Annotated in this window: 55 protein-coding genes, 1 other RNA gene and 2 pseudogenes (2 of these 58 cut by a window edge); 35 read left to right on the top strand and 23 right to left on the bottom strand. The window is 64.7% G+C overall.

What is annotated here, in order from left to right; translation table 11 throughout:
- From EJ068_RS04030 to EJ068_RS03980, 11 genes are all read left to right on the top strand, one after another.
- Positions 1–516, top strand: the 3' portion of a protein-coding gene (locus tag EJ068_RS04030) for an aldehyde dehydrogenase family protein (protein ID WP_127250300.1). Its footprint begins 894 nt before the window's first position; the window shows 516 of its 1410 coding nt (coding positions 895–1410); the start codon falls outside the window, past its left edge; the stop codon is at positions 514–516.
- A 19-nt stretch (positions 517–535) separates the two neighbouring features.
- The gene (locus EJ068_RS04025) at positions 536–1333 is read left to right on the top strand and encodes an N-formylglutamate amidohydrolase (protein WP_189342755.1); all 798 of its coding nucleotides are present in this window, start codon (positions 536–538) and stop codon (positions 1331–1333) included.
- A gap of 172 nt (positions 1334–1505) precedes the next feature.
- Positions 1506–2090 (top strand): XRE family transcriptional regulator, encoded by a 585-nt coding sequence (locus EJ068_RS04020; protein WP_041011982.1) that lies wholly within the window; start codon positions 1506–1508, stop codon positions 2088–2090.
- A 137-nt stretch (positions 2091–2227) separates the two neighbouring features.
- The gene (locus EJ068_RS04015; RefSeq protein ID WP_127250302.1) at positions 2228–2953 is read left to right on the top strand and encodes an ABC transporter ATP-binding protein; all 726 of its coding nucleotides are present in this window, start codon (positions 2228–2230) and stop codon (positions 2951–2953) included.
- Between the two features lie 42 nt (positions 2954–2995).
- Positions 2996–4150 (top strand): ABC transporter substrate-binding protein, encoded by a 1155-nt coding sequence (locus EJ068_RS04010; RefSeq protein WP_189439066.1) that lies wholly within the window; start codon positions 2996–2998, stop codon positions 4148–4150.
- A gap of 15 nt (positions 4151–4165) precedes the next feature.
- The gene (locus EJ068_RS04005) at positions 4166–4870 is read left to right on the top strand and encodes an ABC transporter ATP-binding protein (protein ID WP_127250304.1); all 705 of its coding nucleotides are present in this window, start codon (positions 4166–4168) and stop codon (positions 4868–4870) included.
- Positions 4871–4878: 8 nt separating this feature from the next.
- Positions 4879–5778, top strand: a complete 900-nt coding sequence (locus tag EJ068_RS04000) for a branched-chain amino acid ABC transporter permease (protein ID WP_127250305.1) — start codon at positions 4879–4881, stop codon at positions 5776–5778.
- A 1-nt stretch (position 5779) separates the two neighbouring features.
- Positions 5780–6877: a branched-chain amino acid ABC transporter permease gene (locus EJ068_RS03995; RefSeq protein ID WP_245463334.1), complete on the top strand. Its 1098-nt coding sequence runs from the start codon at positions 5780–5782 to the stop codon at positions 6875–6877.
- Between the two features lie 29 nt (positions 6878–6906).
- Entirely contained in the window at positions 6907–8301 is a 1395-nt protein-coding gene (locus EJ068_RS03990; protein ID WP_127252587.1) for a glutamine synthetase family protein, read from the top strand.
- Between the two features lie 119 nt (positions 8302–8420).
- Positions 8421–9149, top strand: coding sequence for an AzlC family ABC transporter permease (locus EJ068_RS03985; protein WP_127252588.1), 729 nt, complete (start codon positions 8421–8423; stop codon positions 9147–9149).
- Positions 9146–9442, top strand: coding sequence for an AzlD family protein (locus EJ068_RS03980; RefSeq protein WP_126082017.1), 297 nt, complete (start codon positions 9146–9148; stop codon positions 9440–9442). The genes EJ068_RS03985 and EJ068_RS03980 overlap by 4 nt, the downstream gene beginning before the upstream one ends.
- Before the next feature lie 96 nt (positions 9443–9538).
- Here the strand turns inward: EJ068_RS03980 and EJ068_RS03975 are convergent, their stop codons facing one another.
- Positions 9539–11383: an aminopeptidase P family protein gene (locus EJ068_RS03975; protein ID WP_127252589.1), complete on the bottom strand. Its 1845-nt coding sequence runs from the start codon at positions 11381–11383 to the stop codon at positions 9539–9541.
- Between the two features lie 346 nt (positions 11384–11729).
- On the opposite strand from EJ068_RS03975, the gene EJ068_RS03970 reads away from it, so the two are divergent.
- Positions 11730–11915, top strand: a complete 186-nt coding sequence (locus EJ068_RS03970; protein WP_126060111.1) for a hypothetical protein — start codon at positions 11730–11732, stop codon at positions 11913–11915.
- A 9-nt stretch (positions 11916–11924) separates the two neighbouring features.
- On the opposite strand, the gene EJ068_RS03965 is transcribed toward EJ068_RS03970, so the two are convergent.
- Positions 11925–12797, bottom strand: coding sequence for a 50S ribosomal protein L11 methyltransferase (locus EJ068_RS03965; RefSeq protein ID WP_127252590.1), 873 nt, complete (start codon positions 12795–12797; stop codon positions 11925–11927).
- Between the two features lie 79 nt (positions 12798–12876).
- Entirely contained in the window at positions 12877–13461 is a 585-nt protein-coding gene (locus tag EJ068_RS03960; RefSeq protein ID WP_127252591.1) for an SCO family protein, read from the bottom strand.
- 249 nt (positions 13462–13710) lie between these two features.
- Between EJ068_RS03960 and EJ068_RS03955 the strand changes: the two genes are divergently transcribed.
- The 3 genes from EJ068_RS03955 (at position 13711) to EJ068_RS03945 (ending at position 15670) form a co-directional block, all read left to right on the top strand.
- Positions 13711–14139: a CreA family protein gene (locus EJ068_RS03955; protein WP_108702807.1), complete on the top strand. Its 429-nt coding sequence runs from the start codon at positions 13711–13713 to the stop codon at positions 14137–14139.
- A 72-nt stretch (positions 14140–14211) separates the two neighbouring features.
- Positions 14212–14853 (top strand): DapH/DapD/GlmU-related protein, encoded by a 642-nt coding sequence (locus EJ068_RS03950; protein ID WP_127252592.1) that lies wholly within the window; start codon positions 14212–14214, stop codon positions 14851–14853.
- A gap of 322 nt (positions 14854–15175) precedes the next feature.
- Entirely contained in the window at positions 15176–15670 is a 495-nt protein-coding gene (locus EJ068_RS03945) for a low affinity iron permease family protein (protein ID WP_189342130.1), read from the top strand.
- A gap of 8 nt (positions 15671–15678) precedes the next feature.
- Here EJ068_RS03945 and EJ068_RS03940 read toward each other — a convergent pair whose 3' ends face one another.
- A complete protein-coding gene (locus EJ068_RS03940) occupies positions 15679–16545 on the bottom strand; it encodes an SDR family NAD(P)-dependent oxidoreductase (RefSeq protein WP_127252593.1) in 867 nt (288 codons plus the stop codon).
- Between the two features lie 173 nt (positions 16546–16718).
- Between EJ068_RS03940 and EJ068_RS03935 the strand changes: the two genes are divergently transcribed.
- A complete protein-coding gene (locus tag EJ068_RS03935) occupies positions 16719–17000 on the top strand; it encodes a hypothetical protein (protein ID WP_126060116.1) in 282 nt (93 codons plus the stop codon).
- Positions 17001–17004: 4 nt separating this feature from the next.
- On the opposite strand, the gene EJ068_RS03930 is transcribed toward EJ068_RS03935, so the two are convergent.
- Positions 17005–17580, bottom strand: a complete 576-nt coding sequence (locus EJ068_RS03930; RefSeq protein WP_126082023.1) for a TMEM175 family protein — start codon at positions 17578–17580, stop codon at positions 17005–17007.
- 137 nt (positions 17581–17717) lie between these two features.
- Between EJ068_RS03930 and EJ068_RS03925 the strand changes: the two genes are divergently transcribed.
- Positions 17718–18929 carry an MFS transporter gene (locus EJ068_RS03925; protein WP_127252594.1) on the top strand — a complete coding sequence of 404 codons (1212 nt, stop codon included), beginning with the start codon at positions 17718–17720 and terminating at the stop codon, positions 18927–18929.
- A gap of 3 nt (positions 18930–18932) precedes the next feature.
- Here EJ068_RS03925 and EJ068_RS03920 read toward each other — a convergent pair whose 3' ends face one another.
- The 3 genes from EJ068_RS03920 to EJ068_RS03910 all read right to left on the bottom strand — a co-directional run bounded on the left by EJ068_RS03920 (position 18933) and on the right by EJ068_RS03910 (position 23299).
- Positions 18933–20405, bottom strand: a complete 1473-nt coding sequence (locus tag EJ068_RS03920; RefSeq protein ID WP_127252595.1) for an MATE family efflux transporter — start codon at positions 20403–20405, stop codon at positions 18933–18935.
- A 107-nt stretch (positions 20406–20512) separates the two neighbouring features.
- Complete coding sequence (locus EJ068_RS03915; RefSeq protein ID WP_129554479.1) at positions 20513–21994, bottom strand: esterase-like activity of phytase family protein; 1482 nt, start codon at positions 21992–21994, stop codon at positions 20513–20515.
- A gap of 279 nt (positions 21995–22273) precedes the next feature.
- A complete protein-coding gene (locus tag EJ068_RS03910; RefSeq protein ID WP_127253778.1) occupies positions 22274–23299 on the bottom strand; it encodes a LacI family DNA-binding transcriptional regulator in 1026 nt (341 codons plus the stop codon).
- Positions 23300–23494: 195 nt separating this feature from the next.
- Between EJ068_RS03910 and EJ068_RS03905 the strand changes: the two genes are divergently transcribed.
- The 5 genes from EJ068_RS03905 to EJ068_RS03885 all read left to right on the top strand — a co-directional run bounded on the left by EJ068_RS03905 (position 23495) and on the right by EJ068_RS03885 (position 28446).
- Positions 23495–24526, top strand: coding sequence for a Gfo/Idh/MocA family oxidoreductase (locus EJ068_RS03905; RefSeq protein ID WP_127253779.1), 1032 nt, complete (start codon positions 23495–23497; stop codon positions 24524–24526).
- Positions 24526–25434 (top strand): sugar phosphate isomerase/epimerase, encoded by a 909-nt coding sequence (locus tag EJ068_RS03900; protein ID WP_127253780.1) that lies wholly within the window; start codon positions 24526–24528, stop codon positions 25432–25434. The genes EJ068_RS03905 and EJ068_RS03900 overlap by 1 nt, the downstream gene beginning before the upstream one ends.
- Before the next feature lie 82 nt (positions 25435–25516).
- Positions 25517–26524, top strand: coding sequence for a substrate-binding domain-containing protein (locus tag EJ068_RS03895; RefSeq protein WP_126060124.1), 1008 nt, complete (start codon positions 25517–25519; stop codon positions 26522–26524).
- Positions 26525–26611: 87 nt separating this feature from the next.
- A complete protein-coding gene (locus tag EJ068_RS03890; RefSeq protein ID WP_126082029.1) occupies positions 26612–27400 on the top strand; it encodes an ATP-binding cassette domain-containing protein in 789 nt (262 codons plus the stop codon).
- Complete coding sequence (locus tag EJ068_RS03885; RefSeq protein ID WP_127252659.1) at positions 27400–28446, top strand: ABC transporter permease; 1047 nt, start codon at positions 27400–27402, stop codon at positions 28444–28446. Before EJ068_RS03890 ends, EJ068_RS03885 begins: the two co-directional genes overlap by 1 nt.
- A 6-nt stretch (positions 28447–28452) precedes the next feature.
- Here EJ068_RS03885 and EJ068_RS03880 read toward each other — a convergent pair whose 3' ends face one another.
- Positions 28453–31092: a UvrD-helicase domain-containing protein gene (locus tag EJ068_RS03880; RefSeq protein WP_127252660.1), complete on the bottom strand. Its 2640-nt coding sequence runs from the start codon at positions 31090–31092 to the stop codon at positions 28453–28455.
- A gap of 237 nt (positions 31093–31329) precedes the next feature.
- Here EJ068_RS03880 and EJ068_RS03875 point away from each other — a divergent pair, with 237 nt between their 5' ends.
- The gene (locus EJ068_RS03875) at positions 31330–33642 is read left to right on the top strand and encodes a glucose/quinate/shikimate family membrane-bound PQQ-dependent dehydrogenase (RefSeq protein WP_129554478.1); all 2313 of its coding nucleotides are present in this window, start codon (positions 31330–31332) and stop codon (positions 33640–33642) included.
- Between the two features lie 16 nt (positions 33643–33658).
- Here EJ068_RS03875 and EJ068_RS03870 read toward each other — a convergent pair whose 3' ends face one another.
- Together EJ068_RS03870 and EJ068_RS03865 are read right to left on the bottom strand one after the other, a co-directional pair.
- Positions 33659–34093 (bottom strand): hypothetical protein, encoded by a 435-nt coding sequence (locus EJ068_RS03870; protein WP_127252662.1) that lies wholly within the window; start codon positions 34091–34093, stop codon positions 33659–33661.
- Positions 34090–34428: a hypothetical protein gene (locus tag EJ068_RS03865; protein ID WP_127252663.1), complete on the bottom strand. Its 339-nt coding sequence runs from the start codon at positions 34426–34428 to the stop codon at positions 34090–34092. Before EJ068_RS03865 ends, EJ068_RS03870 begins: the two co-directional genes overlap by 4 nt.
- On the opposite strand from EJ068_RS03865, the gene EJ068_RS03860 reads away from it, so the two are divergent.
- Positions 34427–35314 (top strand): dienelactone hydrolase family protein, encoded by an 888-nt coding sequence (locus EJ068_RS03860; RefSeq protein ID WP_129554477.1) that lies wholly within the window; start codon positions 34427–34429, stop codon positions 35312–35314. The genes EJ068_RS03865 and EJ068_RS03860 overlap by 2 nt on opposite strands.
- Before the next feature lie 9 nt (positions 35315–35323).
- On the opposite strand, the gene EJ068_RS03855 is transcribed toward EJ068_RS03860, so the two are convergent.
- A complete protein-coding gene (locus tag EJ068_RS03855) occupies positions 35324–36250 on the bottom strand; it encodes a DMT family transporter (protein ID WP_127252665.1) in 927 nt (308 codons plus the stop codon).
- An 88-nt stretch (positions 36251–36338) separates the two neighbouring features.
- Between EJ068_RS03855 and EJ068_RS03850 the strand changes: the two genes are divergently transcribed.
- A complete protein-coding gene (locus EJ068_RS03850; RefSeq protein WP_129554476.1) occupies positions 36339–36815 on the top strand; it encodes an Lrp/AsnC family transcriptional regulator in 477 nt (158 codons plus the stop codon).
- Between the two features lie 11 nt (positions 36816–36826).
- Here the strand turns inward: EJ068_RS03850 and EJ068_RS03845 are convergent, their stop codons facing one another.
- Together EJ068_RS03845 and EJ068_RS03840 are read right to left on the bottom strand one after the other, a co-directional pair.
- The gene (locus EJ068_RS03845) at positions 36827–37024 is read right to left on the bottom strand and encodes a hypothetical protein (protein WP_042644109.1); all 198 of its coding nucleotides are present in this window, start codon (positions 37022–37024) and stop codon (positions 36827–36829) included.
- Between the two features lie 145 nt (positions 37025–37169).
- A complete protein-coding gene (locus tag EJ068_RS03840; RefSeq protein WP_127252667.1) occupies positions 37170–37655 on the bottom strand; it encodes a thioesterase family protein in 486 nt (161 codons plus the stop codon).
- Between the two features lie 165 nt (positions 37656–37820).
- Between EJ068_RS03840 and EJ068_RS03835 the strand changes: the two genes are divergently transcribed.
- Complete coding sequence (locus tag EJ068_RS03835) at positions 37821–39236, top strand: FAD-linked oxidase C-terminal domain-containing protein (RefSeq protein ID WP_127252668.1); 1416 nt, start codon at positions 37821–37823, stop codon at positions 39234–39236.
- 14 nt (positions 39237–39250) lie between these two features.
- On the opposite strand, the gene EJ068_RS03830 is transcribed toward EJ068_RS03835, so the two are convergent.
- Positions 39251–40219, bottom strand: a complete 969-nt coding sequence (locus EJ068_RS03830; RefSeq protein WP_127386223.1) for a Dyp-type peroxidase — start codon at positions 40217–40219, stop codon at positions 39251–39253.
- 188 nt (positions 40220–40407) lie between these two features.
- On the opposite strand from EJ068_RS03830, the gene EJ068_RS03825 reads away from it, so the two are divergent.
- Entirely contained in the window at positions 40408–44337 is a 3930-nt protein-coding gene (locus EJ068_RS03825; protein ID WP_127386063.1) for an AsmA family protein, read from the top strand.
- A 271-nt stretch (positions 44338–44608) separates the two neighbouring features.
- Here EJ068_RS03825 and EJ068_RS03820 read toward each other — a convergent pair whose 3' ends face one another.
- From EJ068_RS03820 to EJ068_RS03805, 4 genes are all read right to left on the bottom strand, one after another.
- Positions 44609–44836, bottom strand: coding sequence for a ribbon-helix-helix domain-containing protein (locus tag EJ068_RS03820; RefSeq protein ID WP_127252902.1), 228 nt, complete (start codon positions 44834–44836; stop codon positions 44609–44611).
- 8 nt (positions 44837–44844) lie between these two features.
- The gene (locus tag EJ068_RS03815) at positions 44845–45042 is read right to left on the bottom strand and encodes a DUF4169 family protein (protein ID WP_042644097.1); all 198 of its coding nucleotides are present in this window, start codon (positions 45040–45042) and stop codon (positions 44845–44847) included.
- Positions 45043–45051: 9 nt separating this feature from the next.
- Positions 45052–45582: an SspB family protein gene (locus tag EJ068_RS03810; RefSeq protein ID WP_127252903.1), complete on the bottom strand. Its 531-nt coding sequence runs from the start codon at positions 45580–45582 to the stop codon at positions 45052–45054.
- 116 nt (positions 45583–45698) lie between these two features.
- A complete protein-coding gene (locus EJ068_RS03805; protein WP_128314811.1) occupies positions 45699–46382 on the bottom strand; it encodes a TetR/AcrR family transcriptional regulator in 684 nt (227 codons plus the stop codon).
- Between the two features lie 208 nt (positions 46383–46590).
- On the opposite strand from EJ068_RS03805, the pseudogene EJ068_RS03800 reads away from it, so the two are divergent.
- Positions 46591–47743: pseudogene (locus EJ068_RS03800) on the top strand (multidrug effflux MFS transporter).
- A gap of 44 nt (positions 47744–47787) precedes the next feature.
- On the opposite strand, the gene EJ068_RS03795 reads toward EJ068_RS03800, so the two are convergent.
- Both EJ068_RS03795 and ssrA read right to left on the bottom strand, forming a co-directional pair.
- Complete coding sequence (locus EJ068_RS03795; RefSeq protein ID WP_127252906.1) at positions 47788–48345, bottom strand: AAA family ATPase; 558 nt, start codon at positions 48343–48345, stop codon at positions 47788–47790.
- 99 nt (positions 48346–48444) lie between these two features.
- Positions 48445–48805, bottom strand: a transfer-messenger RNA (tmRNA) gene (gene ssrA / locus EJ068_RS03790).
- A gap of 168 nt (positions 48806–48973) precedes the next feature.
- Here ssrA and EJ068_RS03785 point away from each other — a divergent pair.
- Both EJ068_RS03785 and EJ068_RS03780 read left to right on the top strand, forming a co-directional pair.
- Entirely contained in the window at positions 48974–49285 is a 312-nt protein-coding gene (locus EJ068_RS03785) for a DUF2853 family protein (RefSeq protein ID WP_042644091.1), read from the top strand.
- 142 nt (positions 49286–49427) lie between these two features.
- On the top strand, positions 49428–50222 hold the full coding sequence (locus tag EJ068_RS03780; RefSeq protein ID WP_127252907.1) for a thymidylate synthase: 795 nt from the start codon (positions 49428–49430) through the stop codon (positions 50220–50222).
- A gap of 47 nt (positions 50223–50269) precedes the next feature.
- On the opposite strand, the gene EJ068_RS03775 is transcribed toward EJ068_RS03780, so the two are convergent.
- Positions 50270–50437 (bottom strand): TOBE domain-containing protein, encoded by a 168-nt coding sequence (locus EJ068_RS03775; protein WP_127252908.1) that lies wholly within the window; start codon positions 50435–50437, stop codon positions 50270–50272.
- Between the two features lie 161 nt (positions 50438–50598).
- Here EJ068_RS03775 and modA point away from each other — a divergent pair, with 161 nt between their 5' ends.
- The 4 genes from modA (at position 50599) to EJ068_RS03755 (ending at position 53656) form a co-directional block, all read left to right on the top strand.
- A complete protein-coding gene (modA, locus tag EJ068_RS03770; RefSeq protein ID WP_128314809.1) occupies positions 50599–51393 on the top strand; it encodes a molybdate ABC transporter substrate-binding protein in 795 nt (264 codons plus the stop codon).
- A 22-nt stretch (positions 51394–51415) separates the two neighbouring features.
- Positions 51416–52120 carry a molybdate ABC transporter permease subunit gene (gene modB, locus EJ068_RS03765; protein WP_127252910.1) on the top strand — a complete coding sequence of 235 codons (705 nt, stop codon included), beginning with the start codon at positions 51416–51418 and terminating at the stop codon, positions 52118–52120.
- Positions 52117–53229: a molybdenum ABC transporter ATP-binding protein gene (gene modC / locus EJ068_RS03760; protein WP_127252911.1), complete on the top strand. Its 1113-nt coding sequence runs from the start codon at positions 52117–52119 to the stop codon at positions 53227–53229. Before modB ends, modC begins: the two co-directional genes overlap by 4 nt.
- A gap of 85 nt (positions 53230–53314) precedes the next feature.
- Positions 53315–53656 carry a winged helix-turn-helix domain-containing protein gene (locus EJ068_RS03755; protein ID WP_042644082.1) on the top strand — a complete coding sequence of 114 codons (342 nt, stop codon included), beginning with the start codon at positions 53315–53317 and terminating at the stop codon, positions 53654–53656.
- A 129-nt stretch (positions 53657–53785) separates the two neighbouring features.
- Here the strand turns inward: EJ068_RS03755 and cobF are convergent, their stop codons facing one another.
- Positions 53786–54550, bottom strand: coding sequence for a precorrin-6A synthase (deacetylating) (cobF, locus tag EJ068_RS03750; RefSeq protein ID WP_126082047.1), 765 nt, complete (start codon positions 54548–54550; stop codon positions 53786–53788).
- A gap of 142 nt (positions 54551–54692) precedes the next feature.
- Between cobF and EJ068_RS03745 the strand changes: the two are divergent.
- A pseudogene (locus EJ068_RS03745) lies at positions 54693–54854 on the top strand (DUF4424 domain-containing protein); it runs 854 nt beyond the window's last position.

The following is a 54854-nucleotide window of genomic DNA, read 5'->3' as shown; positions in this document are numbered from 1 at the left end:
GGCCATCCGATCGGCGAAAAGCCGATGGTCGGCCCGGTGGTGCGCGCGGTCGCGGCCGACACCATTCGCGGCCTCACCGAAAGCGCGGTGCGGGCAGGGGCGAAGCGCCTGATGCCGCGGGATGGCGCCCTCAAGGCGGCAAGCCTCGGAGCCGCCTATGTCGCGCCGGAGGTGCTGACCGGCGTCGATCACAGCATGCAGATCATGCGCGACGAGCTGTTCGGGCCGGTGGCCTGCGTCCAGGCGGTCGGCGGCGACGACGAGGCGATCCGACTGATGAACGACAGCGATTACGGCCTCAGCGCCTCTATCTGGACGCGCGATGTCGAGCGCGGCGTGGCCTTGCTCGACGAGGTCGAGGCCGGCACGGTCTATCTCAACCGCTGCGACCACGCGGACCTCTATCTGCCCTGGGGCGGCATCAAGAATTCCGGTCTCGGACGCACCAATGGACGCGCCGGCCTGATCGAGGCGACGGCGGCGAAGGCGTACCATGTCCGCTCCGTCATCGCCTGAGCGCCAAGGACATCCGGTCGTGCGGGACCTTGAAAAGCTGGGCGATGCGGCCGTCGCGGCGCTTGCAGCGGCCGGCGTGGAACGGTTGCTGCCGGCCGCGACCAGCCCCTATCTCCTGATCGCCGAGCATGCCGGCAATGTTGTGCCGGCGCCGTGGCGCGATCTTGGCTTGGCGGAGCCCTATCTGGGCACGCATTTCGCGACCGATGTCGGTGTCGATGCGCTGACGCGGCGGCTCTCGCGAACGCTGCGCGCGCCCGCCGTAATCGCGCGCTATTCGCGGCTGTTCCTCGACTATAACCGCCCCGCCGATGAGTGGGATTTCATGCGGCCGGACCTCGGTGGCATCCCGGTGCCGGGCAATCTGGCGGTCGATGCCACTGATGCAAGGCTGCGCAAGCTTGTCGCCTGGGCGCCGGTCGAACGGGCGATCGTCGAAGCCGCCGCCGGCAGGCGCGCGCTGATTTCGGTGCACTCCTTCACGCCGGTGATGGGCGGGGTGAGGCGCGATGTCGATATCGGCGTGCTGTGGCGGGAACAGTCGCCCTTCGTGAACTCGGTGCTGAAAACGCTCAGGACCCAGGGCACGGAGGCAGGCTTCAGGATCGGCGACAATGAACCCTATGATTGGCGCCAGGCCGTCGGCTACACGCTGAACCGGCATGGGCTGCAGCAGGGCCGGCCCTGCCTCTATCTCGAGGTCCGCAACGACCTGCTTGCCGATCCGGAAACTTTCGAACGCATCGGCCGCCTTCTTGAAAATGCCTTTGCCACCGTCGCGATGTCCCTATGGCCGCAATCAGCCGTAGCCGTCTAAAGGCTGGACGCTCAAATAACGGGCCGCTAGAGCGTTTCACCGTTTCACGGAAACGGCGAACCGCTCTATCTCATTGTTTTTACGCAATTCCGGACGGAAAACCGCTCACACTTTTCCTGGAATTGCTCTAGAGCTTGTCAAATTGGAAACACGACGGCCAAGGGCGTGGACGATGCAAGGCAATGTGGGCAGCAAGATCCGGGACGCGCGCAAGCAGCAGAACATCACCTTGCGCGACCTCAGCGAGCGCTCCGGCCTTTCCGTTTCGCAGCTGTCAAAGCTGGAGAACGGCAAGGCTAGGCTGACCGTCGACATCGCGCTGATGATCGCCGGCGTGCTGCACGTGCCGGTGGCCTCCTTCCTGTTCAGCCCGAAGCCCGGACCGCAGGCGCGCCGCTCGATCACGCGCGCCGGCAGCGGCATTCTGCATGAAGGCAACGCCATGGAATTCGAGGTCTTGTGCAGCGATTTCCGCGATAAGACCAACATTTTCTGGCGCGTCACGCTGCGCGCCAGAAGTTTTGAGGAAAACGGCGGCTGGCGCAGCCATTCGGGTGAGGAGTTCATCCATGTGCTGAGCGGCAGCCTGCAGCTGCACACGCTCCATTACGACCCGACGGTGCTGCAGCCAGGCGACAGCATCCTGTTCGACGGCGAGATGCAGCACGCCTATGTCGCGCTCGGTGACGAGCCCGTCATCATGCTGATGTCGAACACCGTGCCGCGCGACGGACTGGCGCCGGGAGCAGGCGTCTGACCGACGCGCCACGACCTTCCGTTCAAGAATTTTTCTAAAATGGAAAAAAATGCTTGTTATGGAAAAGTCGGAGGACTAGCATCCTTTTGACCGGCCGACAGGAGAACAGCCAGCGGCCGGAATGGGAGAAATGACCGATGCTGTCGGTTGAGGCAGTCAGCAAGACATTCGGCGGCGTGCAGGCGTTGCGCAACGCCTCGCTGACCTGCGAGGCCGGCGAGATCCTCGGCCTCATCGGTCCGAACGGCGCAGGCAAGTCGACCCTCGTCAACGCCATCTCCGGCGTGCTCAAGCCGGACAGCGGCAGCGTGCGCCTGGCGGGCGAGGAGATCACTGGCCGCGGCCCGGAGCATTGCGCGCGGGCAGGGGTAGGCCGCACCTTCCAGACCATCAGGCTGTTCAAGGATCTGACCGTTCGCCAGAACGTCGAGGTGGCGCATATCACCTGCCGCGCCGTGCGCCCCGATGCCGCCAGGCGGATCGGCGTCGACCAGCTGCTGCAGCAATATGAGCTGGCAAGCTTCGCCGACAGCCCGGCCGGAACGCTGCCCTATGGCAGGCAGCGCCGGCTCGAGATCGCCCGCGCGCTGGCGCTGGGGCCGTCGCTCCTGCTGCTCGACGAGCCGGCCGCCGGACTCAACGAGGCCGAGTCGGAGACGCTGGCCATCGCCATCGAGGGCATTCGCCGCGACGTCGGCTGCGCGACCATCGTCATCGATCACGATCTGCGCTTCATCAACCGGCTCTGCGACCGGCTTTGCGTGATGGACCAGGGCCAGGTGATCGCTTCGGGCGAGACGGAAGATGTGTGGCGCGATCCGCGCGTCATCGAGGTCTATGTCGGGCAGTCGGAGACGGCCTGAAGGCGCGAAAGAACAACCGCAATGAGAGGAAGGAGGGGTAGAATGGAAAGGATTTTGCTGGGAGCGGCGGTGCTGACCGCGGGGCTGCTGCAGGCAGGGCATGCGGGCGCGGCCGATCTCAAGATCGGGCTTGCGGTCGCCATGACCGGCGCCTACGCGCCTTATAGCGAGGCGGAAGGCGCGCGCTGCATGGCCGACAGGCTGAACAAGGCTGCCGGCGCCAACGACCCCAAGGTCGAGCTGATGATCGAGGACAACCGGTCCGATCCGCAGCTTTCGGTCTCGCTCGGCCAGAAATTCCTCGATGCCGGCGCGCAGGTCATCACCGGCGTGCCGTTCCCGGATGCGCTGATCCCGATGGCGCAGACCGCTCAGCCCTATGGCGCCACCGTGTTCTCGGCGCCGAACACGCAGCTCGAAATGCAGCGGGCCGGGCTCGACAATTTCATCGCCGGGGCGGTGCCCGATCCGATCAACGCCTCAGCCACCGCGAACGCGCTTTACGGCAAGGGTGCGCGGACCGTGGCGCTGATGGTGTCGCCCGATGCCGGTTCCTATTCGGAGAAGCTGCCGGAGTGGTTCGGCGAGGTGTTCGAGCATCTCGGCGGCAAGGTGGTCGGCAAGTTCAATTATTCCTACGGCACCACCGACTGGTCGCCGCAGATCGCCTCGATCAAGGCGCTGCCGCAGAAGCCGGACGCGATTCATATCTGCGCGGTGCTGCCCGATGTCGGCATCCTGATCCGGCAATTGCGCGCCAACGGCTATGATGGTTGGGTGGCCGGCTGCGACGCTTTCGACGACAAGTCGCTGGAAGGCACGGTCGGCGATCCGAAGTCGCTGGAAAAGGTGATGTTCGCGACCCATGGCGCGACCGGCGTCGGCGGCCCGATCGACAAGTTCCTCGCCCAGTGCAAGGCCGACGGCTACAAGATCAACGGCATCTTCGACGCGCTCGGCGCCGACATGGTGCAGATCAGCTATGAAGCGGCGAAGAAGGCCGGCACCGTCGATCCCGCCGCCTTGCGCGAAGCGATCAGGGCGCCGGGCGGCTATCCGGGCACCACGGCGCCGACGATCTCCTTCGCCGAGAAGAAGGGCTATCCGGTCAAGACGGTGCCGGTGATGGGCTTTGCCGACGGCAAGCGGGTGCTGATCACCGACACGCCGCCGACCTTCGTTCCGGCGCTGAACTAAGCGGGGCGGGAACAGGTGCTTAAGGTCGAGAAGCTTGTCGTGCGCTATGGCGCCGTCATGGCGGTGCGCGAGCTGTCGTTGGAAGTCGGGCAGGGCGAGCTGGTCGCCCTGCTCGGACCCAACGGCGCCGGCAAGAGCTCGACCATCAACGCGCTGACCGGGCTGGTCACGCCGGCTTCGGGGCGTATCGTGCTTGACGGCAAGGACATCTCGCATGTCCGCACCGAGGACCGCATCCGCGCCGGGCTGACCTCGACGCCGGAAGGCCGGCACATCTTTGCCAATCTCAGCGTCGGCGAGAACCTGCGGCTGGGGGCGGCGACACGGCGCGACCCTGCCGGGGTGCGCCAGGACATCGAGCGGTTCCTGTCGCTGTTCCCGGTGCTTTCCGAGCGCTACGGCCAGGCGGCGGGCACGCTTTCGGGCGGCGAGCAGCAGATGCTGGCGATCGCCCGGTCGCTGATGTCGCGGCCGAAGCTGTTGCTGCTCGACGAGCCGTCGCTGGGGCTCGCGCCCAAGATCGTGGCGCGCATCTTCGATTTCATCGGCGAACTCAAGGCGCAAGGATTGACGCTGCTGGTGGTCGAGCAGAACGCCAAGCAGGCGCTGCGCTTTGCCGACCGCGTCTATGTCGTGAGCTCGGGCACGCTGCGCTATGACGGACCGCCGGCCAGGCTCGCCGACGAGCACGGCCTGTTCAACCTCTATATCGGCGGGTAGGCGGCGACATGGATTATGCTCTGCAGCAACTCCTCAACGCGCTCGCCTTCGGCGCGGAATATTCGCTGGTGGCGCTCGGGCTGGCCGTCGTCTTCTCGATCATGGGGCTGGTGAATTTCGCGCATGGCGAGATCATCGGCGTCTCCGCCTACAGCGTGTTCGTGGCTGCCGCGCTGGGGCTGACCTCGCCCTTCGTCGCGGTCCTGCTCGCCGTCGGCATGGCGGCGCTGGCGGCGGTGGTGTTCGAGCGCGTCGCCTTCCGGCCGGTGCGCTACGCGCCGACCACGACCGGGCTGCTCACCGCCTTCGGTGTGTCGATCGTGGTGCAGAACCTTTTCATGCTTCTGATCTCGCCCAAGCCGCAGTCGGTCTCGGTCCTCAACGGCTTGAACCAGATGTGGTTCTTCGGGCCCTTCGCTGTCTCCTCGCTGCAGGTGATGGAGCTGATCGTGTCGGGTCTGACCATCCTGGCGCTGGTGCTCTTCCTCAACCGCTCGACGCTTGGCCTCGCCATCCGCGCCGCCTCGCGCGACTTCGCCACGGTGCGGCTGATGGGGATCAAGGCAAACCGAGTGATTGCCACGGCGTTTGCGATTTCCGGCGCGCTGGCGGGCATCGCCGCCGTCTTCATCCTGGCGCGGCGCGGCAGCGTCTCGCCCGATCTCGGCTTCGGCCTGGTGCTGAAGGCCTTCGTTGCCTGCGTCATCGGGGGCTTCGGCTCGCTGCCGGGTGCGGCGGTCGGCGGCATGCTGCTCGGCTTCATCGAAGTCGGCCTGCTTGTCGCGCTGCCGCAGGAATATGCGGGCTTCCGGGATGCGCTCACCTACGCGATCATCGTCGCACTGCTCGTCTACCGCCCGGAAGGCCTGCTCGGCCAGCGTATCGAACTCGGCGATAAGGAGATCTGACATGGCAGGCTCCGAATTGTCGCAAGCAGTCGAACAGATGGCGGCTCCGGTGGGCACAGCGCAGCCCGGCAATGCGGTTGTCCGCTCGCTGGTCGGCGGGCTGGTTACCGCGCTGCCGGTGCTGTTGATCGGCCTCCTGGTGCTGAATTTCGCGCCGACCTACTACACCTTCCTGGCGCTCGGCGCCTTCGTGAACCTAATCGTGGTGGTCGGGCTGCAGGTGTTCATGGGCAATTCCAACATCGCCAATCTCGGCCACAGCGCCTTTGTCGGGCTCGGCGCCTATGGCGTCGCCATCCTGTCGACGCCGCTTGCCATGAAGAAGCTGTCGATCCCCAACGCGCCGTTCGGTTTTGCGACGCTGGAGCTCGACCCGGTTTCGTCGGCGCTCATCGCGCTTTTGGTCGTCGGCATCGTGGCGCTGGTCAGCGGCAAGGTGATCAGCCGGCTGTCGGGGGTCGCCGCGACCATTGTCAGCCTGGCGCTGCTGATCATCGTCCATTCGGTGTTCCTCAACTGGACCGACCTGTTCAAGGGCAACCAGGCTTTCTTCGGCATTCCGAAAGTCGTCGGCCTGCCCTGGATGCTGGTCTTCGCGGTGCTGGCGATCGTGGCGGCGCGGCTGTTCAAGGACAGCCGCTGGGGCCTGCAGCTGCGAGCCAGCGCGCAGAGCCCGCAGGCTGCCGCGGCACTCGGCATCGATGCGAAAAAGCTGCGGCTGATGTCATGGGTGCTGTCGGCGCTGATCTGCGGCCTTGCCGGCGTGCTCTATGCCTATTTCGCCGGCACGATCAGCCCGAAACTTTTCTACTTCCAGATGATCTTCAACACGCTGGCGATGCTGATCCTTGGCGGCATGGCGACGGTGACCGGGGCGGTGACCGGCGTCATCGTGCTTTCGATCGGGCTGGAATTCATCCGCAGCATCGAGTCCGGCGTGAGCGTCGCGGGTATCCAAATGCCGCAGCTGCTTGGACTGTCGGGCGTGGCGCTCGGCGTGGTCATCGTGCTTTGCATGGCGTTCCGGCCAAGCGGCATCAGCGGCCGGCATGAGCTCGATGAGCTTGTGTCGCTTCTTTTCCGGCGCAATGACAGATAGCGTCGTCATTTCCTGGTGGAGGGTTGAACGTGGAATTTGAGGACAGGGTGGCGGCGTATGCGCCGAAGCTCGAAGCGTTGCAGGCCGAACTCGCATCGCGCGGCGTCGAGTTCGTCGAGGTGCATACGGTCGATACGTCGGGCGTAGTGCGCTCCAAGATCGCGCCGCTGAAGCTCTCGACCTCGGGCGAATCGATCAATGCCATCCTCTATTGCGTCACCCATGGCGACGGCCAGCCGATGGGCGACGTCGCCTTCGCGTCGCCAAGCGCAAATGAGGAGAACGGCTTTCCCAACATCAAGGGCATCATCGACCCGGACACGGTGGTGCAGCATGGCTGGAAGCCGAAATTCGCTTCCGCCATCACGCGCTCCTACATGCTCGACGGCGCGCCTTGCGCCTACGATCCGCGCAACGTCCTCGCCCGTGTCGAGGAGCGCGCGCGGGCGCTCGGCTACGAGCCGAAATTCGCCCTCGAATACGAGTTCGGCATTTTCCACGCCGACCACGATCTGATGCGCGCCGGCCGCTATCGCGAGCTGAAGCCGTGGGGCCATTCACTGATCAACTACGACCTCGTGCGCAGCGGCGAGTACCAGGATTTCGCCGCCGAGTTCATCACGCGCATGAAGAGCATCGACATCGGCGTCGCATCGCTGGTCACCGAATATGGCTACGGCATGTATGAATATGCGCTGACGCCGAAGAGCGCCCTGGCGGCGGCGGATGCCGCGATGCGCGCCAAGCTGCATCTGCGCGAGCTGTGCGCCGAGCGTGGGCTGGTCGCCACCTTCATGACGCGCTTCCAGCCGCCCGGCAAGGAAAGCGCCTGCGGCGCGCACCACCATGTCAGCCTGTGGCAGGACGGCAAGCCTGCCTTCGCGGCCGGCCCGAACCGGTTGACGCCGGTCGCCGAGAAATTCCTCGCCGGCGTGCTCAACCGCATGCAGGAGACGCATATTTTCTTCCGGCCGACCGTCAATTCCTACCGCCGCTTCGATCGCGGCGCGTGGTCGCCGGAAGACGTCGCCTGGGGGTTCGAGAACCGCACTGCGCCGATCCGCGCCATCACCACGCCGAACGATGCCGCGTGCCGGTTCGAGCACCGAGCGCCCGGCGCCGACGTCAATTCTTACCTGTCGATCGCCGCGATCCTGGCGGCAGGCTGCGAAGGCATCGAGAAGAACCTGCCGCTCGAGCCACCGGTGACGAGCAACCTTGCCAATCTCGACAAGCCGAAGCTGCCGCGCACGCTGAACGCGTCCATTGAGGCCTTCGCCGGATCCGATTTCTGCGCCGAGGCTTTCGGCGAGGCGTTCCGCGACAATTATGCCGAGAGCCGCCGCGCCGAGCAGGCGGCCTTCGATGCCTGGCAGGCGTCGCATATCACCGACTTCGAATGGCAGCGCTATTTCGCAAGCTGAGCCAGCAAACCATAGGCGCGTTAGAACCCGGCGATCAGTTCCGCTGATCGCTGGGTCAAGCGAATTGGTGTGACAAGCGGGGCGACGCTCCCTACATGAGGCCGCTCAAGGAGCGGCGCATGGTAACGGAAGCAATCTCTGAGAGCAGAACCGGCGGCGATTTCTGGGATGGCGTGCGATTGTCGATGCCGGTCGTGGTCGCTTCTGCGCCGTTCGCGATCTTGTTCGGCGCGATCTCCGTCGACAATGGTTTCTCGGTGCTTGAGGCGTTCCTTATGAGCGCCATGATCTATAGCGGCGCCAGCCAGATGGTCGGCATCGAATTGTTCGGCCAGCATGTCGCGCCGTGGCTGATCGTGCTGTCGATCTTCGCGGTGAATTTCCGACACGTGCTCTATTCCGCCGGCATCGGCCGCCGCATCGCGCATTGGCCATTGCTGCAGCAGGCGCTGGGCTATTTCATCCTCACCGACCCGCAATTTGCGGTGGCGGAGGCGAGGGCCGTGTCGGGCAAGCCAGTCGGGTTCGTCTGGTATCTTGGACTTGGCCTGCCGGTCTACGTGTTTTGGGTCATCGAAAGCGGGTTGGGCGCGGTGTTCGGCAAGCTCATTCCGGATACCCATGCGTTGGGCATCGATTTCCTGCTGCCGATCTATTTTCTCGGCCTCGTCCTCGGTTTCCGCAAGCGGCCGCTATGGCTGCCCGTCGTCGCCGCAAGCGCGGCCGCATCGATCATCGCCTACAAGACGGTCGGCTCTCCCTGGCATGTTTCGATCGGTGCGATCGCCGGCGTGCTGCTGGCGGTGATCCTGCCGCCGCATCACAGCGGAATAGGGGAGCGGCCGTGAGCACGACCTTCTGGATCATCCTTGCCGGCGCGATCGCCACCTATCTGACCCGGGTCGGCGGCCACCTCGTCATCTCGCGCTTCGAGAATATCCACCCGCGCGTCGAGGCGGGGCTGAACGCCGTGCCGGCCGCGGTGCTGACGACGCTGGTCGCGCCGGCAGTGCTTGGCGCCGGGCCCGCCGAATGGGCGGCGCTGGTGGTCACCGCTTTGGTCTCGCTGCGCGGCGGGTTGATGTCGATGTTTTTGGCAGGTGCTGCGGTGCTGATCATCGCGCGGCAGTTTGTGGGATAGCAATTCTGCCGGCGCGATCGTTTCGGACCGCCGGCGCTGCCCCTCATTGCCCTGCCGGGCATTTCTCCCCGTAGAACGGGGAGAAAGAAGCTAATCTCAAATCTTCGCGTCGTGCGGCAGTGGTGCTGTCGCCTTCTCCAGCCAGGCCAGCGTTTCGCCGTCCACCATCGGGCCGATCTCGGCCAGCACCCATGCATGATACTGGTCGAGCCAGTGCAACTCGTCGCGGGTCAAGAGATCGCAGCGGACGAGACGCTTGTCGATCGGCGCCAACGTGAGCGTCTCGAAGCCGTGCATGGGGATGTCGCCGCCTTCGATCGGTTCCGCCGGCGTGACCAGAATCAGGTTCTCGATGCGGATGCCGTAGGCGCCTTCCTTGTAGTAGCCTGGTTCGTTGGACAGCATCATGCCGGCAAGCAGTTTTTCGGTGCCGGTTCGGGCGATGCGCTGCGGCCCTTCATGCACGGCAAGGTAGGAGCCGACGCCGTGGCCGGTGCCATGGGCGAAGTCGCAGCCACGCTTCCACAGCGCCACGCGGGCAACCGCGTCGATTTCCGAGCCGCGCGTGCCGGCGGGGAAACGCAGCGTCGAGATGCCGATCATGCCCTTCAGCACGAGCGTGAAGCGCTCCCGCATCTCCTGCGTCGGCTCACCGATCGGAACGGTGCGGGTGATGTCGGTGGTGCCGTCCTGATACTGACCGCCGGAATCGAGCAGGAACAGTTCTCCGCTTTCCAGTTTGCGGCTGGTGGCCCGCGAGACGCGGTAATGCATGATCGCGCCGTTCGGGCCGGCGCCGGAAATCGTGTCGAAGGAGACGTCGCGCAGCGGCATCTGGGTTTCCTCGCCGGTCTGGCGGCGCACTTCCTCCAGCTTGGTGACGACGGCGATTTCGTCGAGCGTGCCGGGCTTCTGGCGGTCGAGCCAGCACAGCAGCTTGGCGACCGCAGCGCCGTCGCGGCGATGCGCGGCGCGGCTGCCGGCGATCTCGGCCTGGTTCTTGGTCGCGCGGGGAATACGCGCCGGGTCAGCCGCCAAGACGACGGTGCCGCCATTGTCCTCGGTCAGCATCCGCAGCTTTTCCGCCGCCAGCACCGGATCCAGCGCGATCCTGGCGCCATTTTTGGCCAGCTCGACGATTGCCGCTTCGAACTCGCCCGGATCATGCAGATCGGCAAGCTGGGTGAGATAGGCCGCGACCTGGCGCGGGAATTTGCGCTGGTCCATGAACAGCTGATGCTTGCCGTCGGCGGCGAGGATGGCAAAGCCGAGCGCCAGCGGCGTGTGCGGCACGTCGCCGCCACGGATGTTGAAGCTCCAGGCGATGGAAGAGGGATCGGTCAGCACCGCATGGGTGGCGCCGTCCTTCTGGATGGCGCTTGCCAACCGCACAAGCTTGCCCTTGGCGAGCTCACCGGCAAAATTGAGCTCTTGCAACTCCACCGAAGCCCGCGGCGGCTCCGGCTGGTCCTTCCAGATGATGTCGATCGGGTTCCTGTCGAGCGGCACCAAGGTCGCGCCGGATTGCTCGGCCGACGCCTTCAGCGCCCTGACCTCGCCGATCGTATGAAGCCAGGGGTCGAAGCCGAGCCTTGCGCCCTTGCCGAGATTGTCCTTGAGCCAGCTGGCCGGCGGATTGTCGATGAGGCTTTCGACGGTAAAGATCGAAAGGTCGACCTCGTTTCGGACCTGCAACGTGTAGCGGCCGTCGACGAAGATGAAGGCGCGGTCGCGCAGGATGATGGCGACGCCGGCCGAACCGGAGAAGCCGGTCAGCCATTTCAGCCGCGCCGAGCGGTCGGCGACATACTCACCCTGGTGCTCGTCCGCGCGGGGAACGATGAAGCCAGCCAAGCCATTGTCGACCAGCCATTGCCGCAGCAACGCCACGCGCGGCTTGCCGACGGCCGGATCGCCAGCGGAATCAAAGGTCTGGAACATGGTGGCTCTCCTCGGATGCTTGTCGCGAACCTAAAGCGCGTCGCGATCTTTCAGGTTCGCTCCATGCGCTTTAGGTTTTTGATCTTACGCATGTCTTTATCCCGAAACCGGTTCCCACTTTCGGGAGACATGCTTTAGAGCATTTCGTGTGCCAATTGAAACGGATCTGTCACCAGACGCCATATGATCCAGATATGCTGAAGCGACGACGTGCAAGCTAGCGGGCGCGCCCCCGTGTCTTTGCGCATGGACGCTATGCAGAATCGTTGATTTCCAGACAGGTCGGCAGAGCTTAGTTTCCCCGATGTGGAGGAATGAATCCTGTTGTCCTGCAAAGGAGACTGTCATGTCCACGCTTCCAGCCAGACGCGGATTTTTCAGAAACGCCATGAGCGCGCTGATCGAAGCTCGCCGGCGCGAGGCGACCCGCTACGTCAACGGGGCGCTGCTTTGTCTCGACGATGAAACGCTGAACGCCAATGGCTACGATCGCGAAGAGCTGAAGAAGGCGGCAAACTCGCTTTATGTGTGAGTAACCGCCTCAGCGCTTGAGGTGGATGGTCACCCAGCCCTCGCGATGCAAGGTACGCACATGGCGGAAGGCTTGGCCGACATAGGCCGAGATCACCGCGTCGCGCTGCCGGTCCAGGATGCCGGAAAGCACCAGCGAGCCGCCGAGCCTGATATTCCGGGCCATCTGAGGCGCGAGCCGCATCAGCGGCCGGGCCAGGATGTTGGCGACGATCAGGTCGAAGGGCGCGCGCCTGGCGAAGATCGGGTTGTGGAAGCCCGGCGCCGTCACCGTTTCGACCAGCGCCTTGACATGGTTGAGGCGGGCGTTGGCGGCGGCGACGCGGACGGCGACCGGGTCGATGTCGGTCGCCAGCACAGGAATATGCGCGAGCTTGGCGAGCGCGATGGCAAGCACCGCGCTTCCCGTTCCGAGGTCGAGCGCGTTGCGCGGCCGTTCGCGCAGCACCACCTGCTCCAGCATTTCGAGGCAGCCGGCGGTGGTGCCGTGATGGCCGGTGCCGAAGGCAAGGCCTGCCTCGATCTCGATGGCGAGATCACCGGCGTGGCGCTTGGCCCGATCATGCGAGCCGTGGACGAGGAAGCGGCCGGCGCGCACCGGCTTCAAGCCTTCCAGCGAGCGCGACACCCAGTCGATGTTGGGAAGGGTCTCGCGCTCGACGGGCTTCGACAGGCCGAGGTCGGCGATAATAGTCCTGACCCGCGCCTCGACGGGATCGACGTCGCCATCGGCATAGAGCGACACTTCTTGGATGTCTTTTTCCTCGTCGAGCTCCAGCACGGCGATCGGCAGGCCGTCATCCTCGAAGGCGGCGTCCAGCGCCGCGAAGATGCGGTCGGCCTCGAGCTTGCTGGCGGTGAGGTGCAGCCTGGTCTGGCCCATCAGAAAGACTCTTGCTTGAACATGATCCTCTCCGAAAACCGGTTCCCACTTTTTGCGGTCGCTGACCTTCGGTTCGGGATCATGTTTGCCCGCCGGCAGCCAGCCGCTTCAGCTTGGCGACGGCGGTGTCGGCGCTCTCGCCATAGCCGATGGTGCCGGCGAAATCGCCCTTGGCGTTGAGCAGCAGCACCGAGGCCGTATGGTCCATCGTGTAGTCGCCGTCGCCGGTGTCGACCTTCTTCCAATAGATACCGAAGGCCTTGGCCATGGCATGCACCTTGTCCGGATCGCCGGTGATGCCGGTGATGCGGTCGGAGAAGTTGCTGACATAGGTGTTCATCGTCTCCGGCGTATCGCGCTCCGGATCGACGGTGACGAAATAGGCGTTGAGGTTCTTGCCGCTGTCGCCCATCGTCTTCAGCCAGCCGGCCAGCTCGAACAGGGTTGTCGGGCAGACTTCCGGGCAATGGGTGAAGCCGAAGAACACGACGCTCGGGTGGCCCCTGAAGGCGGCTTCGGTGATCGGCGCGCCTTTCTGGTCGACCAGCGTGAAGGGCGCGCCGAAGGGCTCGCCGCCATAATGGCCGCGGTACCAGTCGAACGTCAGCCAGCCGATGCCCGCCGCCATCAGGACGAGAATGCCGACCAGGATTGAACGCATCATCAGTGAATGTCCGTCGTGATTGCCTTGGGGCAAGTTTGGCGACACTCTTAGCGGGTCTGCGCCGGGCGCGCAAAGATGCCGCGTTGCCGCAAGCAGAGATCCAGGTGGGGCACAAACACCGTGTCGGGCGGCTTGCAAACGCCACGATCTTGTCCCACCTGACATCGGCAAACGCCAACCCAGGAGGCACTTTTGCGAAAACTGATCGGCTTGTTCGCCGCATGTCTTGCTCTCAGCGCCGGCGCGGCCATGGCCGACGAGGTGGGCAAAGTGGGTGTCGACTGGGTCGGCAACGACATCATGATCGACGCCATCAAGGACCCGAAGGTCGACGGCGTCACCTGCCACGTCGCCTATTTCGACCGCAGCATCATCGACCGGCTGCATAAGGGCAACTGGTTCGAGGATCCTTCCGATTCCTCGATCTCCTGCCGCCAGACCGGGCCGATCACCATCGGCGACATCGATATGGGCGAGGGCGGCGAGGAAGTGTTCAAGCAGGGCCTCAGCCTGATCTGGAAGAAGCAGGTGGTGAACCGTATCTACGACAGGAAGAACGAGACGCTGATCTATCTGTCGCATTCGCGCCAGGTGCAGAACGGCTCGGCGAAGATGTCGGTCACCACCGTGCCGCTCTACGGCCAGAACGTGGTGTGGACCAAGGGCAAGCCGCAATAGTTTCCCGAGACAGGCTTGGCCGGGGGGCAGGTCGCGCTTGCGGGGCCGTCCCCGCCGGCGTAAAGCCCGAGCATGGACCGTCCTGAAAATCTCGTCCTCAAGGGCCCCGAGCCGCGCATCCATCCGACCGCGGAGCTCAAAGGCTGCAAGCTCGGCCGCTATGCCTCGATCGGCGAGCGGGTGATCCTGCGCGAGGTGAGCGTCGGCGACTTTTCCTATTTCGAGCGCCATTCGGAAGCGATCTACACGACGATCGGCAAGTTCTGCGCGATCGCCGCCAACAGCCGCATCAACGCTCTCGAGCATCCGATCGAGCGGCTGACGCAGCATAAGGTCAGCTACCGGCCGAACGAGTATTTCCGCTGGCTGGGCGTCGACGCTGAATTTCGCGCCCGGCGGCAGGCAAAGCCGGTCACTGTCGGCCACGATGTCTGGATCGGCCATGGCGCGGTCGTCATGCCGTGTGTCGCGATCGGCAACGGCGCCGTCATCGGCGCCAATGCCGTGGTGACGCGCGACGTCGCGCCCTACACGATCGTCGCCGGCGTTCCGGCGAAGCCGTTGCGCGAACGCTTCTCAGCGGCAATCGCGGCGCGTATCGAGGCCCTGGCCTGGTGGGATTGGGCGCCGGAGAAACTGGCGAGCGCAATCCCCGACATGCAAGCCGTGCAGATCGAGGCCTTCCTCGATCGCTGGGAAGGCGGTACTCCCTGACACACAGAATGCCGTTGAAAGCACAACGGCGCTGTCTGGATGTTACGCTTCTGTCGGGAGTGGCGCCCCTTCCGCCATGCGGGGGTGGCGCGGCGGAAGGGGCTGGAGGCAAACCGCGTGAAGCGGAAGGAACAGGCTTTCTGGCCTGCACCGGCATTATCGCAAGCAAACCGATAAGGTGTTTCTTCACGCGCCTGCGCTTCTGGCGTGTGGCTGATTGCAGCCCCGTCCCGTCACGAAAATTCGACCCTTTGGAACCCGATGCGGTGGCTGCTTGTTTCTTCGCAAATGCCCGCGCGTCCACGGTTTTTGAGGAATTTGCATGATCGAGAAGGCTTTTACCTGGATGGCCAACCGGGTGGCGCATCTGGCCGGCCTGCCGCCGACCTTCGCCATCTGCGTGCTGATCGTGGTTGTCTGGGCGGCAAGTGGCCCGATCTTCGGGTTTTCAGACACTTGGCAACTCGTCATCAACACCGGCACCACCATCGTCACCTTCCTGATGGTGTTCCTGATCCAGAACACGCAGAACCGCGACGGCGCGGCGATCCAGGCCAAGCTCGACGAGCTGATCAGGGTCAGCCGCGCCCACAATCATTTCATCGGCATCGAGCACTTGACGGAATCCGAGGTCGAGGAGATCCGCGCCAAATGCGAGGCGGCGGCGAAGCGGCACGACCGCAAGATCGCCGAAACGGCGGCCAACAAGGTCGTGGCCGGAAAGAACGGCACGAGGCATGCGGCCAAGACCACCGGCGCGGCCGCAAAGAAGCCTGTGGCCGGGAAGAACAGCTCAAAGAAGAAAGCGGCTGCTTGAAAGGGCCGTCAGCGGTTCATGAAGGCCGCGAAGGCGTCCTTGTGATCGGGATGCCAGCGCGACAGGGCAGGGCGGTTCTCGATGATGTCGCCGATCGCCCAGGCCATGCGCTTTTCATCCGTCGGCCGCGCCACCTCGTTGTCGGGGCACAGGATGTAGAAATCGCCATCGACGAGCGATGCCAGCATGAAGTCGATCACCTGCTCGCCGGTCCAGGCGCCGGCGGGCTTTTCCGTCGCGCCTTCGGTCAGGCCGGTGTAGGTGAAACCCGGGATCAGCAGATGCGCCGACACTTTCGCCCCAGGTTCGTTGCGCAGCGCGTGCGCCAGCCCTTCGGTAAACGTCTTCACGCCGGCCTTGGAGACGTTGTAGGCGAGGTTGCCGGGCGGCGTGGTGATGCCCTGCTTGGAGCCGGTGTTGATGATGAGCCCCGGTTTTCCAGCTGCGAGCATGCGCGGCGCGAAGGCCTCGGTGCCGTGCACGACGCCCCAGAAATTGATGTCCAGAAGCCGCTTCCAGGCGTCGCGGTTCTCCCAGGGCTTACCTGGATTGTTGCCGACGCCGGCATTGTTCATCAGCACCGACACCGCGCCGAAGGCGCCGTAAGCGAGGTCCGCCAGCCGGTCGACCTCTTCGGCCTTGGAGACGTCGGTGGGGATCGGGAGGACGGCATCCTTCCCGGCGATCGCGGCGACAGCCTCCGTCGCCTGGTCGAGGCGCACGCTACCGATATCGGCGAGCACCGTCTTCATGCCCATCGCCGCGAACCGTTTCGCGGCGGCGAGGCCGATGCCGCTGGCGCCGCCGGTGATGACGGCGACATTGCCCGAGGCGAAAGCTGGCAGGGCGGTCTGGATTTCGGCGTCGCTGGTCATGGTTTCCATCCTTGTTCGGGTCGCGCCGAACTTAACGCTCGCCGCCGCTGAGGCAAGGCTGGTTCGTCCCGATGGGCGATCGCGAGGCCGCAACGGTTGACGACTTACAGTCGCAACGGGTTGACCATCGCTGTGCCTGCCGCGCATGCTGTCCTGAAAAAGGAGCTCGGTATTTGACCGACTGGATCGGAATCCTCAAAGAGCAGACCGCCAATGGCGACGAGATGGGCCGCGAGGTGCCCAAGATGCTCGCCAATCCCGATATCAGCGAGACGCAGGTGAAAACGCTGTTCGCGGCGCTGGAGAAGCAGGCGGATTTCGCCGAGAAGCTGCGGCTGGCGCTGGAGAAGTTCGGCCATGACTTCCCGATCATCAAGGCGGCCGAGCGGCTGGAGGAGCGCTATGCCGACCTTGCCGCCTCGGTGGCCGAGAAGCTGAAAGCGATGCGGAAATAGGTTTCTATTTTTCGATCAGCCTCTCGAACCGCTTGTCGGGCGCAAACCAGATCGCCGCCACAAGCACGTAGATCGCCACGCTGATCCATTGGTTGAGAAAGCTGAGCAGGACGGCGGCGATGTAGAGCGCCAGAGAAATCTTGCCCTTGCGATCCTGGCCCACGGCCCTGGCGAAGGTCGTTTCGGCGCCGTGCAGATGGCGCAGCTTGATGACCAAGATGTTGTAGGCAACGGCGCAAAGCGCCAGGTCGAAGCCATAGACGGCGACCGGCACCGGGGCGAAGTGGTTCTCCCCCATGAACGCGGTGGTCACCGGCATCAGCGACAGCCAGAACAGCAGGTTCATGTTGGCCCACAGCACGCGCCCGTCGACGCGTTGCACGGTGTGGAACATGTTGTGCAGGTTGTTCCAGTAGATGCCGACATTGATGAAGGAGAGCACGTAGCAGAAGAAGACCGGCCACAGCGGCAAAAGCGCGGAAAAATCCTCGCCATGCGGCACTTTCAGCTCCAGCACCATGATGGTGATGATGATGGCGACGACGCCATCGGTGAATGCCTCGACCCGTCCCTTGCCCATGATTCTTCCCTCGCTTTGCGTCGACGTTAAGGGAGGATGCCGCGGCTGACCATCCTGCCAGAACTGTCAGGAGGAGATTCGCAGGGTGGAACGGCGCTATTATGTAGGCGTTGGGCTTGCAACCCTCGGAGGTCGCCATGAACAGCTACGCTCAAACCATGACGCGTGACCATGAGCTTGGCGGGAGGACCGCGAAGGCCGCCGTCGCCGCCATGATCGCCGCGCTTTTTGCCGGCAGCACCGCGCTGACCCCGCTCTACATCATCTACAAGCAGGCCTTCGGCTTCTCTCAGGTCACGCTGACGCTGGTTTACGCCGTCTACGTCGTCGGCAATCTGGGGGCGCTGCTGTTTTTCGGCCGGGTGTCGGATGTGATCGGTCGCCGTCCCGCCGCGCTCGCCGCGATGGGGATTGCCGTGGTCAGCGCGTTGTTTTTCCTCTTCGCCGAAAACCTCGCCTGGCTCGACATCGCCCGCATTCTGAGCGGGCTTGGCATCGGCGTCGGCGCGGGTGCGGGCACCGCGTGGCTGGCCGAGCTGATCGAAGGCAAGGACAAGTCGCGCGCCGCTATCATCACCACCAGCACCAACTTCATCGGTCTCGGCGTAGGCGCGCTCATGGCGGGGCTGCTCGCCCAATATGCGCCCTGGCCGCTCAGGCTCACATTTGCCGTCTACCTCGTCCTGCTTGCGTTGGTGACCGTGCTGATCTGGCGCACGCGGGAAACGGTCTCCAGTCCGGGGCGGCTCTCGGATGTCTCGCTGCGGCCACGGCTTTCGGTGCCCGACAATATCCGCGCGCAATTCGTGGCGCCGGCGGTGACCGGCTTCGGCGCCATGGCGCTTGTCGGCTTTTATGCCGCGCTGGCGCCGAGCATTCTCGCGCAGCAGCTGCACGTGACCAATCATGCCGAAGCCGGCGGGCTTTTTTTCGAGCTGTCGATCGTGGCGGCCATCACCATCGTGGCCACCGCCCGGCTTGCTAGCCGCTCCACCATGCTTGCGGCGCTCGTCCTGATGATCCCGGCTGTGGCGCTGGTCGTCGCGGCGCAAATCTACGCCTCGATGGCGCTCATGATCGCGGCGACCGCGGTCTGCGGGGCGGGGGCGGCGCTCGGCTATCGCGGTGGCCTGCAGGTGGTGAATCAGATCGCCCCGGCCGACCGCCGCGCCGAGGTGGTCTCGGTCTTCTTCATCTGCTGCTTCTGCGGCAACGCGCTGCCGGTGATCGGCATCGGCGTGCTGTCGAGCCTGGCCAACGCCACCGTGGCAAGCCTGGCCTTTGCCGGCATGATCATCGTCTTCTCGTTGGTGGCGCTCGGTTTCGGCGCCAAATACGCGCGGCAGTAGATCTCAGCTGGCCGGTGTCTCAGGCGCAAGATTGGCGCGCTGGCGCGGCACGCCGAGGCCGGTGTCGGGCGGCTCGCCGGCCGCCGGCCGGCCCTCGATCATATGCGTGGTGCGCCAGCGGCCGAGGCGATAATAGGCCGCGGCAAGCACCAGCGAGGCGATCGAGCCGGCCGGAAAGCTCCACCACAGCGCCTCCTGGCCGATGACGCTGCGCATGGAATAGGCAAAGTCGGTGCGAATGAACAACACCGAGATGATCAGGATGATCAGCGGCGGCATGACGGCGCCGGTGGCGCGCACCGTGGCGAAGAGCACGATCGTGATGCCGAACAGGATGAACGACCAGGACGCCACCCTGTTGATATGAGCGGCAATGTCGATCGCGGTGCTGTCACTGCTGAGGAAGAGGCTGAGCACCGGGCGGTCGAAGACGAAGAGCAGCGCCACCAGCGCGCCGGTCAGCACCAGGTTGAAGCCGACGCCCGAGGCCGCAACCTTGCCGATGCGATCCCAGCGGCCGGCGCCGACATTCTGCGCCGCCATCGAGGAGACTGCGGCGCCGATGGCCAGCGCCGGCATCTGGATATAGGTCCAGAGCTGCGCCGCGATGCCGTAAGCGGCGGCGACCTGCGAGCCGTAGGAGTTGACGATGCCCATCACGGTGAGCGCCGCGGCCGAGATGACGATCATCTGCAGGCCCATCGGGATGCCCTTGAAGACGACGATGCGCAGCAGCGCCGGGTCGGGCCGCAGCAGAGCGAGATCGGCGCCAGCCAATCGCAGCGGGTGCTTGCGAACATAAAGCACGGTCAGGATGGCAATGCCGCTCACCGTCTGGCCTATGAGCGTGGAGGTCGCCGAGCCGGCGATGCCGAGCTCGGGGAAGGGGCCGATGCCGCGGATCAGCAGCGGGTTGAGCACGACGTCAAGAACGACTGCCAGCGCCATGAAGACGAACGGGGTTCGCGAGTCACCGGCGCCGCGCAGCACGGTCATGATGAAGGACAGGAGGTTCATCATCGGCACGGCGACGAAGATGATGCGCAGGTAGCTGCGTGCCAAAGGCAAGGCATCCGCCGGCGTGCCGAGCCCGGTGAGGATGGCGTCGACCCAGATCCAGCCGCAGACGGCGAACACGACCGAGACCAGGAAGAAGAAGGTGGCGCTGGTGCCGACGATGCGCTTCGCCGCGGGCAGGTCGCGGGCGCCGACCGACTGCGCCACCAGGATGGTCGCCGCCATGCCGATGCCGAACACCGTGCCAAGGATCAGGAACAGCACCAGATTGGCGTTCGAGGTCGCCGTCAGCGCAGCCTCGCCGAGGAAGCGGCCGACCCAGACCGCATTGATCGAGCCGTTGAGCGACTGCAGCACGTTGGAACCCAGCACCGGCAGCGCGAACAGCAGCAGCGTGCGCGGGATCGGCCCGCTGGTCAGGTCGCGGGTCCGCCTTCGAGTGGGCTTGTCGTCATCCATGGCAGCACCGAAAATGAATCAGGCCCGCGATGCTATCGCAGGCCTGATGCTCATGCATCCGTTCCGCGCTCAGCCGTATGCCCGCTCGGCATACGGCTGAAGCAGAACTAGTTCGCGGCGAGGCTGTTCCCAGACAGTCCAGGCAGGGTGACCTGATAGACCAGGAAGGTGGTGTCGACATCGGCGGCGTCCTCGGCTTTGTAGGGCGCGCCGACCTGGAAGCCGTCCTGGGTGAGAAAGTCGTTGTCGTTGGCGACGAACAGGAAATAGTCGTCGGGCAGTTTTGGATCGAGCACCGGGGCCAGCGACATCGCCTCCCACTTCTCCGAGAGGTTGTTCCTGTCGTTCGGCGCGCCATTGTGCAGGTCGAAGCGGCCAAGCTCGCCCTTGTCGTTGATGTCGATGAAGGAGGTGAGCTTGGCCGGCGTCACAGACGGGTCGAGCACACCCTTCGGCGCCACCGGCTTGTCGGCCGCGTCGAACGGACCGTTGGCGATGTCGGTCGCGGCGGAGAGGTCGACGATCTCGATCTTGCGATAGACCGACTCGTCGCCCTTCACGCCCTGGCCGTTGCCCGGGTCGCGCGCCAGCATCAGGAAGCTTTTGTCGGAGAGCGCGACGATCTCGCTCTGCGCGGCGACCTTGGTCTTGCCCTTGGCGTCCTTGAACACCGGCAGCGGCACAACATATTCATGCGCCAGCTTGAGGTGGGCGAGGTCGGAAGCGTCATAGACCAGCGCGCGGGTGTTCTGGCGCGTCGAGCCGGAATCGCCGCCGTCCTGGCGGGCCGCCGACTGCAGCACGGCGATCAGGAACTTGCCGTCAGGCGTCATCGACATGCCTTCGAGCCCCTGGTTGTTCTGGCGGCCAGTCTCGGGATCCTTCGGATCGGGCTCGGCGGCGCCCGGGCCAGGATTGTCGGACGCGAAGTTCGGCTTGCCGTGGCGCATCGGCACCAGCGCCGCCGGCGGCTGCGCTGCCGACATGAGGCGGCCTTCGGCCGAGAAGCGGTAGATGTTGGGGCCATATTCGTCGGAGATGAACATGGTACCGTCGGGCAGGCGCACGATCGCTTCGTCGTCCAGCGAAAGCTTGCCGTTGTCGGCCTGAGGCAGGATCGGCATGTCGCCAGCGGCGGGGCGCACGCCGTTCAGCGGGTCGAGGCCGGTGGCGTCGGCACCTTTGTCGTCGGTCAAGAGCATGGTGTCGGCGAGCGTCGCCTTGACGGCGGCCTGTTCCTGCCCGGCGGCGGGCGCGGCACCTGGAGCGGTTGGGGTCAGCTTGATCGAGATGGTGTTGAGCCGCGGGCGATAATCGGTGGTGCCGACGACATTGTAGCCGCGGTCCGGCAGCAGCCAGAGCGAGCCCTTGTAGCCCGCGCCGTCGCGTGCCCAGCCCTTGGTGTCGATCGACATGCCGGAACCCGAACCGAAGGTCTCGCCGAACTTGTCCTTCTGGCTCGCCGGAATGCGGCCGACGCCGACGAGCCCCTTGTTGACATAGGCGACGCTATCGGCGAGCGCCGGCGTCATGGCGGTGAACAGGGCGAGCAGCGCGCCGAGCGTAGCGGTTCGGTTGAGATGTTTCATGGAAATCCCCTTCGTGACGAACAGAGCGGCCATTGGCTCAAAAGGGCGCGGCGCCGATGATGCGGGGCAGCCCTTGCCGTCGAGCGGTCTAGGGCCTGAACGTGATGGTTGCGTGACAGGTGGGCCTCTCCTGCCCCCCTTGTGAGGGAATGTGGCCGCGAAGCGGCCGGATGAGGGGTGTGCCAGCGGAGTGGATACGTTGGCTTTCCCTGGAGCACCCCTCATCCGACCGAGCTTCGCTCGGCCACCTTCTCCGGCAAGGGGAGAAGAGAAAGGCGCTCAATCGCTCTCGCGCGCGACAAGCTCCAGCGGCCAGACCTCGCGGATGATGCGTGTGCCTTCGGGACCGGCGAAAGCCGGAAGCGAAGCCAGCAGCATCTCGGCCAGCCGTCGGCCCATCGGCTCCAGCGACGGCCGGAAGGCGGTCAGCGTTGGCGAGAAGTAGCGGCAAAGCGGCGTGTCGACAATGACGATCACCGCGATGTCGTGGCCGGGCCTGATGCCCATCTCGGCCAGCGCCTTGCAGCCGCCGAGCGCCATGGCGTCATTGTTGAAGATGATGGCTGTCGGCCGATCCTTGGAGAGCATCACGCGCGGCGTCACCTGATAGCCGCCGGTCTCGTTGATGAAGCCGTCGGCGATCAGGCCGGGGTCGACCTCGATGCCGTGCCGCTGCAGCGCCTTGCGGTAGCCGTCGAGGAACAGGTAGCCGAAGTTGAGATCGAGGGAGGGGCGGATGGCGGCAATGCGGCGGTGGCCGCGCGCGACCAACCGGTCGACAGCTTCCTCACCCGCCCTCTCGAAATCGATATCGAGCGAAGGATAGCTGTCGCCGCCGGATTGACTTCGGCCAAGCGTGGCGAAGGGAAAGCCGGCCTTGCTGAGATAGTCGATCCGGTCATCTTCCCGCCTTGTATTGGCCAATACGACCGCGTCGGCCCGCCGCGTCTCAACCACGCGGCGCAGCCTCTCCGGCTGATATTGGCCGGGCTCACCCATGACGACCATCAGATCGAGGTCATGCTCGGCGAGCTGCGCCTGCAGGCCGGTCAGGAAAGGGATGAAGAACGGCTCGCCATATTGCTGGTCGCCAGGGTGCGGTTGCAGCATGAAGGCGATCGAATGGGTGGCGCCTTTCCTGAGACTCCGGCCCGACTGGTTGGGCGAATAGTTCAGCTTCCTGGCGGCCTCCAGCACGCGCTGGCGCGTCTCCGCATTGACATCGGCACGGCCGTTCAGCGCGCGCGAGACGGTGCCGATCGAAATGTTCAGATGACGCGCGAGATCGTGGATGCTGGACGCCAAGGCCGGTTCTCCCCTGTCTTCGCTAGCACCGGCCGCCCTTCAGGCCAAGCAGTGGGTGTCGATTTTCGCGAGCGGGTGATTGACATTCTAGGCCATCGGGTGTGTTCTCGTAAACGTTTACGGAAAAACGTTTACGGTGATGCCGGAAATGCCGTGACACTCGGACTGGAGGGGCCGAGCGAGGAGGAGCGTTGGATGATGAAGGTCGTCCTGGTCGGGTGCGGAGCCATGAGCAGGCAGTGGCTCGATGCCGCAAGGCAGATCGACGGGCTCGCCATTGCCGGCCTTGTCGACCTCGATGCCGAGCGGGCGCAGGCGAGGGCGCGCGAATACGATCTCAGCAACGCCGTCATCGGCACCAGCGTCGACGCCGTCCTCGACGAGACGAAACCCGACGCCGTGTTCGATGTCGTGGTTCCGGCGGCACGTCGCGAGGTTGCGCTTTCTTCCTTTGCCCATCATTGCCACCTGCTGACCGAAAAGCCGCTGGCTGACAGCCCGGAAAATGCGCGGGCCATTATCGATGCGGCGCGCCGCGCAGGCCGCATCCATGCGGTCGTGCAGAATCGGCGCTATGTCGCCAATGTCAGGCGGATCAGGCGTTTCCTCGATTCCGGCGCCATCGGCAAGCCGACCAGCATCCATGCCGATTTCTTCATCGCGCCGCATTTCGGCGGCTTTCGCGAGGAGATGGCCCATGTGCTGCTGCTCGACATGGCGATCCACACCTTCGACGCCGCGCGTTACATGGTCGCCGGCGAGCCGGCCAGCGTCTATTGCCAGGAATGGGAGCCGGCCAGTTCCTGGTACCGGCAGGGCTCGTCGGCCAGCGCCGTCTTCGACCTCGGCGGCGGCAAGGTCTTCACCTATGCCGGCTCCTGGTGCGCCGACGGTTTCCGCACCAGCTGGGAAGGCAGCTGGCGCATCGTTGCCGAGCGCGGCAGCCTGTTGTGGGACGGCCATGACGGGCTGATGGCGGAGGTGGTTGCGTCGGGCCGCGACGGTATCATCGACAAGACGCATTCAATCGAGGTGCCGGCGCTCGACCCGGCTGATCGGGTGGGCGGACATCTCGGCATCATCCAGGATTTCATGCGCGCGATCGAAACCGGCACCGAGCCGGAGACCCGCGGCGCCGACAACATCAAAAGCCTCGCCATGGTCTTCGGCGCGATCGAAAGCGCGGAGACCGGACGGCGCGTGGCGATCCCGACCCAGGAAGGATGATGATGCCGAACCCGCTTCTCGATATCAGGATCGGCACCATGGTGCGGGCCAATCTCGACGATCCCGCCGCCTACGTGAAGCAGATCCTGCCGCTCGGCTTCGAGAGCATCCAGCCCTTCTTCTGGCAGACGCTGGGCGGCAAGGACCTGAAGCGCCTAGCGGGCGAAATCCGTGACGCGATCGGTGATGCGGACGTCACCGTGTCGTCCCTCGGTGTGTTCGGCAATCCGCTCGAAAGCGGCGAGGTCGATCAGGGCGTGCTCCAGGCCTGGGAGACCGTCATCGACAACGTGCATCTGTTCGGCACTTCGATGGTCTGCGGCTTCACCGGCCGCCTCCGCGGCAAGAAGCTCACCGACAGCCTGCCGCGCTTCCGCGAGGTCTGGGGGCCGCTGGCCAAACGCGCCGCCGACAAGGGCGTGCGCATCGCCTTCGAGAACTGCGCCATGGACGGCAATTGGGCAAGCGGCGACTGGAACATCGCCCACAACCCGGACGCCTGGGAGCTGATGTTCAACGAATTGCCAAACGACAATCTTGGGCTGGAATGGGAGCCCTGCCACCAGCTCGTCTACCTGATCGATCCGATCCCGCAGATCCGCAAATGGGCGCCGCGCATCTTCCATGTCCATGGCAAGGACGCGACGGTGCGCTGGGACGTGATCCGCGAGCATGGCGTGTTCGGCCGCCTGCCTTTCGTGCAGATGCGCACGCCGGGCTTCGGCGACAGCGACTGGACGCAGGTGATCAGCGAATTGCGGCTGGCCGGCTACAAGGGCGCCATCGACATCGAAGGCTGGCACGACCCGGTCTATCGCGGCGATCTGGAGATCACCGGCCAGGCGCGCGCTCTCGATTATCTGAAGCAATGCCGGGGAGGGAACAGCTACCTGCCCAATCCGGTTTGAGCGCCGGCCCGCGGGAGGAGCCGGCCGATCCAAATCATTGTCGAAACCCTCCATCGCGAGGGACCAAAAGGGAGGAACGTGCATGAGCATCACGACCAGAAGGACTGTTCTGCGCTCGACCGTCGTGGCGGCCGCCACGGCGCTCTGCGCCTCGATCTCCACTCTGCCGGCAAAGGCGCTTGACGCCCAATGGTGCAAGGACGTCCACATCCGCTTCTTCGTCGGCGGCGCCGAGGGCGACGCCTTCGGCACCATCGTCTATAATGGCGCCAAGCAGGCGGCGGCCGATCTCGGGCCGAAGGTCGACTACATCTTTTCCGGCTGGGACGTCGAAAAGATGGTGCAGCAATTGCGCGAGGCGGTCGCCGTCAAGCCGCAGGGCATCGCCATGATGGGCCATCCGGGCGACGCGGCGATCATGCCGCTGGCCGAACAGGCGCATAAGGACGGCATCAAGATGATGTACCAGAACGTTCCGGTGCCGACGGTGGTGGCTGCGTTCGGCGGCGGCTATGTCGGCGCGCAGCAGGAGCAGCAGGGGCGCGCGCTCGGCGCCGAGGCGTTCAAGCTGGCCGGGCTGAAGGCCGGCGACAAGGCGATCATGATCGGCCCGTTCGAGAACGAGAGCCGTGGCGCGCGCGAGCGTGGAACGGTCGCCGCGCTGAAGGAGGCCGGCGTCGATGTCGTTCAGATCAATTCGCAAACCGAATGGGCAGCCGATCCCAATCTCGCGATCCCGCCGATCACTGCGGCGCTGCTCAACAATCCCGGCGTCAAGGCGGTCGGCTATCCCGGCGGGCAGATGCTCGGCAATGTCGCCACCTACATGCAGGCGGCGGGCAGGAAGCCCGGCGACATCTTCAATTTCGGCTTCGACACCAGCCCGCAGATCGTCGAGGCCTTCAAGGGCGGCTGGGTGCAGCTGACGGCCGACCAGCAGCCGTTCATGCAAGGCTATCTGCCGATCCTCAGTCTCTGCCAGCAGGTGGTGCTCGGTCTTGCCCCCATGAACGTCGACACCGGCGCCGGCTTCGTGACGCCGCAGAACTACGAGATCGTCTCAGAGCTCGCCAAGCAGGCGCTGCGCTGACCCCCAGGCCGCCGGCCGGACCCAACCCGGCCGGCGGGACCGCCTGCGGACGAGGCAGGCATAACACACAATTCAAGCGAGGATCGCATGAGCGAACGCATCATCGAACTGCGCGACATCAAGAAATCCTACGGCCAGGTCTATGCCTTGGGCGGCGTCAACCTCAGCGTCGATCGCGGCGAAGTGGTCGGCCTGATCGGCGACAACGGCGCCGGCAAATCGACGCTGATCAAGATCCTGTCCGGCGTGGTCAGGCCGACCAGCGGCGAAATCCTGGTGCGTGGCAAACCGGTCAGCGGATGGAGCGCGGCACGTTCGCGCGACGCCGGCATCGAGACCGTGTTCCAGGACCGGGCTCTGGCCGTGCAGCAGACCATCGTGCGCAACATCTTCATGGGCCGCGAGCTCACCGGCTTCATGGGCTGGCTGAAGGTCAACAAGGAGGTCGCGGAGGCGAGCCGGCTAATGCGCGAGATCGGCTTCACCTCGAAAGTGTTCACGCCGCAGTCGATCGTCGGCCAGCTTTCGGGCGGCGAGCGGCAGGGCGTGGCGATCGCTCGCGCCATCTACAAGCAGGCGGAGCTGATCATCCTCGACGAGCCGACGACGGCGCTGTCGCTGACCGAAACCGCCAAGGTCTTCCACTTCGTGCGCCAGGTGCGGGCGAGCGGCCGCTCGATCCTGTTCATCGGCCACAACATCCACCATGTCTTCGACATCGCCGACCGCTTCGTCGTGCTCGACCGCGGCAAGGTGGCGCTGACGGCCGACCGCAGCGAGGTCAAGTCGGCCGACGACCTAATCAACTTCATGGAAGATGTGGCGCATCCCGGCGGCCTGCCGGGGCTGCACGAGGGCGCGGAGCAGAGAGCGTGATGAGCAAGGCCATGGAACCCGATCTGCAAACGCCTCTCAGGAGAACAAGCGGCCAGGCTGCCAAGGAATGGAGCCATCCGTCGAACCACTGGCTGCGCGGCTTAGTGCTCGACAACCGCGCTTCGCTCGGCACGCTCGCGGTGTTCATCGTCATGATGGCGGTGTTCATGATCGCCAACCCGACCGTGTTCACCACCTGGTATCTCTACAGCTCGGTGCTGACGACGCTTCCGGTGGCGCTGTTCGTGGTGGTGCCGCTGGTCTTCGTCGTCACCTGCGGCGAGATCGACCTGTCGTTCCCGGCAACGATGGGTTTCGCCTCCTGGGTCTTCGCGCTGGTGGTGCAGGCCGGCTACGATCCGTTCCTCGGCATTGCGGCGGCTCTGGTCACCGGCACGCTGCTCGGCTTCCTGGTCGGCTCGCTGGTCGTCTATGGCGGGCTGTCGTCGTTGATCGCCACGCTCGGCATGAATTTCCTGCTGCGCGGCCTGATCCAGATCATCAATGAGGGCAAGTCGACAGCGCTGACCAATCTGGCCGACAGCACGGCCTACAAGATCTTCTCCAGCCAGATCTGGGGCATCCCGGTGCAGATCTTCTGGGCGATCGCCTTCGTCGTGTTCTCGGCGCTGCTCTTCAACCGGCACCGCTTCGGCGCGCAGGTCAAGGTGGTCGGCGACAATCCCGACAGCGCCAAGCAGATGGGCATCGACGTCAAGCTCGTGCGGGTGAAGGTGTTCGTCTTCACCGGCATAGGCGCGGCGATCGCCGGCACCTTCTCGGTGATGATCAACTTCACCTGGTGGCCGACGGCGGGCGACGGCTATCTCTTGCCTGTACTCGCCTCGGTGTTCGTCGGCGGCACGCCGACCTGGGGCGGCATCGGCACGGTGGTCGGCGGCGCGACCGGCGCGGTCACCGTGTCGTTCATCCAGACCGGCGTTGTGGCGGCGGGCCTCAGCGGCTTCTACGTCCAGTTCTTCAACGGACTGATCATCATCCTGTCGCTGCTCGGCCACAAGTGGAACCAGGCAAGGTACAGGTGAGGGCGGTCACACCGGCGCGACGAACCCGTCCAGGACGCGCTTTTGCCCGGCCTTGTCGAAGTCGATGGTGAGCTTGTTGCCTTCGATGGCCGCTATGTTGCCGTTGCCGAATTTCTGGTGGAAGACGCGGTCGCCGACATTGAAGGCGGACGGCGTGTCGGCGACGGATTTGGCGACCAGCTCGCCCTCGATGGTGCGGCCCTTCACAGAGGTGCGGCCGGCGCCGTAGCCTGAGTCGGTCTCGCCATATCCGATGCGCTCGACCTGGTGGCCGGAGCGGGTGCCCCAGTTGCGGTCGGTCGCCTCCGTACGGTTGGCCTGGGCGCGCTGCCAGCCGGGCGTGGCATAGGTGTTGGAAAAGCTGCCCTGGTCCTTCGCCCCGACATTGTCGAAGCGCGAGGCGCCGTACGGGTTCTGCCGGCCGCCACCGCGTCCCGACGCAAAAGCGCCGCCGCCATAGGGATTGCCGTAGCCGCCATAGGAATTGCCGCCCTCGGCGATGTCGATATGGGTTTCCGGCAGCTCGTCGACGAAGCGCGACGGGATGGTCGATTGCCATAGACCGTGGATCTGACGGTTGGAGACGAACCAGATATGCAGGTTCTTCTTCGCCCGCGTCAGTCCGACATAGGCAAGGCGGCGCTCTTCCTCCAGGCCGGAGCGGCCGCCTTCATCCAGCGCGCGCTGGTGGGGGAACAGGCCTTCCTCCCAGCCGGGCAGGAAAACGGTCTCGAATTCCAGGCCCTTGGCGGAGTGCAGCGTCATGATCGACACCGCATCCTGCTCGGCATTCTGCTCGGCGTCCATGACAAGCGCGACATGCTCGAGGAAGGAGCGAAGCGATTCATACTCCTCCATGGAGCGGATCAGCTCCTTCAGGTTCTCCAGCCGCCCCGGCGCGTCCGCGGAACGGTCGTTCTTCCACATGTCGGTGTAGCCGCTCTCTTCCAAAATGGTCTCGGCAAGCTCGGTGTGCGGCTTCGTTTCCAGCGCTTTCTGCCAGCGCTCGAAATTGGCCGCGACCTCGCGCAGCGCCGCGCGCGGCTTGGGCTTCAGCTCGTCGCTTTCGGCGAGCGTCGCCGCCGCCTCCAGCATCGGCACGCGCATGGCGCGCGCGGTGTCGTGGATCTGGCGGATGGTGGCCTCGCCGAGCCCACGCTTCGGCACGTTGACAATGCGCTCGAAGGCAAGGTCGTCGCCGCTGTTGGCGACGACGCGGAAGAAGGCCAGCGCGTCGCGGATTTCCAGGCGCTCGTAGAAACGCGGGCCGCCGATGACGCGGTAGTTCAAGCCCAGCGTGATGAAGCGGTCTTCGAAGGCGCGCATCTGGAAGGACGCGCGGACGAGAATCGCCATGTCATTCAGATTGTGCTTCTGCCGCTGATAGGCCTCGATGGCGTCGCCGATGGCCCTGGCCTCTTCCTCCGAGTCCCAGGCGGCATGGACATGCACCTTGTCGTCCTCGGGGTCATTGCGATCGGTGAACAGCGTCTTGCCGAAACGGCCCTCATTGTGGGCGATGAGGTGGGAAGCGGCGCCCAGGATATGCGCGGTGGAGCGATAATTGCGCTCCAGCCGGATGATGATGGCGCCCGGGAAATCCTTGTCGAAGCGCAGGATGTTGTCGACGTCGGCGCCGCGCCAGCCATAGATCGACTGGTCGTCGTCGCCGACGCAGCAAATGTTGACTTTGTTTTCGCTCACGGCCGCGCGCTCGCTTCGCTCGCTGGCCTCCGCGGGGGCGGCCTGACCGGCCGACGCCCGGTCGGGCTTGCGGCCTTCGGCCGACGGGCTGCGCCCGACATTGGGGCGCTGCGCCAAGAGCCGCAGCCACATGTACTGCGCGGTGTTGGTGTCCTGGTACTCGTCGACCAGTATGTATTTGAACTTGCGGTGGTATTCCTTCAGCACGTCCGGATAGGCGCGGAAGATGCGGATCGGGTGGTAGAGCAGGTCGCCGAAGTCGCAGGAGTTCAGCGTCTGCAGCCGTTCCTGATAGGCCTTGTAGAGCTGGCGGCCCTTGCCGTTGCCGAAGCTGCGAGCATCACCTTCCGGAATCTCTTCGGGGCCGAGGCCCTTGTTCTTCCAGTTGTCGAGCATCTGGGCGAAGGTCTTGGCCGGCCAGCGCTTGTCGTCCAGCCCTTCGGCCTGGATCAGCTGCTTGATCAGCCGCACCACGTCGTCGTTGTCGAGGATGGTGAAATCCGACTTCAGCCCGGCCAACTCGGCATGACGACGCAACAGCTTGACGCCGATAGAATGGAAGGTGCCGAGCCAGGGCATGCCCTCGACATTGCCTTCGCCGATCAGGTGGCCGATGCGCTGCTTCATCTCGCGCGCCGCCTTGTTGGTGAAGGTGACGGCGAGGATCTGCGACGGGAAGGCCCTGCCTGTGGCGAGGATGTGGGCGATGCGGGTGGTGAGCACGCGCGTCTTGCCGGTGCCGGCGCCGGCCAGCACCAGGACCGAGCCTTCGGTCGTCTCGACGGCGAGCCGCTGCTCCGGGTTCAGGCCCTTCAGATAATCGGGCGCGCTGTTCTGCCCGCTGCGCGCCGCCATGGCGCGCGCGGCTATGCCGGACGGGGCCGCAGCCGGCCGCGCATTCGGTTCATCGAAAAAAGGCATGTCTTCGGAAAAGCCCGACATCGCCCCGAATGTAGTGATTCGGGAGCGAAAGACCAGAACTGTCTACGTTTTGTTCTAGTTTCGCGTGTCCCGGACCAACTTGACAGCCGGAGCGGGTGAGGGGAAAGCTGCCAGCAGGGCGGGGCCTGTCGCACCCCGCAAGCTGCTCTATCTTGTTTGACGCAGTTCCGGACGGAAAGACGCTTCACGCTTTTCCTGGAATTGCTTGATGCGCGCAACAGTCGAAGGAGCACCGTCTTGGCTGTCACCATCACCTCCCTCGTCCTCTTCCTCATCGGTCTCATTCTCGGCGGCGGCGGCATCTGGCTCGTCGCGCTGGGCGGCAGTTGGTACTACCTGATCGCCGGCCTGGTGTTCCTGATCACGGCCTGGCTGCTGTTCAGGCGCAGGTCGACCTCGCTCTGGCTCTACGCGCTGTTCGTGCTCGCCACTTTGTGCTGGGCGGTGTGGGAAATCGGCTTCGACTGGTGGCAGCTCGGTCCGCGCGGCGGCGTCATCGTGCTCATCGCCCTGTGGCTTCTGACGCCATGGGCAAGGCGCGGCTTGCGCGGTCCCGACGGACGCGCGCCGCTGATCCTGGCGGTGCTCGCTTCGTTGGCGGTCGCCGGTTATTCGATGACCGCCGATCCGCACGACATCGCCGGCACGCTCGGCACCGAAAAGGTGGCGGCGGCGGCCAATCTCGGCGGCGACATGCCGGCCGGCGAGTGGCATTTCTACGGCCGCACGCCGTTCGGCCAGCGCTATTCGCCGCTCGACCAGATCACGCCCGACAATGTCGCCAAGTTGCAGCCGGCCTGGACCTATCGCACCGGCGACGTGAAGGGCCCCGACGATATCGGCGAAACAACCTATCAGGTGACGCCGCTGAAGGTCGGCGACGCGCTCTTCATCTGCACGCCGCACAACTTCGCCATCGCCATCGATGCCGCGAGCGGCAAGGAAAAGTGGCGCTACGATCCCAAGATCAAGCTCGACAACAACCGCCAGCACCAGACCTGCCGCGGCGTGTCCTATTATGCCGATGCCAAGATCGCCGCCGGCCAGCCCTGCGCGCAGCGCGTCTACCTGCCGACCTCCGATGCCAGGCTGATCGCGCTCGACGCGGCGAACGGGCAGGTGTGCCCGTCCTTCGCCGAGGGCGGCACGCTGAACCTGATGGCCAACATGCCCTATCCGAAATCGGGCTATTACTATTCGACGTCGGCGCCGCTGATCGTCGCTGGCAAGATCATCGTCGGCGGCGCGGTCAACGACAATTACTCGACCGAGGAGCCGTCGGGCGTCATCCGCGCCTTCGACGTCGAGACCGGCGCGCTGCTGTGGAACTGGGATTCCGGCAATCCGGATGTGACGACGCCGCTGCCCGCCGGACAGACCTATACCCACAACTCGCCCAACATGTGGTCGACCGCGAGCGCCGACGAGAAGCTCGGGCTGCTTTACGTGCCGCTCGGCAACCAGACGCCGGACCAGCTCGGCATGGGCCGCAGCGCCAATGTCGAGAAATTCTCGTCATCGATCACCGCGCTCGACCTCAACACCGGGCAATTGCGCTGGGTGCGGCAGACCGTGCATCACGATCTGTGGGACATGGACGTGCCGGCGCAGCCGTCGCTGGTCGACATCACGACGGCGAACGGCGTCGTGCCGGCGCTGGTCGGGCCGACCAAGCAGGGCGACCTCTATGTGCTCGACCGGCGCACGGGCGAGCCGATCATTCCGGTGAAGGAAGTGCCGGCGCCCGGCGGCGCGATCGAGGGCGATCATGCCTCGCCGACACAGCCGGCGTCCGACCTTTCCTTCAATCAGAAGCCGCTGACCGGCGCCGACATGTGGGGCATCACCCTGTTCGATCAACTGGCCTGCCGTATCGAGTTGAAGAAGCTGCGTTACGAAGGCCGCTACACGCCGCCCTCGCTGCAGGGTTCGCTGATCTATCCCGGCAATTTCGGCGTCTTCAACTGGGGCGGTGTCGCGGTCGATCCGGTGCGGCAGGTGATGTTCGGCATGCCGACCTACCTGGCGTTCACGTCCAAGCTCATCCCGCGCGCGGACGTGCCGCCGCCAGGCGACACCAAGGGCAGCGAGCAGGGGCTGAACCGCAACGAGGGCGCGCCTTACGCGGTGGTGATGGGGCCGTTCCTGTCGCCGCTCGGCATCCCCTGCCAGGCGCCGCCCTGGGGCTATGTCGCCGGCGTCGACCTGAAGACGGGAAACATCGCCTACAAGCATCGCAACGGCACCGTCTACGACATGACGCCGCTGCCGCTGCCACTCAAGGTCGGCGTTCCAGGCATCGGCGGGCCGATGATCACGGCCGGCGGCGTCGCCTTCCTGGGCGCTGCGGTCGACGACTATCTGCGCGCCTACGACCTCACCACCGGCAGGCAACTCTGGCAGGCGCGGCTTCCGGCGGGCGGGCAGGCGACGCCGATGACCTACACGGTGGCCGACGGCCGCCAGTTCGTCGTCATCGTCGCCGGCGGCCACGGCTCGGTCGGCACCAAGCCGGGTGACTATGTGATGGCCTACACGCTGCCCAAGTGAGGGGACGCGTCGGGCTTCAAAGCCCGAGATGGCCCCGCAGGCTGGGTACCTGGTCCAGCACCTGGTTGGTGAGATCGGGGCCGGCGGCGGCTTCGGCCTGCTTGATTAAGGTCTCGCCCGCCTGCTGGATCTGCGCCATGTCGAGGCCGGACGCTTTAAGCGCCGCGATGCCGTTGATCAGCGCGCCGGCCTTCTCGCCGAGCACGCCGCCAAGCGCCCCTTGCAGCGACGACAGGAGGCCGCCGCCCGAATTGGCCGCGCCGGCGGCCATCACGTCATATTTCTGGGCCAGCGCGTCGGCGCCAGGGATCTGGGCGAAGAAAGACGAAACGCTGGTGCCTTCCGCCTCGTGCTCGAGCACCGAAAAGATGGTGCCGACGACCTTCTCGGTGGTGGGCTCGTCGAGGCCGGCTTTCGAGGAAACGGTGTTGATGATGTCCTGGACATTCATGGCATTCCCCTTTTCGTCATTCGTATCGGCAAGGCGGCTCCGGCAATTTCTCGTCCCAATGTGACAGCACCATCAAGCCTTTCGGAAATGACCAAAATGTGATGAATCAGGCTGGCTCCCCGGCGCACCGCTCCGCCAGGAATCCCTCGCAGGATCGTCACCCCGGCGTGACTGGACCCTGCAGCTCTCGACCCTATCTTGCGGATCACCCGCCTGAAGCGCGCCATGTCGAAAATGGATTCCCGTGTCGCGCTTTGGGTTGTTGCTTGATGCATGTCGTTGTCCCAAAACCGCTGCGCATTTTGGGCGACATGCACTTCGTCGAGGACAGCCATGACAGAACCCGTTGCCAAGCCCGTCATCACTCAGGCGATGATCGACGCCTATGACGAATACACGCATCTGACGCTCGACCGGCGCCGCTTCATGGAGCAGCTGACGAGGCTGGCGGGCTCGGGCGCCGCGGCAGCGGCGATCGCGCCGATGCTCGCTGCCAATTCCGCCAAGGCGGCGATCGTCGCCGAGGACGACAGCCGCGTTAAGGGCGAGGAGATCACCTATCCGGGCTCGAGCGGCGAGATGAAAGCCTATCTGGTCAAGCCGGCCGATCAGTCGGGCAAGCTCGGCACCGTCATCCTTATCCATGAGAACAGAGGGCTCAACCCGCATATCCGCGATGTCGCCCGGCGTGTGGCTCTGGAAGGGTTCGTGGCGCTCGCGCCGGACTTCCTGTCGCCGCTAGGCGGCACGCCTTCCGACGAGGATAAGGCGCGCGACATGTTCACCAAGCTCGACCCCGCCCAGGTCGCGGCCGACGGCGTGGCGACGGTTGCCTACCTCAAGAGCCTCAAGGACGGCAACGGCAAGGTCGGTGCGGTCGGCTTCTGCTGGGGCGGCGGCGCGGTGAACCAGCTTGCCGTCCATGCGCCCGATCTCAGCGCCGGCGTCGCTTATTACGGCATGCAGCCCAAGGCGGAGGATGCCGCGAAGATCAAGGCGCCGCTGCTCCTTCACTATGCCGGTCTCGATAGCCGTACCAATGCCGGCATCGACGCCTACAAGAAAGAGCTCGATGCCGCGCATGTCGAATACAAGGTCTATGTCTATGAAGGCGCCAACCACGCCTTCAACAACGACACCTCGGCCGCGCGCTATGATAAGAAAGCCGCCGATCTCGCCTGGGGCCGGACGGTGGCGTTTCTCAAAGAGAAGCTCGCCTAGTCAAACAGTTCAGGTATTTGCTGCCGGCTTATGCATGGCAACGCCCGCGATGACCAGCGCAAGGCCGATGCAGTCGATGACGCTCGGCACCTGGCGCAGCACGACGATTCCGATCAGCGTTGCCGTGAGCGGCAGGAGCGAGAGCATCAGCGCGAAGCTCGCGCGCGGCAGCCTCGCCATGGCGAGCTGATCGCAGATATAAGGGATGACCGAGGAGCAGAGGCCGACGCCTATCGCAGCGACAAGCAGTTGCGGCGACGAGAAGGCGGGCAGCGCCTCGCGGAAGCCGATGGGCAACACGACGAGGAACGCGATCGCCATGGCGGCACCGAGGCCGGCAATGGCGAGGCCTGCCTGGGCGACGCGATGGCCGATCACGATATAGCCGACGAACAGAGCGCCGTTGAGAAAGGCCCAGAACAGGCCGAGTGGATCGCTCGACCATTTCACGTCGATAAGCAGCAAGGTGCCGATGACCGCGACAGCCAGCGCGGCAAAATTGCGCCGGCTGCGCAGGCCGACCAGCGCGACCCCGATCGTGCCGACGAATTCGATCGCCGCCACCAGCGAGATCGGCAGGCGGTCGAGCGCCAGATAGAACGAGCAGTTCATCACCGCCAGACAGGCGCCGAAGGCCAGCAAAAGCAGTCGCTGAGCGCGGTCGGCGCGCGCAAAGACGCGCCAGGGCCTGGTCAAAGGAGCGAAGATGAGAGCGGCGGTGGCAATGCGCAGCCAGGCCATGCCGAGCACGCCGACCTGGTCAAAAAGCAGCACCGCGAAAGCCGGTCCGAGATAGTGGAACACGGCGCTGACGCAGAACCAGACATGCGGCGGCAGCGCGTTGGCCAATCCGCCGCCGAGGGCAACGATAGGGCGCTGGGCGTCGGTTCTGCCGGCGGCCTGGTTTGCAGCTGGAGTTTGCGTTTGGTTGGTCATGCGCGCATTATCGCAGGCGAAATGCATGCCTCACATCTCTGATCAGCGGCCTGTTTGATTTTCTGACTTCCAATGGAAGACAAAAAAATTGAAAAACCTTCGAAATGAAGACGCCGAGCTGGATGCCGTGGACCTGAAGATCCTGCGGCTCCTGGAAAAGGACGCGCGCACCAGCACGGCGGAACTGGCGCGCGCGGTCGGACTGTCGGCGCCGAGCGTGGCGGAGCGCATCCGCAAGCTGCAGGAGAACGGTATGATCGAGGCCTATACGGTCAGGATCAACCCGGCCGCGCTCGGCATGAAACTGTCGGCCTGGCTGAGGATCAGGCCGGTCCCGGGACAGCTTTCCGTCATGGCGGATATCATTCGCGAGCTGCCGGAGATCGCGCAATGCGACCGGGTCACCGGCGAGGACTGCTTCATCGCGCTGGCACATGTCGGCTCGGTGAGCGAGCTCGAGCGGGTGATCGACCGGATCATCCCTTACGCAATGACCAACACGGCCATCATCCAGTCGTCACCGGTCGAGCCGCGCTCGCCCCTGCGCGGAATCAGGCAAAAGTGACGGGGGACGAATCAGGCGTGGCCGCGCCGCATTCGCGCCTGGGTCAGAATCGCGCGCCAGCGGATCATGTCGAACGGGATGGGTTCGTTGTTGTTGGCGATGTGGAAGATCTCGTTGTCGACGTTCTTCAGCGATCGCCAGAAATCATAGTCGGTGATGCGTGGATCGGCCGCCAAGCGCTCCACCTCGACCTTGATATCGGTTTTCATGCACTGTCCTCGCACCGCATTCCGCCAGCCGCCCGCGCGCAAACCCGGTACGGCGGTTTTCAAACGCGTCACTGAGTCGTTCAACGGACTCAAGCGACTTGTTCACGTTAAAACCTTGGTAAGGTTAACGCGGGCGCGCGGGTTTTCAAGCGCTCTTGCGCTTGATGCCGATCGAGCGCCCGGCGCGCTCCGGCATCGGCAGCGCTGCATGGGCGGCGCGCATGGCATCGACCTTCGCCATCACGTCAGCCGGGAAGGGAGCGACCCGCGGCCCGGCCATGTCGACATGCAGCGCAAGCTGCTCGGAGGTCGCGGCCAACCAGCCGTCGACATGGCGGATTTCCTGATAGGCCCTGAGCCGCTTCTCATCGTGGTCGATGAGCTGGAACGAGACCTTCACCTTGTGGTCGAGGTGCAGCTCCTGGACATAGCAGACATGGACTTCCGCCGTGTAGATGGTGAGGCGGCGATCCCTTGCGTAGTTCGGCCCCATGCCCATCATCTCGAAGGCGACATCCGAACAGCGGTCGAACAGCACGTTGTAATAGGCCATGTTGAGATGGCCGTTGTAGTCGATCCAGTTCTTCTCGATGTCCATCGGGTCGGAAATGAACGGGGCGGGGATAGTCATCTGATTTTCCTTGATCGTCGCTGGACAGGGCGTGGTGGCTGAGGTTCTCTTTGTTCCGGCGCAATTCCGGACGGAAAACCGCTTCACACTTTTCCTGGAATTGCTTTAGGCATCATCCATAGCTGCATATCAAGAGTGGCCACTGGTCCATTCGCGGAGGAATTCATGGCTTTGAGCGACCTCAATCCCGTCGAACGCAACGAGGAAGGCATCGCCGCGGTGCTCGGCATCCTCAAGCAGCGCTTCGGCGAGCGCTTCCAGACCGGCGAGGCGATACGCGGCCAGCACGCGCACACCACCACCTATATCCCGACCCAGGCGCCGGACGGCGTCGCCTTCGTCGAGACGACCGAGGAGGTGCAGGAGATCGTGCGCGCCTGCGCTGCCCACCGCGTGCCGGTGATCGCCTTCGGCGTCGGCTCCTCGCTCGAGGGCCACACCAATGCGCCGGGCGGCGGCATTTCCATCGACACCTCGCGCATGAACCGGATCCTCGCCGTCAATCCGCAGGATCTCGACTGCACGGTCGAGCCCGGCGTGACCCGCGAGGACCTCAACAGGCATCTGCGCGACACCGGCCTGTTCTTCCCCATCGATCCGGGCGCGAATGCTTCGCTGGGCGGCATGGCGGCGACCAGGGCTTCCGGCACCAACGCGGTGCGCTACGGCACGATGCGCGAGAACGTGCTGTCGCTCACCGCTGTCATGGCCGACGGCGAGACGGTGACGACCGGCAAGCGGGCGAAGAAAAGCTCGGCCGGCTACGACCTGACCCGGCTCTTGGTCGGCTCGGAAGGCACGCTCGGCATCATCACCTCGCTGACGCTCAGGCTGCAGGGCATTCCGCAGGCGATCTCCGGCGGTGTGTGCCCGTTTCCGAGCCTGGAGGCAGCCTGCAACACGGTGATCGCGACCATCCAGATGGGCATACCGGTGGCGCGCATCGAGCTGGTCAACGCGCTGCAGATGCGGGCGATGAAGAACTATTCCAAGCTCGACTACCCGGAAAGCCCGTGCCTGTTCGTCGAGTTCCACGGCAGCGACGCGGGCGTGGCCGAACAGGCCGAGACGTTCGGTATGATCGCGGAGGAGAATGGCGGCGGGCCGTTCCTGTGGACCAGCGTCGCGGAGGAGCGGACAAAGCTCTGGAAGGCGCGGCACGACGCCTACTGGTCGTCGCTGACGCTGCGTCCCGGTGCCAAGGGCCTGTCGACCGATGTCTGCGTGCCGATCTCGCGGCTTGCCGAGTGCGTCACCGAAACCGAGGCCGACATAGCCGAGATGGGCCTCGTCGCGCCGATCGTCGGCCATGCCGGCGACGGGAATTTCCACGTGCTCGTGCTGATGGATGTCGACAACCCGGCCGAGATCGCGCTTGCGGAAAAATTCGTCGCCAGGCTCAACATGCGGGCGATCGCCATGGAAGGAACCTGCACCGGCGAGCACGGCATCGGCCAGGGCAAGGTCGGTTTCCTGCGCCACGAGCTCGGCCATGGCGTCGATGTCATGCGCACGATCAAGCAGGCGCTCGACCCGCTCAACATCATGAATCCCGGCAAGATTCTGCCGGCGGCGGGGTAACGCACCGCCCAGGTCTATTCCGCCGCGCCCTCGACAAGCTTCTGCAGCATGGGCCGCGTCGGCGCGAAAAAGGTCGTGCCGGTGTGCGGGGTGGAGAAGTCGAGCAACCGATCGTAGGCGCCGGGCGGCTCCCCGACATACATGCGCTGCAGCATCTTTTCGATCACCCACAGATAGCGCGTGTAGCCGATGAAATAGGTGCCGAACTCGTTCTGCCCCGGGCGGCCGAACGGCATGTTGTCGCGCAAGATGTCGTACTCGTTGCCGGCGTCGTCCTCGATCGTGGCCAGAGACTTGTGCGACTTGCGCGGCTTGTCGTCGTCATCAATCTCGATGTTGTCGATCTTGGTGCGGCCGATGATCTCTTCCTGGACATGCGTCGGCGTTTCTTTCCAGGCCGCCATGTTGTGCAGGTATTTCTGCACGACGACATAGCTGCCGCCGGCAAAGTCGCCGTCCTCGTCGCCGACCAAGGCGGAGGCCGGCAGGTCGAGGCCGGTCGGATTGGCCGTGCCGTCGACAAAGCCGAGCAGGTCGCGCGCGTCGAAATAACGGAAACCGGAGACCTCGTCGACGACGGTCACGCTGCGGCCAAGGGCGTCCAGCAGGATGCGCTCGAGTTCGAAGCACATGTCGGGCCGCTCTGCACGGATGTGGAACAGGAGATCGCCCGGCGTCGAGGGCGCCGAATGGGCCGCGCCCTCGATCGGCGCGAAGGGTTTCAGCTCGCGCGGCCGCCGGTTGGGCGACAAACGGTTCCAGAGCCCGACGCCGACGCCGGCGATGCAGGACAGCCGGCCCGACAGGTCGCGGAAGCCGACATTCTTGACCAGATCGTCGAGCTCGCTGAGCACCGAGGCGGCGGTCGAAAGCGCGGCCTGGTCGCTGCCGACCGTGACGATGAGGAAAATCGCGGCTGTCGACAGCGGAGCGTCGACGCTCTGCGCGTCGATGGGCACTCTATCCCAGTTCTTGCCTGACATCGGGGACGCTCCGTGTTGGGTATGGCGGCCAAGGACCAGGCCGGAGGGGCAGGGATTCGCAAAAGAGATATCGCGACCGACAGCCGTCGCGCAACTGGAGACGTTGCCCGGCTGCCGCACGTTGAATTGCCTCTTTATGGACACGCGGATGCGGGTAGAGTGCGGCTGACTTTCAACCCGGGAAACAGATGCTCGCCCGCCTGTTCGTGATCTTCGGTGGCCTGTTCGTGCTGGTGCTGTGCGCGGCGCTGGTGGTGCCGTATTTCATCGACTGGACGGGCTATCGGGGCGATTTCGAGCGCGAGGCCAGCGCCATACTCGGCCGCAAGGTGACGGTGAAGGGCGATGCGACGGCACGGCTGTTGCCGTTTCCCTCGGTGACCTTCTCGAATGTCGAGGTGGCCGGCGGGCCTGAAGGCCAGCCGGCGATGACGGTCGAGACCTTCTCCATGGATGCGGAGCTTGCCCCCTTCCTGCGCGGCGAGGTGCTGATCTTCGACATGCGGCTGGTGCACCCCAGGGCTATCATTAATGTCGCCGGCGACGGCACCGTCGATTGGGCGATCCGGCCTTCGACGCCGTTCGATCCGGGTCAGATCGCCATCGAGAAGCTGACGGTGACCGAGGGACAGATCGAGTTGCGCCATGCCGCCGGCGGACGCAGCCACCTGGTCTCCGAGATCAACTCGACGATTTCGGCCAAGGCGCTTACCGGACCGTGGCGCATGGACGGAACGCTGCGCTTCGACGGCCTGCGTGCGGACGTCTCGGCTTCGACCGGCAAGGTCGAGGCCGACGGCCAGATGCGGCTCAGGCTGAAGGCCGATCCAGATGCCTATCCGCTGATCATCGAAGCCGACGGCAATGCCGGCATCGTCAAGGGCGCCGCGGTCTATTCCGGCCAGTTCAAGATTTCGGGTGCGGACAAGAACTCGGCCGAACTGCGCGGCAATGACGGCGAACCGGTCAAGATCAGCACCGGCAAGCCCGATCCGGGCTTCCGGCTGAACGGCAAGTTCGCGCTCGACCACCAGAAGCTCAATATCGACGAGTTCCGCTTCGAGACCGGGCCGCTCGACAATCCCTATACCGCCGATGGCAAGGCCTCGGTCGATCTCGGCCTGAAGCCGCATTTCGCCGTCGAGGCCAGCGGCGCGCAGGTTCAGTTCGACGAGGCCGTCGGCGGAGCCGCCGGGGCAGGCTTCACGCTCGACCAGCGCATCGCGGCCTTCGAGCAGACGCTGCAGCACATGCCGAAGCCGACCATACCGGGCACGCTCGAGGTGCGGTTGCCGGCGGTGGTGGCGGGCGACACGACGGTGCGCGACGTGCGGCTGTCTGCCGAGCCGGTCGAAGGGGGCTGGTCAGTCAAGTCGCTTGCCGCGACGCTGCCGGGCCGCACGACGCTCGAGGCCGACGGCATGTTGAGCGTCGAGGACCATTTCGGCTTCACCGGCTCGTTGCTGCTCGCCGTCGGGCAGCCTTCCGGCTTTGCCGCCTGGCTGTCGAAGGATGTCGACGAGGCGATCCGCCGGCTGCCCGCGGCAGGCTTCAAGGCCAAAGTCGACCTCAGCGAGAACCGACAGTCCTTCAGCGATCTCGAACTGATCCTCGGCAAGGCGAAATTTTCCGGCAGCATCGATTCCAGCCAGCCGGACGGCGCCAGGCCTTCCGTCCTGATGCGCCTGACTGGCGGCGAGATGGATCTGGATGGGCTCGCCGCCTTCGCCTCGATCTTCATCAGCGACAAGGGCGCCAACCGCTTTTCGGACCGCGATCTCGATTTCCAGATCAAGGCGGGTCCGGTCAGCGCCGTCGGGCTCAGCGCCGACACCGTCGACACGGCGCTGCGGCTGCGCGAGGGCCTGCTCGAGATCGACCGGCTGTCGATCGGCGGCCTGGCCGGCGCCTCGATCAGCGCCACTGGCCGGGTCAAGGATTTTCCGCAAAGCCCGACCGGCAAGCTCAACGCCTCCATCGTTGCTGTGGACCTCAAGCCGCTGATCGATGTCGCGGCCGAGCATTATCCTGACAATGCCGTGCTCAAAGGTTTGGCAAGCCGCGCGGCGGCCTATCCCGAACTGTTCCAGGATGCGCGCATCGATCTCTTGACCAGCGCCGCCGACAATGGCGACGGCACCACGGGCCTGGCGCTCTCGGCCCAGGGCAATGCCGGCGGCTCGGCCTTCTCGGCTTCGCTTTCCGGCAAGGGAAGCGCAGACAAGCTCACCGAGGCGCCGGTGTCGATCACCTTCAACGCCCGCAACGACAACGCCACCACGCTGCTAGCGCTTTACGGCCTGCCGGCGCTGCCGCTCGGCATGCTCGGCCACGCTAACACCGACGTCTCGGCGAAGGGCTCGATCGCCGGCGGTCTCGCGACCAGCTTCAACCTGACCGCCGACGATTTCAGGGCGAGCTTCGACGGAACGGTCGCCGATACGGCGCAAGGCCCTACAGCCAAGGGCAAGGTCAATCTCGATGCCACCGATATCGAGCCGTGGCTGATGACCACAGGGGTAGGCCTGCCCGGCATGGGAACGGGCACGTCGACGTCGCTTGCCGCCGATGCCGACTTCGGCAACGGGCTCCTGGTGCTGAGCGGCCTCACCGGCTCGATCAACAAGGCGGCGGTGTCCGGGGACGTCAACATCGACGCCAAGGACGGGCTGCCGCATCTCGCGGGGGCGCTGGCGCTCGACGAGCTCGATCTCGATCCGCTGGCGGTCTCGCTGTTCGGCGACCAGTCCTTCGCGCCCGCCAAGGGCGGCTGGCCGACGACGCCGTTCAGTCAGAAATCGACCCTGCCGTTCAACGCCGACCTCGATCTCGACACCTCGGCGCTGGCCGTCGGGCCATTCGCGACGGCGCATGACGCTTCCTTCTCGCTGAAGCTCGATCGCGAAGGCATCCACGTCTCCGATCTCAAGGCGAAGCTCTATGGCGGCGACCTGACCGGTCTGTTCGACCTGAAGAACACGGAAGGCACCGGCCTGTTCTCCGGCCAGATGCGGCTGGCCGGCGGCGATCTTTCCGCGGTTCTCCCCGGTGCCGGTATCGGCGGCAGCGGTGATCTTTCGGCGGCGCTGTCGACCAGCGGCAAGTCGGTCGACGCCATGATCGCCGCTCTGTCCGGATCCGGCACCGCGGCGCTGAAGGGCTTGAACGTGGACGGCATCAATCCGGACGGCTTCGCCGCCATCATCGCCAAGGCCGATGCGGTCGGACGTGACATCGACACGGCCAAGACGGCTGAGTTCGCGCCGCAGATCGCCGGGGAGGGCAGCTTCGCCGCCGGCGACACGGACGTGGCCTTCACCGTCGCCAACGGGACGCTGCGGGCGCCGCCGATCAGCCTCGACAGTCCCGGCGCGAGCTTGTCCGCCGATGTGACCGCCGATCTCAACACCAGCACCGTCACCGCAAAGGGGACATTGACCTATCGTCCCGGCGACGAGGCTTTGGTCGGCTCGGAGCCTGCCGTCAATTTCAGCCTGGCCGGCCCGGTCGGGGGCGCTGCGCCCCAATTCGATAGCGGTCCGCTGGCGCAATTCCTGACGCAGCGCGCGCTGGAGAAGGAGCAGCAGCGGGTCGAGGCGATGCAAGCGGCGCTGCTGGAGAAGCAGCGGCTGCGACGCGAGGCGCGCTATTACGCGGCGCTGCAGACGGAGCGCGACAGGGCGGCCGAGGAGTTGCGCCGGCAAGAGGAAGAAGCGCGGCAGAAAGCCGAGGCGGAGGCCAGGGCGAAAGCCGAAGCAGAAGCGCAGGCACTGGCGGAAGCCGAGGCAAAAGCCAAGGCCGACGAAGAGGCGAAGGCGAAGGCGGAAGCCGACGCCAAGGCGCAGGCCGAAGCGGACGCCAAGGCGAAGGCTGATCAACAGGCGAAGGCCGAGGCCGAGCAGCGGGCTGCGGACGAGGCGGCCAAGGCGCAGGCCGAGGCCGATCGCAAGAAGGCGGAGCAGGCGAAGCTGGAAGCAGCACGCAAGGCGGCTCAGCAGGCGCCAAAGGCGGACCAGTCACTCCCCGGCGTCAATGACGGTTCGAGTCCGCCGCCGGCCAAGCCGAAGGCCAATCCGTTCACGATCGACAATCTGTTGAAGTCGCTCGACGGCGGTTGAGCTTTCCGCCGCAGGCGCGGCGGAGCTGGTCCCCAGCACAGGGATTTGACCGGTCGGCTCTGTAAAGCGCGTCGCAATCTTTCAGATTCGCTCCATGCGCTTTAGGTTTTTGATTTTGCGCATGTCTTTATCCCGAAACCGGGTCCCACTTTCGGGAGACATGCTTTAACGTTGGCAGGGGGCAAGCGTTGGAGATCGGCCGAAACGCCCATCGCGATCGTTGTTGGGGCGGCTTCAAGCAATCCCCGGTGATCCGGTTTAAAAGCAACCCTCAGGATGCAGCGCCGCCGCGTTTCGCCCAGGCCAGCACATAGAGCCTCAGCGCCGACGACAGGTTCGCGTCGCGGGTGCGCGTCTCGTCGATCTCGGCGACCAGGGCCGCGAGCGACAGCGAACGCTGCGCGGCGATGGCGACGAGGTCGTCGTAGAAGGGTTGCTCCAGGGAAAAGCTGGTGCGGTGACCGCGGATCGTTACCGAGCGTTTTTCGACCGCGGCCATTGCAGGACTCAGCGCTTGCCGGGGTCGTCGGGCTTTTCCCGGCGATGGCCGGCCATGAATGTCTCGGCCTTCTCCGATGTCAGCCGGTCGCGCTCGCGCTCCGCCTTCGAGCGGCCGTGCAACGCCCGGTTCTCGCTCGCTTGGCGTTCCTTCTCGGTGCGCGCTTTCTGCTTGCGGGCCTGGCGGAGATTGACGACCTCGCCCATGGCGCCGGACTACTTCTTGCGGAAGGCGTCGAGCGAGACGACGTCGGCGCCTTTGCCGCCGGTCTCGGCGACCGCCGGCTTCTTCTCGGCCTCGGTGGCCTTCTTCTTGGTTTCCGGCTTCTTCTCGGGAACGACGGCGATCGGTTCAGGCGCCGGAGCGGCGGCCTCGTCTTCCACGCTCTCCGTCTTGACGTCGAATTCGAGCTCGAAATTGACCGACGGATCGTAGAAGCCGCGCACGGCGGAGAAGGGGATCTCGAGCTTTTCCGGAACGTCGGAGAAGGAAAGTCCGACCTCGAAGCCGGCATCCGTCACCTTGAGGTCCCAATACTGAAACTGGATGACGATGGTCATCTGCTCCGGATAGCGCTCGCGCAACCGCGACGAGATGCGCACCCCCGGCGCGCCGGTCAGGAAGGTGATGAAGAAATGATGATTGCCCGGAAGGCCGGTGCGCGCGACCTCGGCCAGGACCTTGCGCATGACGCCGCGCAGAGCCTCCTGGGCCAGAATGTCGTAGCGGATATGGTCGTCGGCCATGTGATGGTCGGGTTCCGTTGAATCGTCCGCATAGCTGTAATGAAGCTTGGGCGCGGCGTAAACCGCATATAGGCGCAAAGCGGTGAGGCCAAGAGGGGCGCCAGTGATTTGATCGCTCAGGCGTGGGCGAGCGCGGCCTGTTTGCCGGCTGGCGACTTCTTCCTGGCAAAGGCGCTGAGGAAGGTCCGCACGCCGTTGGTGGCGGAGCGCAGCACCTCTTCCTCGGTTGGCGTGCCGCCCAGCATGAACGTGATCTGAAGCTCGGCGTTGACGAGGGCCAGGAACTGACGCGCCGCGACGTCGGGGTCGCCGATCGAAAGATGTCCGGCAAAGGCAAGCCGGGCGAAGCGCGCGGCAAGCGCCGACCAGGTGCGGCCAGGGCCTTGTTCGCGCCATTCGGCAAACAGTTCCGGATAACGCTCGCCTTCGGCCTGGATCAGCTTGCGCAGGAAACGGCCATCGCGGTTGCAGATGCAATTGCGGTTCATACGCACCGCGAAGGCGATCAGGTCGGCCTCGATGTCGGTGGGCTGGTCGGGGAAGCTGGCGATGGTGGCGAAGATGCCGGCATTGCAGCGCTCCGTCAGGTCGCGCACGACGGCGACGAAGAGGTTTTCCTTGTCGCCATGATGGTTGTAGACGGTCTGCCGCGATACGCCGGCCTCGGCCGCGATCAGGTCGATATTGGCGCCGGCATAGCCTTCGCGGCAGAAGACGGAAGCGGCTGCATCCACCACCGACACGCGCTTGGCCTCATGGCTGCGTGGCGGGAAAGTGTCAGGAGAAACGCCGTGCCTCATGGAAATCTATATAGCGGTGATTGACGAATTGGACAAGCCTGTCTAAATTTGTGGACACAACGAAGGGAAATCCCGCTGGAGAGACGAATATGTTCGCCTGATAGGGCGAATGAATTCACTCTGATTGTAGGATTCCACGCGGGATGGAACGTCCTGGATTCAGACGCCGGTATTGCGGCGGCAACCAGATCCGAAAAGAGCCTTTATCATGAGTCCCAAATTCCTCCGCATCGCGGTCGTGCTCGGCTTGTTGTCTGCGATCGGCCCGTTTGCGATCGATATGTATCTTCCCGCGCTGCCTTCGATCGGCCAGGACCTGCATGCCGGCACCGCCGCCGTGCAGATGAGCCTTCTGATCTTCTTCCTGTCGATGGGTTTCGGTCAGATCGTCGTCGGGCCGATCTCCGACATGGTCGGCCGCAAGGCGCCGCTTTATGCCGGCCTCGCGCTGTTCATGGTCGGCGGCGTCGGCTCGGCCATGGCGCCGAATATCGAGTGGCTGATCGCCTTCCGCTTCCTGCAGGGCCTCGGCGCCAGCGCCGGTATGGCGGTGCCGCGCGCCATCGTGCGCGACCTGCACACGGGCAATGAGGCTGCCAAGCTGATGTCGCTTCTGATGCTGGTGTTCTCGGTGTCGCCGATCCTGGCGCCGCTGACCGGCAGCCAGATCATTGAAAGTTTCGGCTGGCGCGCCGTGTTCTGGACCGTCACGGGCGCGGCTGCCTTGGCTACCATCCTGCTTGCCACCTCCCTTAAGGAGACGCGGCCGGTCGAAGAGCGCGCTGGCTCGTCCTTCGGGACGGCGCTTGCCGGCTACCGCTACCTGATGGGCGACCGCAATTTCCTGGGCCTTGTGGCGATCGCCGGCTTCGGCATTGCGAGCTTCTTCGTCTATCTGTCGAGTTCGTCCTTCATCCTGATCGACCATTACGGTCTGTCGCCGTCGGCCTACAGCGTGTTCTTCTCGATCAACGCGGTTGCCTTCATCGGCATGTCGCAGCTGACCGGGATGCTCGCCGACCGCTTCGGGCTGAAGCGCGTCGTCTGGGTGGCGGTCACCGGCTATGCCACAATCATGGTGGCGCTGTTCGCGATCATGGCTTCGGGCGTCGACCGGCTCGACGTGATGGCGGCGCTGGCTGCTGTTCATCGGCACGGCCTCGGCCGGCCTCGGGGGCGGCTGGATGGGCACGCTGCATTTCGCCATCGGCGCGCTGGCGATGGGAGTCGCCGGCATCTTCTTCGACGGCACGCCGCTGCCGATGGTGGCTGGCATTACGCTCTGCGCGGTGATCTCGTTCACGCTGGCCAAGCTGACGCTCGGCCGCGCGCGTGAAGCGGTCGAGGCGCCGGCGGAGTAAAGCGCCTCGAAACAACCCGAAAAAGGCCGGCTTGCCCGGCCTTTTTATATCTGTCGCAAAGCCGCTTGATCGATGACGAAGCGCACCCGCTCTTCGACCGAGGCAAGAGGTAAAGGCACCAGTTCGTGGCCGAGCTCCGCATATACGCCGGTCACCGAGCGGAATGTGCGTTCGGCCTCCTCCAGCGTCTGCTTGCGCTCCTCGTCCTGGGTGAAAATCTCCGGCCAGGGCGGCGTCACGAAGACGCGGCGCGCGTAGCGGAATTTTTCCGCAGCGCTGGCGACATGATTCGGCACCGGCAGGCCGCAGAGCCTGAGATAGCCGATCGTATCGGGCGCGCCGCGGTCGAAGAAGACCGGGCCGGCTTCAGCATGGGCGGCGCGCCAGGAGCGCAGTTCCCACGACAGCATCAGCTCGGCAAAGAACCCGCGGTCCTGCCAGGGAAGGGCAGGGCCGCCGATGGCCATCTGGTCGCGGATGATGCCGCGCCCGGCTTCGGGGGTCGTCGCGAAACCCTTGGCCTGCAACGCTTCGATCAAGCTGGTCTTGCCGGAACCGGGGCCTCCGGTCAGCACGAAGAATCGATCGGAATCGTTTTGCATCGCTTATCCATGGATGTTGGGCGGCAAGGCCGTGCCGCGCATCAAAGCGCCGGACGAGCCTTGGCCGTTCGATTGATTGGGAAGAAGCAAAAAGGGGAAGGTGGAGGTTTCTGTTGCCAGGTACCTCCGAACCCCGCCTAGAAGTGCGAACCGCTAGGGCTTGATTTGAAGCGTTCGCGCCGCATTAAGCAGCGAGACGAGCTTCCGCATAGTTGTCGTTGGCAACTATAAGTTTAGCCCGATGACGGTGGTACAATGCCGGGCAAAAGTACGATCTTTACACCTTCGTCGATCCTATTTCGCCCCCAGCAAAAGCCGCTCCGTCAGCCAGAGCGGTTTTTGGTGGAGGCGCCGGGTACCGCCCCCGGGTCCGAACGGCTTATTTCATCGCCTGTTTATCGCCATAGTCGGTCAGGCCGACGAAGCGAATATAGGGACCGATGAGGAAAAAATAAAGGCCAAACCGGCGCCTATCCGGTTATGCCAAACTGTGCAGCCAAGGGTTGACTTGCGCGCCCACTCAATCAAATCTCGCTCCCGGTGAGGAGTCTCTGACCTAGCGCAAAGGTTGCGCGACGCGCCACAACCCTCATCGACCGGATTCGTGGCGCCGACGAGGGGAAGTTCGATGGCCGACTATCTTGCGGATGTGAAGAAATACGATGCCGGCGCCAGCGCCGACGCGGTCGATAAGATCGTCAAGCATTTGGGTATTGCGCTCAGGAACCGCGATTCCTCGCTGGTGTCCTGCACCGACCCGAAGGAACTCGATCGCGTTCGCGAGAATTGGATCGGCAAGAAGCTCGGCATCGCCGATGCCGCAAAGGCGAATGCCTCGATCGAGAAGACCTGCAAGGCCATGCAGGCGGACAACACCAAGAGCCGCGTGACCTTCTACTACCTGGTTGCCAAGGATCTCGGCAAACTCGGCTCTCTCTGAGTCCTGGCCACACGGCAGCCGGCACGAAACCGTGCCGACACCGTGGGCTTTTGGGTGCGACCCGCATCCGCAGCCGCTTTGCGGTGTTCGACCGGGTGTCGGTCGGGTATGATTGGCTGTAACCCGAATCGAGGCGGAGCCGATGCGCCAATATCTCGACCTGTTGAAGCATGTGCTGGAGAACGGCAGCGACCGTGGCGACCGTACCGGAACCGGTACGCGCTCGGTGTTCGGCTACCAGATGCGCTTCGACCTTTCGCGCGGCTTTCCCGTCACGACCACCAAGAAGCTGCATCTGAAGTCGATCATCCACGAGCTTCTGTGGTTCCTGGCCGGCGACACCAACATCAAATATCTCAACGACAACGGTGTCACCATCTGGGACGAATGGGCCGACGAGAACGGCGATCTCGGCCCGGTCTATGGCAAGCAGTGGCGCTCATGGCCGGACGGACATGGCGGGGAGATCGACCAGATCGCGGGCCTTTTGAAGGAGATACGCCGGAATCCCAACTCGCGCCGGCTGATCGTCTCGGCCTGGAATCCGGCCGAAGTCGAGGCGATGGCGCTGCCGCCCTGCCACTGCCTGTTCCAGTTCTATGTTTCGGAAGGCAGGCTCTCCTGCCAGCTTTACCAGCGCTCGGCCGACATCTTCCTCGGCGTGCCGTTCAACATCGCTTCCTATGCCCTGCTCACCATGATGGTGGCGCAGGTGACCGGGCTGAAGCCGGGCGACTTCGTCCACACGCTGGGCGACGCGCATCTTTATTCGAACCATTTCGAGCAGGCGCGCGAGCAGATGCGGCGCATGCCGAAGGCTCTGCCGACGATGTGGATCAATCCGGAGGTGAAGGACCTGTTCGCCTTCCGTTTCGAGGATTTCCGCCTCGAGAATTATTTCGCGGACGCGAATATCAGGGCGCCGATCGCGGTTTAACTCGCTCAGTCGATGCCGACCATGACATCCGAGGCCTTGATCACCGCTTAGGCCTGCTTGCCCTTCTCGAGCGCAAGGTCGGCGACCGCCTCATTGGTGATCGATGCGGTGACGATTACGCCGCCGCCGATGTCGATCCTGACATGCGAGGTGGTCGCTCCCTTGACGATCTCGGTGACCTTACCATTCAGGATATTGCGGGCGCTGATCTTCATGCGTGTCTCCTTGAGCAGCGCTGTTTCCGATTTATCGTAGACCGGGACCATGCCGGCCCACGATGCCACGACAGGCGAAAAGCCTTTCCTTGTTATGTTCATCCGGATATATCGGTCTGAGGCTTCGAGCCGTACGGATTTTGAAACTAGGGAGAGACTTCATGACGGGCACGGGTTTCGGGTTGAAGGCGATCGCTATTGGAGGTTTCACGGCAATGCTGATGGCGGCGGTGACGGCGGCACGTGCCGACGACAAGGTCGTCGTGTTTGCCGCGGCAAGCCTCAAGGACGCGCTCGATGCGGTCAACAAGGCCTGCGAGCCGGAAGTCGGCGAGGCCGCCACCATTTCCTACGCGGCAAGCTCCGCCCTGGCCAAGCAGATCGAAGGCGGCGCGCCGGCCGACGTCTTCGTGTCGGCCGACCTCGACTGGATGAAATATCTCTCGGACAAGAAGCTGACCAAGCCGGACACCGAGGTGAAGCTGCTTGGCAACCAGATCGTGCTCGTGGCGCCGAAGGATTCCACGGTCGAGACTAAAGTCGAGAAGGGCTTCGACCTCGCCAAGCGGATCGGTGACGGCAAGCTTGCCATGGGCGATTTCAAGGCCGTGCCGGCCGGCAAATACGGCAAGGCGGCGCTGGAATCGCTGGGCGTCTGGTCGTCCGTCGAGGGCAAGGTCGCGCAGGCCGAGAATGTGCGTGCAGCCTTGAAGCTGGTGTCGACGGGCGAGGCGGCGCTGGGCATCGTCTACGCCACCGACGCGCATGCGGAGAAGGGCGTCAAGGTCGTCGGCACCTTCCCGGAAGATTCGCATCCGCCGATCATCTACCCGATTGCCCAGATCGCCGATTCGAAGGACAAGGATACGGCTGCCTTCCTGAAATGCGTCGAATCGGCCAAGGCTGCCGAACTCTTCAAGGAGCAGGGTTTCACGGTGCTCGCGCCGAGCAACTAAGAGAGATCGCGCAAACGCTGACATGAACTGGCTGTTGGACCTCACTCCCGACGAATGGAATGCGGTCCGGCTGTCGATCAAGGTGGCGACGGTGGCAATGATCGCCAGCCTGCCGCCCGGCATCCTGCTTGCGCTGCTGCTGGCGCGAGGGCGTTTCTGGGGCAAGACCCTGCTCAACGGGCTGGTGCATCTGCCGCTGATCCTGCCGCCGGTGGTGACGGGCTATCTGCTCCTGCTCACCTTCGGCCGGCGCGGGCTGGCCGGCGCCTTTCTGGCCGAGCATTTCGGCATCGTCTTTTCATTCCGCTGGACAGGCGCGGCGCTGGCCTGCGGCGTCATGGGCTTTCCGCTGATGGTACGGGCGATCCGGCTGTCGATCGAGGCCGTCGACCGCAGAATCGAGGCGGCGGCCGGCACGCTTGGCGCCAATCCGCTCTGGGTGTTCGCCACCATCACGCTGCCGCTGATCCTGCCCGGCCTGATTGCCGGAGCCATCCTTTCCTTTGCCAAGGCGATGGGCGAATTCGGCGCCACCATCACCTTCGTCTCCAACATCCCCAATGAGACGCAGACTTTGCCCTCGGCGATCTACACCTTCACACAGGTGCCCGGCGGCGATGAGGGCGCGCTCAGGCTGACGCTGATCTCGATCGTCATCTCGATGGTCGCGCTCGTCGCCTCGGAGGTGCTGGCGCGGCGCGTCGGCCGGCGGATGGACATCGAATGACGCTCTCGGTCGACATCCGCCATCGCCTGGGCGACTTCGCCGTGGAAGCGCGTTTCGACAGCGCCGGGCGGCTGACGGCGCTGTTCGGGCCTTCCGGCTCGGGCAAGTCGACGCTGATCAACCTGATCGCGGGGCTGATCCGCCCGGACAAGGGCCGCATTGCCGTCGATGGGCGGGTGCTGGCCGATACTGAAGCGCGGATCTTCGTGCCGATGCACAGGCGGCGGATCGGCATGGTGTTCCAGGATGCGCGGCTGTTCCCGCATATGAGCGTCGCCGGCAATCTGCGCTATGGCCGCTGGTTCACGCCGGCTTCCGAGCGCTACGCCAAGATGGATGCGGTGGTCGAGCTGCTCGGCATCGGTCATCTCCTCGACCGGCGGCCGGCGAAACTGTCGGGCGGCGAGAAGCAGCGCGTCGCGATCGGCCGTGCCCTGCTTGCCAGCCCGAAACTTCTTCTGATGGACGAGCCGCTCGCCTCGCTCGACGAGGCGCGCAAGGCCGAAATCCTGCCCTATATCGAACGGCTGCGCGACGAGACCAAAATCCCGATCGTCTATGTCAGCCATTCCGTCGCGGAGGTGGCGAGGCTGGCGAGCGACGTGGTCGTGCTATCGCAAGGCAAGGTGGCGGCCGCGGGCCCGACCGAGGCGATCATGCAACGGCTCGACCTGTTGCCGGCGGAGGAGCGCGGCGAGGGCGGGGCGGTGCTCGACACCAAGGTTCTGCGCCACGACGAGGCATTCGGCATGACGGTGCTGACCTCACCGGCCGGCGAAATCCGGGTGCCGAAACTGGCGATGGCAGCGGGCGCTCCGGTGCGCATTCGCATCCGCGCCCGCGACGTCATGATCGCGACCGAGCGGCCGGCAGGTCTCAGCGCGCTCAACATTCTGGCGGGAACGATCACCGCTGTCAGGCCGGGCATCGGGCCGACCGTGGAAATCGCCATCGACTGCAATGGCGCGATCGTGCTGGCGCGGATCACCGAACAGTCCAAACACACCCTTCGTCTGGCGCTCGGCCAGCAGGTCTTCGCGGTGATCAAGACGGTGAGCTTCGACAGCGCGACGACCGGGGCGGGGCTGCCGGTTGAGGCGGATGGTTGACGAACGGGCCAGATCGCTATGTTGATTTGGAATAGCGATCTGGCGGCGGAGAGGGTAATCTTGGCATGATCGCGGAGGATAAGGCATGCCATCGTTGAGCCTGCGGATAAATCTCGACCCCGACGGCCGGATCGGCCCCGGCAAGATTGAGCTCTTGGAGCAGATCGCCGCCTTCGGCTCGATCTCGGCTGCGGCGCGCGGCATGGAGATGTCCTACAAGCATGCGTGGGATCTGGTCGAGGACATGAACCGCGTGTTCGGCAAGCCGCTGGTCGCCGCGCAGACCGGCGGCAAGAAGGGCGGCGGCGCGCAATTGACATCGGTGGGTTTGGCGGTCGTCAGCCGTTTCCGGGCCATAGAGCGGGCCGCGTCATCGGCCGCGGCCGTCCATATGCAGGCGCTGCAGGCGGAGATCGATGCCGGATGAAGGGCAGTAGGGCAGTAGGGCAGTAGGGCGATAGGGCAGTAGGGCAGTAGGGCAGTAGGGCAGTAGGGTGTGACGTCCCGGCTTGCGCATGCGATGTGCGCGCCCCTATTGCCTTACTGCCCTACTCCCTTACTCCCCTGATTTCCTCAGCAGATAAGTGTCCATGATCCAGCCCTTTTTCCGGCGGGCTTCCTCGCGGACCTTCTCGATCTTGGCACCGACATCGCCTAGGCGTCCGGAGATGACGATCTCATCCGGCGTGCCGAGATAGGCGCCCCACTGGATGAAGACATCCTTGTCGGCCAGCGTGTTGAAGGCGCATTTGCCGTCGAGCATGACTATGGTCGAGCCGGCATTGGCCGGCAGGCCTTCTTCGGTCAGCCGGCGGCCGGTGGTCACCAGGATCGAATCGCCGATGCGGTTGAGCGCGGTCGCGTGGGCGGCGGCCAGCGCCTGGATCGCAGTGATGCCGGGGATGACTTCGAGCTCGAAACCCACATTGCCCCTCAGGCGGACGCGCTCGAGGATGCGCAGCGCGCTGTCATAAAGCGACGGGTCGCCCCAGATCAGGAAGGCGCCGCAACCGTCTTCGGCAAGCTCGTGGCGGATCAGGGTCTCGTAGATTTCGGCGATCGCCTCGTGCCAGTCGTCGACGGTTGTCCGGTAGGACGATGTCGGCTCGGCCCTGACCGGCACCTCGAATTCGACGCGGCGCGATTTAGGGTTGGTGACGAAGCGGTCGCAGATCTGCCGGCGCAGATCGGCGAGATCGTTCTTCTTCGCCCCCTTGTCGGGGATGAACAGCACGTCGGCGCGGTTCAGGCCGTTGATGGCCTGGACCGTCATGTGATCGGGATTACCGGCGCCGATGCCGATGACGAGAAGCTTGCGCATGGCGATCTCCTGCCTGATCGGCGGCTCGGTGTCCAGAAGTACCCGTATCCGGTGACGAAGGGCTTTGAAACGCTATCTTGAAACGGGTAGATGGAAGAGCGCATCCGGCTGGTCCCGGTATAGCGGCACAGAGGAGGGGTCGATGTTACGCACCATACTGACCGCGGCGCTGGCGATCATGGCCGCTCCGGCCCTCGCCAACGATTCCGTCGCCGAACTCGGCACCGGCGGCCTGATCCTGTCGCGCAGCGATGCCGTCGCCATGCAAAGCGAGGACCTTTTCATCTCGCCGGAGAAAGTCACG

This window comes from Mesorhizobium sp. M2A.F.Ca.ET.043.02.1.1 (genome assembly GCF_003952405.1).
In the GTDB taxonomy this organism is placed as follows: Bacteria; Pseudomonadota; Alphaproteobacteria; order Rhizobiales; family Rhizobiaceae; genus Mesorhizobium.
The sequence above is the reverse complement of the archived record's forward strand: the minus strand, read 5'-3'. Positions and strand labels throughout refer to the sequence as shown.

What these genes read in the sequence shown, in the direction of transcription:
- EJ068_RS04000 (WP_127250305.1), top strand. Translation starts at nt 4,879, where the DNA reads ATGGATTATGCTCTGCAGCAACTCCTCAACGCGCTCGCCTTCGGCGCG.
- EJ068_RS03835 (WP_127252668.1), top strand. Translation starts at nt 37,821, where the DNA reads ATGGCTTTGAGCGACCTCAATCCCGTCGAACGCAACGAGGAAGGCATC.
- EJ068_RS03785 (WP_042644091.1), top strand. Translation starts at nt 48,974, where the DNA reads ATGGCCGACTATCTTGCGGATGTGAAGAAATACGATGCCGGCGCCAGC.
- EJ068_RS03820 (WP_127252902.1), bottom strand. Translation starts at nt 44,836, where the DNA reads ATGGCCGCGGTCGAAAAACGCTCGGTAACGATCCGCGGTCACCGCACC.
- EJ068_RS03880 (WP_127252660.1), bottom strand. Translation starts at nt 31,092, where the DNA reads ATGTCGGGCTTTTCCGAAGACATGCCTTTTTTCGATGAACCGAATGCG.
- EJ068_RS03905 (WP_127253779.1), top strand. Translation starts at nt 23,495, where the DNA reads ATGATGAAGGTCGTCCTGGTCGGGTGCGGAGCCATGAGCAGGCAGTGG.
- EJ068_RS03865 (WP_127252663.1), bottom strand. Translation starts at nt 34,428, where the DNA reads ATGGCTGTCCTCGACGAAGTGCATGTCGCCCAAAATGCGCAGCGGTTT.
- EJ068_RS03955 (WP_108702807.1), top strand. Translation starts at nt 13,711, where the DNA reads ATGGCCGACGAGGTGGGCAAAGTGGGTGTCGACTGGGTCGGCAACGAC.
- EJ068_RS03840 (WP_127252667.1), bottom strand. Translation starts at nt 37,655, where the DNA reads ATGACTATCCCCGCCCCGTTCATTTCCGACCCGATGGACATCGAGAAG.
- EJ068_RS03825 (WP_127386063.1), top strand. Translation starts at nt 40,408, where the DNA reads ATGCTCGCCCGCCTGTTCGTGATCTTCGGTGGCCTGTTCGTGCTGGTG.
- EJ068_RS03975 (WP_127252589.1), bottom strand. Translation starts at nt 11,383, where the DNA reads ATGTTCCAGACCTTTGATTCCGCTGGCGATCCGGCCGTCGGCAAGCCG.
- EJ068_RS03870 (WP_127252662.1), bottom strand. Translation starts at nt 34,093, where the DNA reads ATGAATGTCCAGGACATCATCAACACCGTTTCCTCGAAAGCCGGCCTC.
- EJ068_RS03830 (WP_127386223.1), bottom strand. Translation starts at nt 40,219, where the DNA reads ATGTCAGGCAAGAACTGGGATAGAGTGCCCATCGACGCGCAGAGCGTC.
- EJ068_RS04015 (WP_127250302.1), top strand. Translation starts at nt 2,228, where the DNA reads ATGCTGTCGGTTGAGGCAGTCAGCAAGACATTCGGCGGCGTGCAGGCG.
- EJ068_RS03970 (WP_126060111.1), top strand. Translation starts at nt 11,730, where the DNA reads ATGTCCACGCTTCCAGCCAGACGCGGATTTTTCAGAAACGCCATGAGC.
- EJ068_RS03755 (WP_042644082.1), top strand. Translation starts at nt 53,315, where the DNA reads ATGCCATCGTTGAGCCTGCGGATAAATCTCGACCCCGACGGCCGGATC.
- EJ068_RS03890 (WP_126082029.1), top strand. Translation starts at nt 26,612, where the DNA reads ATGAGCGAACGCATCATCGAACTGCGCGACATCAAGAAATCCTACGGC.
- EJ068_RS03805 (WP_128314811.1), bottom strand. Translation starts at nt 46,382, where the DNA reads ATGAGGCACGGCGTTTCTCCTGACACTTTCCCGCCACGCAGCCATGAG.
- EJ068_RS03845 (WP_042644109.1), bottom strand. Translation starts at nt 37,024, where the DNA reads ATGAAAACCGATATCAAGGTCGAGGTGGAGCGCTTGGCGGCCGATCCA.
- EJ068_RS03815 (WP_042644097.1), bottom strand. Translation starts at nt 45,042, where the DNA reads ATGGGCGAGGTCGTCAATCTCCGCCAGGCCCGCAAGCAGAAAGCGCGC.
- EJ068_RS03860 (WP_129554477.1), top strand. Translation starts at nt 34,427, where the DNA reads ATGACAGAACCCGTTGCCAAGCCCGTCATCACTCAGGCGATGATCGAC.
- EJ068_RS03900 (WP_127253780.1), top strand. Translation starts at nt 24,526, where the DNA reads ATGATGCCGAACCCGCTTCTCGATATCAGGATCGGCACCATGGTGCGG.
- EJ068_RS04020 (WP_041011982.1), top strand. Translation starts at nt 1,506, where the DNA reads ATGCAAGGCAATGTGGGCAGCAAGATCCGGGACGCGCGCAAGCAGCAG.
- modA (WP_128314809.1), top strand. Translation starts at nt 50,599, where the DNA reads ATGACGGGCACGGGTTTCGGGTTGAAGGCGATCGCTATTGGAGGTTTC.
- EJ068_RS03985 (WP_127252588.1), top strand. Translation starts at nt 8,421, where the DNA reads ATGGTAACGGAAGCAATCTCTGAGAGCAGAACCGGCGGCGATTTCTGG.
- EJ068_RS03810 (WP_127252903.1), bottom strand. Translation starts at nt 45,582, where the DNA reads ATGGCCGACGACCATATCCGCTACGACATTCTGGCCCAGGAGGCTCTG.
- EJ068_RS04010 (WP_189439066.1), top strand. Translation starts at nt 2,996, where the DNA reads ATGGAAAGGATTTTGCTGGGAGCGGCGGTGCTGACCGCGGGGCTGCTG.
- EJ068_RS03885 (WP_127252659.1), top strand. Translation starts at nt 27,400, where the DNA reads ATGAGCAAGGCCATGGAACCCGATCTGCAAACGCCTCTCAGGAGAACA.
- cobF (WP_126082047.1), bottom strand. Translation starts at nt 54,550, where the DNA reads ATGCGCAAGCTTCTCGTCATCGGCATCGGCGCCGGTAATCCCGATCAC.
- modB (WP_127252910.1), top strand. Translation starts at nt 51,416, where the DNA reads ATGAACTGGCTGTTGGACCTCACTCCCGACGAATGGAATGCGGTCCGG.
- EJ068_RS03960 (WP_127252591.1), bottom strand. Translation starts at nt 13,461, where the DNA reads ATGATGCGTTCAATCCTGGTCGGCATTCTCGTCCTGATGGCGGCGGGC.
- EJ068_RS03945 (WP_189342130.1), top strand. Translation starts at nt 15,176, where the DNA reads ATGATCGAGAAGGCTTTTACCTGGATGGCCAACCGGGTGGCGCATCTG.
- EJ068_RS03855 (WP_127252665.1), bottom strand. Translation starts at nt 36,250, where the DNA reads ATGACCAACCAAACGCAAACTCCAGCTGCAAACCAGGCCGCCGGCAGA.
- EJ068_RS03780 (WP_127252907.1), top strand. Translation starts at nt 49,428, where the DNA reads ATGCGCCAATATCTCGACCTGTTGAAGCATGTGCTGGAGAACGGCAGC.
- EJ068_RS03925 (WP_127252594.1), top strand. Translation starts at nt 17,718, where the DNA reads ATGAACAGCTACGCTCAAACCATGACGCGTGACCATGAGCTTGGCGGG.
- EJ068_RS03930 (WP_126082023.1), bottom strand. Translation starts at nt 17,580, where the DNA reads ATGGGCAAGGGACGGGTCGAGGCATTCACCGATGGCGTCGTCGCCATC.
- EJ068_RS03795 (WP_127252906.1), bottom strand. Translation starts at nt 48,345, where the DNA reads ATGCAAAACGATTCCGATCGATTCTTCGTGCTGACCGGAGGCCCCGGT.
- modC (WP_127252911.1), top strand. Translation starts at nt 52,117, where the DNA reads ATGACGCTCTCGGTCGACATCCGCCATCGCCTGGGCGACTTCGCCGTG.
- EJ068_RS03995 (WP_245463334.1), top strand. Translation starts at nt 5,780, where the DNA reads ATGGCAGGCTCCGAATTGTCGCAAGCAGTCGAACAGATGGCGGCTCCG.
- EJ068_RS03940 (WP_127252593.1), bottom strand. Translation starts at nt 16,545, where the DNA reads ATGACCAGCGACGCCGAAATCCAGACCGCCCTGCCAGCTTTCGCCTCG.
- EJ068_RS03915 (WP_129554479.1), bottom strand. Translation starts at nt 21,994, where the DNA reads ATGAAACATCTCAACCGAACCGCTACGCTCGGCGCGCTGCTCGCCCTG.
- EJ068_RS03895 (WP_126060124.1), top strand. Translation starts at nt 25,517, where the DNA reads ATGAGCATCACGACCAGAAGGACTGTTCTGCGCTCGACCGTCGTGGCG.
- EJ068_RS03950 (WP_127252592.1), top strand. Translation starts at nt 14,212, where the DNA reads ATGGACCGTCCTGAAAATCTCGTCCTCAAGGGCCCCGAGCCGCGCATC.
- EJ068_RS03775 (WP_127252908.1), bottom strand. Translation starts at nt 50,437, where the DNA reads ATGAAGATCAGCGCCCGCAATATCCTGAATGGTAAGGTCACCGAGATC.
- EJ068_RS03920 (WP_127252595.1), bottom strand. Translation starts at nt 20,405, where the DNA reads ATGGATGACGACAAGCCCACTCGAAGGCGGACCCGCGACCTGACCAGC.
- EJ068_RS03965 (WP_127252590.1), bottom strand. Translation starts at nt 12,797, where the DNA reads ATGGGCCAGACCAGGCTGCACCTCACCGCCAGCAAGCTCGAGGCCGAC.